This is a genomic window from Hymenobacter convexus (assembly GCF_030580955.1).
Classification (GTDB): Bacteria; Bacteroidota; Bacteroidia; order Cytophagales; family Hymenobacteraceae; genus Hymenobacter.
Genome location: NZ_JAUQON010000007.1, coordinates 282,757 through 333,879 on the forward strand (window position 1 = coordinate 282,757; position 51,123 = coordinate 333,879).

The following is a 51,123-nucleotide window of genomic DNA, read 5'->3' on the forward strand; positions in this document are numbered from 1 at the left end:
TGAAAGCGCCGAATCCAAGTCACGGTTTCGCGGCCCAGTGGGTCGACGTAGGCGTAGTTCTCGATGCGAAACGGCACGTTGGAGCCCGTTTCGGGGAAGGTGATTTGGTGCGAAAGCCCAGCCCGCAAAAACGGCTGCGTGAAGAAGGGCCCGTGCCACACCCGCTCCATCACGCCCTCGCCCACAAAGGCCCGGTTATCGGCGCTGCTGAACCCCAGCCGCTCCTGAATGCGCGGGTGCAGCTTGTCGAAATCGGCGCCCAGCTGCTGCTGATAAATGGAAGGCATGGCGTTCGGGTAGAAGTTAGGCGACGGCCGCAGGTGCTTCCTGCGGTACTTTATCGGTCGTGCGTAAGCCTTCGGGCGGCTGGCGCAGGCAGCGCGCGGCGCTGGGCACCAGCTCCGTGGGAATGGCGAGGGCCACCGCCGCCAGCGCCATCAGGGCCAGGTTCAGGGTGAGTGGGTTGAAGGGCGCCACGAACACCGCTGGCTGGCTGAACAGCGCGCCCGCGCCCAGCACCAGCAGGCCCAGCATATTCAGCCAGTACACCGGCCGCAGCTTATTCATCGGCAGCACCCAGAACAGCAGCCCGAATAGGATTTCGCCCACGCCCACGGCAGCCGCCACCCCGTGCGCCGCACCCGCCGAGAAGCCCGCCCCCTGCAAAATGCTCAACTCGCCGGTATTGGGGTACAGCAGCTTTGGCACCACGCCCTGATAAATCCACACAAAGCCCAGCGTGAAGCGCACCAGCGCCATTATCAACCCCAATGCCCGCGACACCGCCGGCCGCTGTCCCTGCTCCAGCCACAGCCGTAGGCTATCGAAACCCCAGGCCGTGGCCCAACCAATGAGCGGCCGAAACGCCAGCCGGTCGAGCCACGCGCCGGCCGTGCCGAAGCGCGTCTGGTAGTCGTAGCGTGTAAAAAACCGCAGGCCGTCGTCCGTCGACACGTATTTCCAGAAGCCCGCACCCTCCCGAATTAGCGACACCTTTTCATCGGACCAGAACTTGAGCACCGACGTGCGCTCCCCGTTCTTCTCCCGCGTGCCCAGGCTCTCGCCGCAGCCCGCCACGCCCAGCCCAAACCCGATGCGCGTGGCATACAGAAACTGCTGCGGCTCGGCTTCCGAAGCCCGCGGCAAGTACTCAATCTCGGTGAAGCGCAGGTCCCATTGCTGGTGCAATTCGGGCTGCTGGGTGTGGGCCCACAGCTGCTCCATGGGGCAGCAGATGCGGGTTTCTACGTAAATCGAAGGCCTCTTCATTGGTCTTATGAAGGTAGGCAGCAAACGCCGGATTCAGGAGTTGAATAGGTGGTGTCATTAGCACGTCATGTCGAGCGCAGCCGAGACATCTCGCGTGCCGAAGTAATTAAAATCGTTGACCGATTGAGTTACTACCACACGCGAGATGTCTCGGCAAGCTCGACATGACGGCTCAATAGCTCCTCTATTCCAGCGCATATGCCAAATCGGCCAAAAGCTCCTCCACCGGCTCGATGCCGATGCTCAGCCGCACCAGCCCCACGGTGATGCCCAATTCAGCCCGCTGCGCATCCGTGAGCGCCCGGTGCGAAGTATAGAGCGGGTGCGAGCACGACGAATCAACCCCCGCCAGCGAGGGCGCAAACGGAAACCGCTGGCTGCGCTGCATAAACCGGTTCACCACCGCCGCGTCATCGGCCAGCCGCATCGACATCATGCCGCTGAACAGCCCGTGGCCCTGCACCGTGGCCAGCGCGTGCTGTGGGTGCGTGGGCAGGCCCGGGTAGTACACCGCTTCCACGGCCGGGTGCACCTCCAGAAACTCGGCAATCTGCTGGGCATTGTGGCTGTGCGCGGCCACCCGCAGGCGCAGGGTTTTCAGGCCGCGCACGCTCAGCCAGCTTTCCATGGGGCTGAGGGTGAGGCCGAAAACGGTGCCTATCTGGCGCAGGCGAGCCGCGTCTTCGGGCGTACCGGCCACCACGGCCCCGGCCGTCACATCGGAGTGGCCAGCCAGGTATTTAGTCACGCTATGCAGCACCAGGTCGGCCCCTAAAGCCAGCGGCTTGGTGAGCACCGGCGTGGCGAAGGTGTTGTCTATCACCAGCTTCAGGCCGTGGCGGTGGCACTCGGCGGCGGCGGCGCGCAGGTCCACCACGCGCAGCAGCGGGTTGCTCATCGTTTCACAGAGCAGCAGCCGGGTGGTGCTTTGCACGTACGCCTTCAGGTCATAAAGCTCTTCGAACGGCACGTAGCTCACCGCAATGCCCAGCCGCGACAGTTCTAGGTTCAGCAGCGCCGCCGAGCCGCCGTAGATATCGGCCGCACACAGCACGTGGTCGCCGGCCTGGCAGTAGGTCAGCAGGGCCGCAAAAATGGCGGCCATGCCCGAGCCCGTGGCCACGGCGCCCGCGCCGCCTTCCCAGTGGTTCACGGCCTCGGCCAGCTCGTCGGAGTTGGGGTTGCCGTTGCGCGAGTACAGGTAGCGGCTGCCCGGCTCGTCGAAGTACTGCTGCACGGCGTCCAGGTCTTCAAATTTGAAGACCGACGTTTGGTAGATAGGCGTGATTTTGGGCTGAATGCGGGGAAGGCTCATGAAGGCGGCAAAGCAGGGATGGGAAGCACAAAGGTCGCACCTACTCCGCTTTGCCGCTTTCCGCCTGTGCAACTTTATGCATGCGGTTTTCACGCCGGAACACCTCCATCAATACCAGGAAATACGACACCAGCAGCGGCCCCACCACCAGCCCAATGAGCCCGAAAATCTCCACGCCCAGCACCAGCCCCACTAGCGTCACCAGCGGATGAATGTCGCCCATGCGCTTGGCCAGCATGATGCGCAGCAAGTTGTCCACGTTGATAATCACAATAAATCCCACCAGCAGAATGCCAATGGCCTGCCCGTTGTGCCCTTGCGAAAACTGATACAGCGCCGCCGGCCCCCACACCAGTGGTGTGCCCAGCACCGGCAGAAACGCCATAAAAAACGCCACCACGCCCCAGAATAATGCATCCGGCACCCCAAAAATCCACAGTGTCAGCCCCGTCAGCACAGCCTGCACCAGGGCCACAATCACCTGCCCCAGCACATTGGCGTTCACGTTGTTTTTCAACGATTCGCCCAGCTCTATCAGCGTTTCGTTGCGAAACGGCAGGTAGCGGTGCAGGCCCAGCAGAAAGTACGTTTCCTGCATAAACAGGTAGTACATCGTGAACAGCATCAGGCCCACAATCACCAGAAAATTGAGCGCGCTGCTGGCCAGCGTAGGCAGCCAGCCGCTCACCTTGGCGCCGCCCTGCAGCAGCAATTCCCGCACGTTCAGCTGCTCGGCCACCTTGAAGCCCGTCGCCACTTCAATCTTGTGCACCACCACCAGAATCTGCTCCGGATTCCTGGCAAAGGCCACCAGCCGGTCAAGCAGCAGCGAGCTGAGCGCGTAAAACGGCACCACCAGCACCACCACCGTCACCAGCAGAATGCCCACCGTCACCAGCCGCTGGTTCCAGCGGCGCCGGTACACCAGCGCCACCCACCACGGCCGAAACACCACAAACAGGATGCCCGCCGCTAAAAAAGCCGTCAGGTATTGCGCCAGCCCAAACAGCATCAGCCCCGCCAGTGCCAGAATGGAGCACACCAGCAGCACGTAGCGCTGCCGCGGCGTGTAAATGTTTTCGACGGCCGTAAACGGGGTACGGATTTCTTTCATAAGGTTAGCAAAAGCACAGCATTAGATTCTTCTATACGGCAATGCCGGGGTTTGGCTGGCCACGAAGGCACAAAAAAAGCCGTTTCTGCTGAGCAGAAACGGCTTTTTTTGAATTAGAATTGGCGGATTGACTACGCCAGCGCGCCTTCGGCCAGCACAATTACGTTGTTGCGCAGCACTTCCACCACGCCGCCTTCAATGCGGATAACCTCGCGGCCACCCGCGCCGCCGGTCAGCGTCACGTCGCCGGCTTTGAGCGCGGCAATCAGCGGAGCGTGGTTGTTCAGCACTTCAAACGAGCCATCGGCGCCCGGAAACTGGGCCGACGTCACTTCGCCTTCAAATACCTTGCGGTCGGGGGTGATGATTTCTAGGTGCATTTCTTAGTTGTCAGTTGTTCGTTGTCAGTTGTTAGGCTTCAGTAGCTCGTTGCCGTGCCAGCAATGCTAACAACTGACAACGAGCAACTGACAACTAAAACTATTTCGCTTCGGCAATCAGGCGCTCGCCTTTGGCCACGGCATCCTCAATGTTACCAACCAGGTTGAAGGCCGCCTCGGGGAGGTGGTCGTGCTTGCCGTCGATGATTTCGTTGAAGCCTTTGATGGTGTCCTTGATGTCAACGAGCACGCCTTTCAGGCCGGTGAACTGCTCAGCCACGAAGAAGGGCTGCGACAGGAAACGCTGCACGCGACGGGCGCGGTTTACCACCTGCTTGTCCTCTTCCGACAGCTCGTCCATACCCAAGATGGCGATGATGTCCTGCAGTTCCTTGTAGCGCTGGAGCAGCTCTTTCACGCGCTGGGCGGTGTTGTAGTGGTCAGCACCGAGCACGTCGGCCGACAGGATGCGCGAGGTCGAGTCCAGCGGGTCAACGGCCGGGTAGATGCCCAACTCGGCGATTTTGCGGCTCAGTACCGTCGTGGCGTCCAAGTGGGCAAAGGTGTTGGCCGGAGCCGGGTCAGTCAAGTCATCAGCAGGTACGTAAACGGCCTGTACCGAGGTGATTGAACCGCGCTTGGTCGAGGTGATGCGCTCCTGCATGGCACCCATTTCGGTGGCCAGCGTGGGCTGGTAACCTACGGCCGAAGGCATACGACCCAAGAGAGCCGATACTTCCGAACCCGCCTGGGTGAAGCGGAAAATGTTGTCGATGAAGAACAGGATGTCGCGGCCGGCACCGGTGCCGTCGCCATCGCGGAAGCTTTCGGCAATGGTCAGACCCGACAGGGCCACGCGAGCACGGGCTCCGGGGGGCTCGTTCATCTGGCCAAACACGAGGGTAGCCTGCGATTTTTCCATCGCCGCCATGTCAACTTTCGTAAGGTCCCAGCCACCCTCTTCCATCGAATGCTTGAAGGCATCGCCGTACAGAATGATGTTGGATTCGATGAATTCGCGCAGCAAGTCGTTGCCCTCGCGGGTACGCTCACCCACGCCGGCAAACACCGACAGACCTTCGTAGGCCTTGGCCACGTTGTTGATAAGCTCCTGAATCAGTACGGTTTTGCCTACACCAGCACCACCGAACAGACCAATTTTACCACCCTTTACATAAGGAGCGAGCAGGTCGATAACCTTGATGCCGGTGAAGAATACTTCCGACGACGTTGCCAGTTCCTCAAACGCCGGGGCGTTGCGGTGAATCGACAGCCGCTCGCCGCTCTTGGGCTGCGGAATGCCGTCAATGGCCTGACCAATAACGTTGAACAGGCGGCCTTTCACGCCGTCGCCGGTGGGCATCGAGATGGGCGTACCCATGTCGCGCACCTCAGCACCGCGGGCCAGGCCCTCGGTCGAGTCCATGGCAATGGTCCGAACCCGGTCTTCGCCCAGGTGCTGCTGGCACTCCAGCACTACCACTTGGCCGTTCTCTTTGGTTACTTCGAGGGCGTCGAGGATGTTGGGCAGCTTCGTGTTTTCACCCGCGAAGCTTACGTCCACGACGGGTCCGATGACCTGGGTGATTTTGCCGGTATTGGCCATTTGGTTGTATTTATGATGAAGTTAATGCTCTTTTCAGGCCGCAAAATTACGGTAGAAGCGCGGCTTTTCCAACCATAACGTTTGCGGCAGCCGGCCCCATCGGAAACAAACCCGCGACACCCTACCCTGTGAAAATCAGGCACCAATGAACCGAAAGCCGCTTTCCGGGCCGGTACCGTCGTTTTTTTCTTCAAAAATTTTTCAAAAAATCCTTGCCTCGAATTTTTCCGGTAGTACATTTGCACTCCCAAACGGCACGTAGCCCGCCGGGAAATTGTCCGATGGTGTAACTGGCAACACGCTTGATTTTGATTCAAGAAAGTCCAGGTTCGAGCCCTGGTCGGACAACGACAACGCTCGAGTAAACGAAAAGGCGCTGGCTTCTCCAATTTCCGGAGTGGTCAGCGCCTTTCGCTTTTATATCTTCTTCCAATTCATCGGCCGCCTTTCTGACTGGCCTCGCGCAGCAACTCATTACTAGCACCTTCCCCTATGAAACAGGTCAAAATATTCGCTGGTAGCGCCTCCCGGGCCCTCGCCGAAAACATCGCCGCCGCCTACGGCACCACCCTCGGCGACCTCAGCCTCCAGCGCTTCGCCGATAACGAGATGGGCCCAAGCTTCAACGAAAGCGTGCGCGGCTGCGAGGTGTTCCTCGTGCAAAGCACTTGCCCGCCCGCCGAGCACCTCATGGAGCTCATGCTGATGGTGGACGCGGCCAAGCGCGCCTCGGCCCACAAAGTTGTAATCGTGATGCCCTACATGGGCTACGCCCGGCAAGACCGCAAGGACAAGCCGCGCGTGAGCATCGGCGCCAAAGTGGTGGCCAACATCATCCAGAGCGTGGGCACCGACCGCCTCATGACCTGCGACCTGCACGCCGGCCAAATCCAGGGCTTCTTCGACATCCCAGTCGACCACCTCGACGGCGCCACCGTCACGGCCCCCTACATCAAGTCGCTCAACCTGAAAAACCTGATTTTTGCCTCGCCCGACGTGGGCGGCGTGGTGCGCACCCGCGCATTCGCCAAGAAGTTTGGGGCCGAAATTGTAGTCTGCGATAAAATGCGCCTGCGGGCCAACGAGATTGCCTCGATGCAGGTAATTGGCGACGTGAAAGGAATGGACGTGGTGTTTGTGGACGACATGGTGGACACGGCCGGCACCATTTGCAAAGCCGCCGACCTGGTGATGGAGCGCGGCGCCAACTCGGTGCGCGCCGTCATCACGCACCCGCTGCTCAGTGGCCCGGCCCACGAGCGCATCCGCGCCTCGCAGCTCACCGAGCTGATTACGACCGATACTATTCCATTGCGCGAAGAGAACGACAAAATCCGCGTGATTTCGCTGGCACCGCTGTTTGCGGCAGCTATTCGCAACGTGGTGACGCACGAGAGCATCAGCTCGCTGTTTGTGTAAGGAAGGCGTTTCCGGTCCACAGCATAGAACGTCATGCTGAGCGCAGCCCAAGCATCTCTACCGAGGAAGTAAACAATTACTCTTCGCGGCAGAGATGCTTCGGCTGCGCTCAGCATGACATTTTGTTTATCGGCGTTACTTACTCCATCGCCTTGAAACTGGCACAATTTTGTAGAATAGAATTCCCAACTGGAACCTTTTTCTGCAAACGTGATGCACAAGCTTTACACTTCCGCCCTCACCCTTTTCGCGGCGCTGCTACTGAGCGCCTGTGTCTCTTCAGTCCACATTCGGGCGCTGGCGCCAGCGGCGGTGCCCATGCCGGCCAACCTGCAAAGCGTGGCCACGGCTAACCGCATTATTCCGGAATCGCGCCGCGATAAATTCTTCGACATGATGGAAGGCGCCTTCACCGGCGAAGGTGTGGGCGTGGACCGCGCCGGAGCCGACGAGTGCGTGAACGTGGTGGGCCAGGCCCTGGCCAACAACAGTTACCGATTTAAGGTGACGCAGGCGCAGCTGCAGTTGCTGGGCCGCAGCCGGGAGTTTTTCCTGCCACCGCTGGCCCCGCGCTACGTGCAGGACTTGTGCCGCCGCACCCAGGTGGATGGCCTCGTGGTGCTCGAAGCCTTCGACTCCGACATGCTGCTGAGCCACACCAACGGCTTCCGCACCTACAAAGACAAGGAGGGCAAGGAATACAAAGTGCCCACCGTGAGCGTAGAAATGGTGATGAAAGTCGTGAGTGGCTTCCGCACGTATGGCGCGGCCCAAGGCTTCGTGCTTGACCAGGCCCGCCAGGAAGACCAACTGGTGTTCCGGGGGGAGGGCGACTCCTACCGCGACGCCCTGCGCCGGCTGCCCCCGCCCGAGGAGTGCATCCGCCGGGTGGCCCAGCGGGCCGGCGACGGCTATGCGCGACGCATTGCGCCATCCTACATCGACCTGCACCGCGACTACTTCGCGCAGGCCAAAAAAGATGTCCGCATGAAAGAAGCCGCTCAGCGCGCCGAAGCCGGTGACTGGGCGGGCGCCGCCACCCTCTGGCAACAGTCGGCCCGCCACCTCAATCCCAAGATTGCCGGCCGGGCCTTTTACAACCTGGCCGTGGCTAGCGAGGTGCGCGGCGACCTACCGGGTGCCATCGACTGGGCCAAGAAGGCGGCTTTCACCTGCAACAACGCACAGGCCCGCCAATACCTGCGCGTGCTGAACGACCGGATGCAGGCGCAGGCGCTGGTGCAGGAACAACTGAAGAGCGTGCCAATGGTGAACTAGCTCAGCCGGTTTTTCTTCGTAACCAGTTGGCTTTTCGGCCGATTTAGCCCTACCTTTGCGGCCCGTTTGCCTCCAACGTCGGAAGCAAACGGGCCATTTTTTTATCTTCAAAAGACCACTTTTATGAAAAGCCTCGAGATTGTAGGGTTTAAAAGAGCGAATCTCGGTAAAACGGACGCCAAGGCATTGCGCCTCGACGCTCAAGTACCGTGCGTATTGTATGGCGGCAAGGACACCGTGCACTTCTCCGTGCCCGCCATCCTGTTCCGCGAGTTGTTGTACACGCCGGAGGCGCACATTGTGGACCTGAACGTGGAAGGCACGCTGTACAAGGCCATTGTGCAGGACGCGCAGTTCCACCCCGTAAACGAAATGCTCCTCCACGTTGACTTCCTCGAACTGGAAGCCGGCAAAGAGGTGAAAATGGACATCCCCGTGAAGTACATCGGCGTTTCGCCGGGCGTGCTGGCCGGCGGCAAGCTGGTGAGCAAGCTGCGCAAAGTGCGCGTGCGCGCCACGATGGACAACCTCCCCGACTACGTGGAAGTGAACATTGGCGGCATGGAGCTCGGCAAATCCATCAAAGTGGGTGCCGTTGAGCCCAAAGGCTACACCATCCTGACCAACGCGGCGGCTCCCATTGCCACCATCACCATCCCGCGCGCCCTGAAAGGCGAACTGGCCGGCAACAAGTAATTCTGAACCGCAGATTTAACGGATTTAACGGATTGCACAGATTCTTGTATCCATTGATTTGCGCTTCAATCAAAAAGCCGCTCCAATTTTGGGGCGGCTTTTTATTTGGGTGCGAAAGCCTCGCGCACTTTGCTACACCAAGTAGCAGCCGTTTCCGAGCAGTGACGCCGGAATCTGTGCAATCCGTTTAATCCATTTAATCTGCGGTTCAGATGAAATTTCTGGTTCTTTGCTTGGGCAACATTGGCCCCGAATACGCCGACACGCGCCACAACATCGGCTTCATGGTGGCCGATTACCTGGCCGCGAAATTCGACGCGCCGCGCTTCGAAATCGGCCGCCACGCCTTCACCACCGAGTTTAAGCACAAAGGCCACACCTACGTGCTGGTGAAACCCACCACCTACATGAACCTGAGCGGTAAAGCCGCGGCGCACTGGCTGTCCACCCTGAAAATACCCACCGAAAACATGGTGGTGGTGACGGACGACCTCGCCCTCCCCTTTGGCAAGTTGCGGCTGAAAGGCCAGGGCTCCGCCGGCGGCCACAACGGCCTGAAGGACATTCAGGCCACGCTGGGCACCGATGTATACGCCCGCCTGCGCTTCGGTGTGGATGCTAATTTCCCAAAAGGCCGACAGGTGGATTATGTATTGAATCCGTTTTCGGCCGACGAATTAATTGAATTGCCGACGCGCATTGAGAAAGCGGGTGATGCCGTGTTGGCGTTTGGCGCAATGGGTTTGGAACGGGCGATGAACATTGTGAATGTGAAGTAGCATCTGTCATTGCGAGCGCAGCACGGCAATCCGTCCTCTCTTAGCGACTAGCCAAATAATGTGACAACGCCAATTAAAAAGCCCCGGCACTGCGCTGTGCCGGGGCTTTCTGGTAAAAAGAAGTTCGTGGTTTTGACATGAGGATTGCCGCGTTACGCTACGCTCCACTCGCAATGACAGACGACGACCGACACTAATTACGCCACGCCGCTACCGTTGCGCACCGGCGCGCTGGGCTGCATCAGTGCCAGCGTGCCATCGGCATTTTCGGCCATGAGTAACATACCCTGGCTTTGAATTCCTTTGATTTCGCGCGGTGCCAAATTCAGCAAAACCTGCACTTGCTGGCCGATGAGGGCCTCGGGAATAAAATATTCGGCAATGCCGCTTACAATGGTGCGCTGCTCTAGCCCTAAATCGACGGTGAGTTTGAGCAGCTTTTTGGTTTTGGCCACTTTTTCGGCGGCAACGACGGTGCCAATGCGCAAATCCATCCGGCCGAAATCATCGAATGAAACGTCGGGTTTTGTGGGCGTGACGGGCGTGTTGGCTAGTTGATTTTCCTTTTTGGTATCGAGCAGTTTTTGCACTTGCGTTTCAACCACCGCGTCTTCGATTTTGGCGAATAGCAGCGCGGCTTCGCGCAGCTCGTGGCCGGCAGGCAGGGCATCGCGGCGGCCGGCGCTGACCCAGTTGCCCAATTCCAGGTTAAGCATATCGGCCAGTTTTTGGGCCGATTCGGGCAGGAAAGGCTCCAGCAACGGCGCCAGGGCGGCGGCAATTTGCAGGGCCACATGCAACACCGTGCCGGTACGCGCGGCATCGGTTTTAATGAGGTGCCAGGGCTGCGTTTCGGCCAAATATTTATTTCCCAAACGCGCCAGATTCAACACTTCGGCCAACGCGTCGCGGAAACGATAATTTTCAATCAACTCCCCAATTTTGGCAGGAAATTCGGCCAGCTGCGCAAAGGCATCTTCATCAATTGGCGCTAACTCACCTAATTCCGGCACTTTGCCTTCAAAGAATTTGTGCGTGAGCACCGTGGCGCGGTTTACGAAATTGCCGAGCGTAGCTACTAATTCGTTGTTATTCCGGGCCTGAAAATCCTTCCAGGTGAAGTCGTTGTCCTTGGTTTCGGGGGCGTTGGCGCACAGCACGTAGCGGAGCACATCGGCCTGGCCGGGGAAATCGGCTAAATATTCGTGCAGCCACACGGCCCAGTTGCGCGAAGTGCTGATTTTATCGCCTTCCAGATTTAGAAATTCATTGGCTGGCACGTTGTCCGGCAGCACGTAGTCGCCGTGCGCTTTCAGCATTACCGGGAAAATAATGCAGTGGAAAACGATGTTGTCTTTGCCAATAAAATGCACCAGTTTGGAATCCTTGTCTTTCCAATAAGTTTCCCACTCGTTGGGAAAAGCTTCTTTGGTGGCCGAGATGTAGCCAATGGGTGCATCGAACCACACATACAACACTTTACCCTCGGCGCCGGGCACCGGCACGGGCACACCCCAGTCGAGGTCGCGCGTCACGGCGCGGGGGTGCAGGCCCTGGTCAATCCAGGATTTGCACTGGCCGTACACGTTGGTTTTCCAGTCGTTTTTGTGGCCTTCCACTATCCATTCGCGCAGCCAGGGTTCGTATTGGTCGAGGGGCAGAAACCAGTGCTTGGTATCGCGCAAAATGGGCTGCGCGCCGCTGAGCATGCTGCGTGGATTAATTAATTCCGTTGGGCTGAGCGAAGTGCCGCAGCGCTCGCACTGGTCGCCGTAGGCATTTTCGTTGCCACAATTTGGGCAGGTGCCCACGATGTAGCGGTCGGCCAGAAATTGCTGCGCCTTTTCATCGAAGTATTGCTGGGTGGTTTGCTCGATGAATTTCCCTTCATTATTGAGCTTAGTGAAAAACCCACTCGAAACTTCGGCGTGCGTGGCCGACGACGTGCGCGAATACACATCGAACGACACGTTAAAATCTTTAAACGAGTCCCGAATCAGGGCGTGGTATTTATCAACCACCTGCTGCGGCGTCACGCCTTCTTTTTGGGCGCGAATGGTGATGGGAACGCCGTGCTCATCGGAACCGCAGATGAATTTAACGTCGCGTCCCGCCGACCGCAAATACCGCACATAGATGTCGGCCGGCAAATAAACGCCTGCCAAATGGCCAATATGCACCGGCCCATTGGCGTAAGGCAATGCAGCGGTGACGGTATAACGTTTGGGAAGTGAAGACATAAAAAACAAAAAAAGAGAACGGCGGACTAAACGTTTTATTTAAAAAAACAGACAGCGCGGCCGTACTAAACAAAAGAACAATACAAAAAAGGTTGGAATTAAATCAACCTAAAAACAGGCGAAACCGTTTGACAACTAATTCATTTTATATTTGACCGCGCCTGTTTAAGGTCGGTGTACAAATACGCATTTCTACCCTCTTCTTTTTCACCTTCATCAATCATTTTTTTTCACATGAAAAAACCTGCTTCTCCGACAAAACCGGAAAAACGCGCCAAGCGCACGCCCGAAGAAAAAGCGGCTCGCAAATCGGCTAAAAACGCCGGTCGTGCCACTGCCGCTCTGAACGATGACCAGGCCAACACCAAGGCCAGCCAGAAAAAATCGTTGAAAACGGCGGCCAAGCAATTGCAGAAAGAGTTGAACAACCGCATGAGTGAAGTGGTGGCTCGCATTCGCAAAGAAACGAAAGCCAAGCTGAAGGAAGTGGTGAAAGAAGCTACGCGCCGCCTCGATGGCGACACGGAGCGCATGTTTGAAGAAGCCCTGCACACCATTGTGCGGCATTACGATTCCGTTTCGGGCGCAGCCGGTGCTAACAGCGCGGCCGCTACTAGCGCTGCTCCCTCGGGCCGCGGCCGCAAAAAAGGCCAGACCCTGAACAAGGACGGCTCACCCCGCAAACCCCGCGCCGCCCGCGCCGATGATGCCGACACCGCCGAGGATACCGCTGCGCCAGCCGCAACAGCCGGCCGCAAACCGGCCACTGGTGCCAAGCGTGGCCCCAAGCCCGCTGCTGCGGCCGCCGCGCCTACCCGTCGCGGCCCCAAGCCCGGCACGCCCGCTACCGGTGCCCGCCGCGGCCCCAAGCCCCGCGTGGCCACTCCGGCCGCCGAGCCCGAAGCCACCGGGCTGCTGAACTCGGCCGACAGCCCGAGTACTGGCGAGGTAAGCGCATAGATTTCGGTTGCAATGCCAGTCAAAAAAAGCCCGTTCCGAGACTCGGAACGGGCTTTTTTATTGTTGAAACTGCTTAGATGCCTGTGAGCCCATCGTATTGAGCGCAGCCGAGACATGGCATTCCGGAAAGGACATTTAAGAAAGTCTTTCCTAGGGCCGGCGGGTGGTATCGACGGGCGGGTCGTAGTTGAGGCGCTGAATGCGGGTTTCGGGCGTGGTGTTGTTGGGGTCGTTGGTGTTCACATTTTCAATGCGCTTCTGGCTGTTGATGCCAGCGGCCTGCTCGCCCAGGCGCACGCGGTTGGGGGTGGCGTCGGGCAGTTCGCGGCCACCCACGGTACCCGTGCCATTGCTGTTATAGATGGCCCGGCGGTCGGCATCGGAATTGACGGAAGTGGGCACGGCCGTTTCGGCGGTCTGTTCGGTGGCCGTGCAGGCCGGGAGGGCCAGCGCCAGGCTCAGGGCCAGCCACGGACGGGCCAGGGTAATCGGAAAGTGCATCATGTGGAGGCGCCGGAAAAGTCAGCCGGAACAGGCTGCTTGCTTCAAACGCGGCGCGAGCCCTTGTGGTTGGCTGAATTTAAGCCAATGCCGCGCTTGGCTGGCCGAGCTTCACGCCATCCCAGAGCGCCATGCGGGCTTCGAGGCAACGGACGGACACCTGCTGCGCCTCCAGCCAGCGTTCGGGGGCATCAGCGCACAGCTCGCGCACCATCTGGTGAGCCAGCGGGGCGTGTACGTCCTCATCGAGCTCGATGTGGCGATTGAGGTAGTAAAGGAAAGTATCGAGCTGGCCGGGGAAGCGGGTATTCAGGTCGCTCACCAGCCGGCGAAACATGTCCGGAATCAGGTCTTCGCGGCCGAAAGTGAAGGCTGCGGCGGTGACGTGCGGCTTATTGGCGGCGATGACGTCGAAAGTGGTGAGCACAAAGGCGCGCACCGAATCGGGGGCGTTGGCGATTTCCAGGGCCCGCTCCACGGTGCGGCCCTCAGCCACGGCCGCCACCAGCCGGCGGATGGGCGCCGTGTCGGCTCCGCACTCCTCCATGGCGCGCACATACAACTCAAAATGGCTGATGGGCTGGCCTTGCAGGTCCACATCCGATTCTTCTTCCAGCACGATTTCGTTGATGAGGCGGCGCATGGCCGGCCGGGCGCTGGGTATCCAAGGCACCTGCACGCAGGTTAAATCCCGCTGCAGGGCTTTGAGCAAGGACATAAAATCCCACACGGCATACACGTGGTGCTCCATGAATAGGCGCAAATCGGCCAGGGTCTGAATGCTGTGATAGAGGTTATTGTTGAGCAACAGCCGGCGAGTGGAAGCCACTTCTTGCTGCAAAAATTCGATTGGGTCCGAAGTAGCTTCCATAGAGAAAAGATGTAAATTATAAATATTTAAAGAAATGCATTCCTGGTCAGCGCACCTGTTTCAGAGCAACTGCTTTTGTATGTCAACGAAATAGCCCCTGTGATTGGTTTTCACAGGGGCTACCATTTGTGAATTTTCACAGAATAATACAGTACACTCTACTTTTTCTTCTCAAACACCAGCGCGTTGCCGTCCATGCAATAGCGCTGGCCGGTGGGCTTGGGGCCGTCGTTGAAGACGTGGCCGAGGTGGCCGCCGCATTTGGCGCATACTATTTCGTCGCGGCTCATGCCGAAGCTGTTGTCGGAAGCCACTTTCACGCTGTTGTCAGTGGCCGGGGCGTAGAAGCTGGGCCAGCCGGTGCCCGATTCAAACTTGGTGTCGGAGGTGAAAAGCAGGTTGTGGTCGGCGGCGCAGTAGTAGGTGCCGGCGGCGTGGTTGTCGTGGTATTTGCCGGTGAAGGCGCGCTCAGTGCCCTGCTCACGCAGGATGTAATACTGGTCGGGCGTGAGCAGTTTCTTCCATTCAGCCTCGGTGTGGCGCACCGGGAATTCGTCGGGCTTGCCGGTCACGGGCTTGGGCTGAAAGTAGGTTTTACCGGACGTGGTGCGGGCGGCCGGCGCAGTGTTGGCGGCCACGTCGCGCTTCTGCGAGCAGGCCGAATTGAGCGAGAACACCGAAACGAGTAAGAACAGCAGGGAAAAACGCATGGCGAAGATGGGGTTGAATGACGGTTGACCAACATACGGCGGCGGTACCCGGTTTGGTCGGCTGGGTAGACGAAAGAAGGCCGGGAACCTTACACCCCAGCTAATCGATTTAGGGCGACGAGCTTGGCTGCGCGGCGGGGTGCGGCAGCCGGGCTCGTGTTAATAGTTGAGTACCACAAGGCTTTGCGCTATTTTATCCGTACCTTTGCACCCGCAAAACCAACCCATATGGCCAACAATATCCGGAACATTGCCATCATCGCTCACGTTGACCACGGCAAGACCACCCTGGTGGATAAGATTATCCACGCTTCCAAGATTTTCGACGCGCACCAGCACTTCGACGACCTGATTCTTGACAACAACGACCTGGAGCGCGAGCGCGGCATTACCATCGTTTCCAAGAACGTATCGGTGCGCTACAACGGCACCAAAATCAACATCATCGACACCCCTGGTCACGCCGACTTCGGCGGTGAGGTAGAGCGCGTGTTGAAGCTGGCCGACGGCGTACTGCTGCTCGTGGATGCCTTCGAAGGCGCCATGCCGCAGACCCGTTTTGTGCTCGGCAAAGCCATTGCCCTGGGCCTAAAGCCCATTGTGGTGGTGAACAAAGTAGACAAGGAAAACTGCCGCCCCGACGAGGTGCACGAGCAGGTGTTCGACCTCATGTTCAACCTCGGCGCCTCGGAAGACCAGCTCGATTTCGTGACCTTGTACGGCTCCTCGAAGCAGGGCTGGATGAGCACCGACTGGAAGCACAAAACTGACAACCTGATTCCGCTGCTTGACGCGGTTATCGAGTCGATTCCGGCTGCCCCCACCTTGGAAGGCACGCCCCAGATGCAGATTACCTCGCTCGACTACTCGTCGTTCGTGGGTCGTATCGCCATCGGCCGCGTGCACCGCGGTACGCTGAAAGAAGGCGGCAACATGAGCCTGATGAAGGCGGATGGCAGCATCAAGAAGGTGAAAATCCGCGAGCTACACGTATTTGAAGGCCTCGGCCGCGTGAAGGTTTCGGAAGTGAGCAGCGGCGAAATCTGCGCCGTTTCGGGCATCGAAGGCTTCGATATTGGCGACACGCTGGCCGATGCCGACAACCCGGAGGCTCTGGAGCGCATCAGCATCGATGAGCCGACGATGAACATGTTGTTCACCATCAACAACTCGCCGTTCTTCGGCAAGGAGGGCAAATTTGTAACGTCGCGTCACCTGCGTGACCGTCTGTTTAAGGAAACCGAGAAAAACCTCGCCCTGCGCGTGCAGGCCACCGATAAAGAGGACTCGTTCTTGGTATTCGGCCGCGGCATTCTGCACTTGTCGGTACTCATCGAGACGATGCGCCGCGAAGGTTACGAGCTGCAAGTGGGCCAGCCCCAGGTTATTTTCAAGGAAGATGACAACGGCAAACGCCAGGAGCCCATCGAGTTGCTCGTGGTGGACGTGCCCGAGGAATCGGCCGGCAAGGTAATTGAGCTGGTGAGCATGCGCAAAGGCGAAATGACCATCATGGAGCCCAAGGGCGACTTGCAGCACCTAGAGTTCATGATTCCGTCGCGCGGCCTGATTGGCCTGCGTAACAACGTGTTGACTGCCACCGGCGGCGAGGCCATCATGAACCACCGCTTTGTGGACTATGAGGACTACAAAGGCACCATCCCCGGCCGTATCGCGGGTTCGCTGATTTCGCTGGAAGCCGGTCCCGGCACGGCGTACACCATCGACAAGCTGCAGGACCGGGGCTCGTTCTTCGTGGACCCGGGCGAGGAAGTGTACGGCGGCCAGGTTATCGGCGAGCACACCCGCCCGAATGACCTGACGGTGAACATCCAGAAGGGCAAGAAGCTGACCAACATGCGTGCTTCGGGCACCGACGACAACGCCAAGATTGTGCCCAAACGTCAGTTCTCGCTGGAAGAAGCCATGGAATACATCCAGAAGGATGAGTACTTGGAGGTAACGCCGAAGTCGATTCGGATGCGTAAGATTCTGCTCGACGAAAACGAGCGTCTGCGCTACGCCAAGCAGGCCGACTAATTATTCTTAATGGAATGATTTTGAAGAGGGCGCGGCTTTGGTCGCGCCCTTTTTCATTTCCCGACTATTATTTTTTGCTTTATGAACCAAGAGAATCTGAGCCGCTTCGTGCAGCTTTTTACCCTGAATGACGCGGAGGCTACTCAACGCGTGAGCGAGCGACTGGCCCTAGTGTTGCGCGACTCAGCCGCTTATCAGAAACAATTTGCTGAAGAATTGGAAGAACGCGGCATCGTGGCGGCGCTGCCAGCACAGGAGCTGCGTGATTTGGCGCTGATTGATGCGCTGCTAGCCGAAGAATTGCTCTGGGAAAGCGACTGGAAAGACCCGGCTGCTGACCTGGTTTATGGCATCAATGAAACGCTGACGCAGCAAAAGCAGCCGGTGCGGCTGGCTGAGCCGGCCAGTGGACGCGCCACCGTGACCGGCCCCGAAGCGCTGGACATCGTGCAGGATTTGGCCGAGCCGGTTGGGCTGGCGGTGGTGCTATTTACGCTGGATAGTGACTCGTATGCCCTGAGCGTGGTGGCCGATGCGCAAGCGGAAGAAGCCCGCCAGTTGGCTAAGGAGCTTGGTTTCGGGGTGACGATTTACTAGCGCTGGCCGCGCTGGCGCACGGCCTCAAACGCCAGCACCGCCCCGGCCACGCTCACGTTGAGCGAGTCGATGCGGCCCATCATGGGGATGATGATGGTTTCGTCGCAGGCGGCCTGGGCGGCGGGCGTGAGGCCGTCGGCTTCGGTGCCGAGGACGAGGGCCGTGGGCGGGCGGAAGTCGCACTCCAGGTAGGAATGCGCCTGGGGCGTGAGCGCGGCGGCGTAGCTGCGGATGCCTTTCTGACGCAGGAAATCGAAGATTTCGGCCATCGGCGCGGCCACGACGGGCACCGAAAAGACGCAGCCGATGCTGGAGCGGATGGTGTTGGGGTTGAACAGGTCGGTACGCGGGTCGCCGATGAGCACGGCATCGACGGGCGCCGCGTCGGCGGTGCGGAGGATGGCGCCGAGGTTGCCGGGCTTCTCCACGGCTTCGAGTACCAAGACCAAGGGATTGGGCGGCAGGTGCAGGTCGGCGAGGGTGCGGGCGGGGGTTTTGAGCACGGCCAGCAGGCCGTCGGAGCCTTCGCGGTAGGCTACTTTCTCGAAGACGGGTCGGGTGACCTCGAACCACTCGGGCACGTCTTTTTTGCTAGAAAACAGGCTGTGCAACTCGGCCAGGCCGGTTTCGCCGACCAGCTCGGGGCAGGTGTAGAGAGTGGCGACGGCCACGCTCGCCTCGACGGCAATGGTGAGCTCGCGCAGGCCTTCGACCAGGGTGAGGCCCAGGAAGCGGCGCTCGGCCGACTTCTGCTGCAGCTTGAGCAGCTGCTTGATGCGGGGGTTTTGGGGGCTGCTGAGGCGGTCAGTCGGGACGAAGGGCATGGGCGCAAAGATACCCGGCGGCGCGCCGGGCCCAACTTCAACCTAACCTTGGCGGCAGCGCGGGCGTAGGGCGGGCCATTACCTTCGTTGCCAATGAAATCGAAAATTGACCCTAAAATCGTTGTGGGCCTGGCGCTGGCGGTGGGCGTGCTGCTGCTCACGGCGGCGGCCTCGTTCTGGAGCATTCGCGGGCTGAAAGTGCAGACCGGGCGCGTGCAGCACACCTACCAGGTGCTGCAGGAAGCCGAATCCATCACGGCCGTGCTCAAGGATGCGCAGGCCGGCACCCGCGGCTACCTTCTCACCGGCGACACGGTGTATTTGCGGCCTTACAGCATGGCATCCAACCAGTTGCCCGACGCGCTGGCGCGCATGCGCGACCTCACCGTGGACAACCCGGAACAGCGCGCCCGCCTCGATTCGCTGCAGATGCTGGTGGAGCAGGAATTCCGTATTCTGCGCCCGCTCACCGAAATCAAGAAAGCCATGAGCCAGTCGGCTATGCAGACGCTGCTGGACACCGACCGCCAGACGCTGCGCCAGGTGCGCGTGCTGTACGCCCGCATCAAGCGCAACGAGCTGGCGCTGCTGGCCCAGCGCAGCGAATTGCAGGATATTTTTGAAACGGCCACGCCCATTGTGGTGCTGGTGTCGGCGGTGTTGGCGGTGTTGATTGTGGTGTGGCTGGTGATGAAAATCGTGAGCGAGCTGGCCGACAACCGCCGCCTGCAGGGCGAGCTGACGAACATCAATGCCGAAGTGAGCCGGCGCATCGCACAGATTCGGGCCTTGGCTGAGCAGGTGGTGCAGGGCGATTACACCGTAAAGATTACCGATTCGGAGGCCGATAATCTTGGCGGCCTGGCCATTTCCCTCAACCGCATGACCCAGACGCTGGACGAGAGCTTCAGCGCCCTCGAAAAGCGCAACCAGGAACTCGACCAGTTTGCCTACGTGGCCTCGCACGACCTCAAGGCGCCCCTGCGCGGCGTGACCACCATTGTGAAATGGATTGAGGACGAGCTGGCGGCCGAGCTGTCGCCCCAGCTGCGCACCTACCTCGACCAGATGAAGGGCCGCCTCAGCCGCCTCGAAGACCTCATCAACGGTCTGCTGGCCTACGCCCGCGTGGGCCGCACCGCCCAGCCGCCCGCCCCCGTGGACGTGGCCCAGCTGCTGGGTGAAGTGGCCGAACTGGTGGTGCCGCCCGATTTTACGCTGCGCATCGGCACCGATATGCCCACACTCGTCACCGACCGCCTGGGCCTGCAGCAGGTGTTCACCAACCTGCTTTCGAACGCCGTGAAGTACCATCACCGCGGCGCCGGACACCTTGAGGTGACGTGCCAGGACATTGGCCGCTGCTACGAATTTCGGGTGCAGGACGACGGACCGGGCATTGCGCCGGAATATCATCAGAAGATTTTTCTGCTCTTCCAGACGCTGCGCGACCGGCACACGGCCGAAAGCACGGGCATTGGCCTGAGCATCGTGCAGAAAATCATTGACGAGCAAAAGGGGACCATTCGGGTGGAATCGGCGCCGGGCCAGGGCGCGGGTTTTATCTTTACGTGGCCGAAGTAAACTCCGGCGCGCGGGAACCAGTCTGACCCGTTTTAGCCTTATTCGGGTTCGGTTTTTGTTGGCCGGCCTGCCCTATTCTTTGTTTTTTTATGCGTTCTGTTTTACTCGTCGAAGACGATATTTTTGATACCATGACGGCGGAGAAGTCCTTCGCCAAATTCAACGTACCGCACCAGCTGCACACCGCCTTCAACGGCGAAGAAGCCCTCGACCTGCTGATAGGCCGCAATGGTACCGAGGCCCTGCGCCCGCTGCCCGAAGTCATCTTGCTCGACCTGAACATGCCGCGCATGAACGGCGTCGAGTTCCTGACCGAGCTGCGCGCCAACCCCGAATTTCAGCACATTCCGGTGTTCATTACCACCACTTCCAGCATGGATGTGGACCGCCTTAACACCGACCGGCTGGGCGTGAGCGGCTACATTCTCAAACCGTTGGACTTTGAAACCGGCACCGACCTTTCGGATAGCCTTAGCCTGCTCGAGAAGCTCCTGAACTAGCGTCGGCCGCTCATTCGAACTTCATAGGCGGCGCCGGAATTTGTAGGGATTCCTGGTGGTTTCGGGGTTTATTGCGGAGCCGTGGCACCAGCCAATGAAGGCCAGGCGCCGCGTATTTGCCAGCCGTTGCTACCTTGTTCAGTCTCATTGCCGTTCCTGCTGTCTTTGTTATGAGAATTCCCGTTGTTTTTCCGGTTTTGCTGACAGTGCTGCTCGGTGGGCAGGCCGCTCACGCTCAAGACGATGGCCCGCGCCAGCTCGGTGCTCCGCCCGCGATGCCCAATGCACCCAAGCCGCGCCCGGCGCCTGCCCCGCGCCAGCTCGATGCCGTGCCCGTGGCCCCGCCCGACACCACCCGCCGGGCGGCCGTGACGGCCCCGCTGCCGGCGCCCATGCCCGCGCCGGTGTATGCGCCCACGCCGGCGGGCCAGCTGCCGGGCAGCAACACCCGCGCACCCCGCTTCCAGGTGGGCCTGAAAAACGGCATGGTGTACAGCGGCAACGACGTGGAAACGAAGAACCCGCTCTTTGGCCGGCCGTACCTGCTGCTCGATGGGCAGCGCAAGTTTGAGATGGCCGAGGTGGGTTTCTACGACGACGAAACGGGCCATTACGTGCGCACCAACCTGCCCGGCTCGTCGCGCGAGACCACCTTGCGGCGCGAGAAAACCGGCCGTATTAGCCTCTATTCCATCACCACCACGCAGTACAGCTCGGGGCCGGGCGGCTTTGGCTACCCGGGGTATGGCTACGGCTACGGCGGCTATGGCTACGGCGGTTTCGGCGGCTACCCCTACGGCGGCTACCGCACCGTGAAAACCGAATACTTCTCGAAAGACAACGGGCCCATCCAAAACCTTACCTCGCGCAACCTGATGCTGGCCACCAGCGACAACGCCGGCGCCCAGCAGCTGCTTTTTGACGCCCGACGCTATCAGCAGGCCACCGTGGCCAGCTACGTGGTGGGCGGCGGCCTGCTGGTGGCGGGCCTGCTGCAAAGTGTGCGGCCCACCGATGCCGGCCGCTCCATCTCGCCGCTGGTATACGCGGCCATTCCCGTGCTCATCGTGCCTATCGTGCTGCAGAGCAAGCAGGCGAATAACCAGCGCCAAGCCATTGCCCTGTATAACGCCGGGCGATAGAGGATGCCTGTTCTAAAGGAAGAGCCTGTCATTGCGAGGCAGAGCCGAATCAATCCGTCCTGTTCTCAGCAATTACCCTCATAATGTGACAAAGCCCCGGCACTGCGCAGTGCCGGGGCTTTTTGCTTGTCGACGAAGGCTTGTCGCAAAAGAATACGTCTGGTTTTGATAGGACGGATTGCTTCGGCTCCGCCTCGCAATGACCGTTTCTCCTTCCCTCCGGCAACCCCAGCCCCGCCCGCCCGCGTAGGCGCAGGATGAAACTGCCTGCCGCTACTCCTGAAATTTCCGCTCCTGATTTTGCGGCCCGCCAGGCCAAGGCGCTGCTGGTGCACGAGCGGCTGTGCGCCGAATACGGGGCCCCGTTCCGCTTCTTCAGCACCAAAGACCCGCTGAGCGAACTGGTGAGCGCCCTGCTGTCGCACCGCACCAAAAACGCCGATTCGCACCGCGCCTATCAGGAGCTCACGGCCACTTTTCCCGACTGGGCAACCGTGCGCGACGCACCCACCGAGGCTGTGCAGCACGCCATCCGGGCCTGCACCTGGCCCGAGCAGAAAGCGCCGCGCATTCAGGCGGTGCTGCGCGAAATCAGCGAGCGGTGCGGGTCGGATGCGCCGTGCTCGTTGGATTTTCTGGCCGAAATGCCCGTACCCGAGGCCCGGGCCTGGCTGGAAAGCATCAGCGGCGTGGGCCCTAAAACCAGCGCGGCTACCCTGCTGTTCAGCACCCTGCGCATTCCGGCCATGCCCGTCGATAGCCACCACCACCGCGTGGCCCAGCGCCTGGGCCTTATCGGGCCGAAGGTAGGTGAAGGCCCGGCCCATAAGCTGCTGGAGGCCCTGCTGCCGCCCGGCTGGGACGCCCAGCAGGTGTACGACCACCACGAAGCACTCATGTTCCACGGGCAGAAGTGCTGCTATTTCAGCGGGCCCGCCTGCCATCGCTGCGTGGTGCTGGACCAGTGCCCGTTTGGGCAGGCGCGGATGGGTGGGGGCAGTTGATGGGTGAATTGGTAAAAGAAACGTCATGCTGAGCGCAGCCGAAGCATCTCTACTGCGCAAGTAATCAATACCATTGCAACGAAGCGGTAGAGATGCTTCGACTGCGCTCAGCATGACGGGCTATTATTTGTGATTGATTTCAAAACCACTCATCATGATTCTGCACCTGCGCGCCAAGCCCAATGCCCGCGCCAACCAGTTGCTCCGCGCCGCCGACGGCACCCTCACCGTGCGGCTGAAAGCGCCGCCACAAGAAGGCCAGGCCAATGCGGTGCTGCTGGCGCTTCTGGCCGAAACCTTCGGCGTGCCCAAAAGCCGCGTGATGCTGCTTAGCGGCCACACGGCGCCATTTAAGAAAGTCGAGATTGAGGGGATAAGCGAGGAAGAGGGCGCCCAGCGGCTGGCGCAACTCCCGGCCGGGAAATGAGGCGACGGTGCACCAGCCGCCGGTGGGTGCTAACTTTCCACCTGAATTTCTCAGCCCTCCCCTACTGCTATGTCTGCCGACCTCCAGCCGCTGCTCGACGCCCTGCAATTTTCGCCCGATAACCTGCCCCTGCGCCAGCACCTGGCCCGCCAGCTCAACGCCACCGGCCGCCACCAGGAGGCCGAAACTCTGTGCCGCGAAGGCCTGCGCCAGCACCCCGCCGACGATGCCCTGCGCCTGAGCCTGGCCGAAGCCTACTTTGCTGGCAACAAGCATTCGGCCGCCTTTGTGGTGGTGGAAGAGTTGCTGGACCAACGCGCCGACAACGCCGCCGCCCACCTGCTGCACGCCCGCCTGCTGCTGGCCGCCGGCCAGCCCACCGAAGCCCGCGAAGCCTACGCCCACGCCCTGGAAATCAACCCCGGCCTGGCCGACCGCGACCTCGGCCAGGCCCTGGAAGCCGCCGCGCCCGCCAAGCGCGTGCCCGCGCCCGCCAACGGCGGCTACGCGCCCGCACCCGCTCCTCACGAGGACGAGCCCAGCGCCCAGGCCAAGCTGCTAGGGCTGGAGAGGCCCAAAATAAACTTCTCCGACGTGGGCGGCATGGAGGCGGTGAAGGATGAAATTCGGCTCAAAATCATCCACCCGCTGCAGTTTCCGGATTTGTACAAAGCCTACGGCAAGGCCAGCGGCGGCGGGCTGCTGCTCTACGGCCCGCCCGGCTGCGGCAAAACCCACCTGGCCCGCGCCACAGCCGGCGAGGTGCAGGCCAGCTTCATCAGCGTGGGCATTGCGGATATTCTGGATATGTGGCTGGGCAACTCCGAGAAAAACCTGCACCAGTTGTTCGAACTGGCCCGCAGTCAGGCGCCGTGCGTGCTGTTTTTTGACGAAGTGGACGCCCTAGCCGCCAACCGCCACGACCTGCGCCAGAGCGCCGGCCGCACCGTCATCAACCAGTTTCTGGAGGAGTTGGACGGGGCCACGCGCTCCAACGAGGGCGTGCTCATCATGGCCGCCACCAACGCGCCCTGGCACCTCGACCCCGCTTTCCGCCGCCCCGGCCGCTTCGACCGCATCACGCTCGTGACGCCGCCCGACGAGCCGGCCCGCGCCGCCATTCTCGACATCCTGCTGCGCGGCAAGCCGCTGGCGCCCGGCGTGAACACCGCCGCCGTGGCCGCCCGCACCGCCGGCCTGAGCGGTGCCGACCTGATGGCGCTGGTGGACGGCGCCGTGGACGTGTGCCTGCGGGCTTCCATGCGTAGCGGCCGCCCCCTGCCCATCGAGCAAAGCCACCTGCTGGACGCCGCCAAGGTGGTGAAGCCCAGCACCAAGGAGTGGTTTGCCACGGCCCGCAACTATGCCCTGTATTCGAACGAAGGCGGGCTGTACGATGACATTTTGGTGTACCTGGGCGTGAAGAAGCCGGGCGGGCTGTGATGACGGAGGGCCAACCGCTTCAGCACGAAGCCGATTGGTTTGTGCAGGCCCGCAACCTGGTGGCGGTGCGCCGCTATGCGCTGGCCGAAGAACTGACCCGCCGGGAATTGGCCCGGAACCCGCGCTCGGCCGTGGCGCTCACGGTGCTGAGTATGGTGCTGAGCGAGCAGAAACGTTATGCTGAAGCTGAAGCGGCGGCCCGCAGCGCCATCGCCGTGCGCCCGCTATATGGCGAGGCCTACTACCTGCTGGCCGTCGGCCTCATCAACCAGAAGCGCGCCACCGAAGCTGGTGCCGCCATCGACACGGCGCTGGAGCTGGACCCGAGCGACCCGAAATTCTACGCCCTGCGCAGCCAACTGGAGCTGGCCTGGGACTTCCCGGCCCAGGCCCGGGCCACGGCCGAAGCCGGCCTGCGCTGGAATCCCAAGCATCCGGATTGCCTGTACCAATTGCTGCGGGCGTTGCGCCGGCTCGATGACAACGCCCGCGCCGAAACCACCGCCCGCACCATCATCGGCCTGAATCCGGGCTATTGGCGAGCGCACCTGGCCCTGGGCGAGCTGCTGTTGCTGCGCGAGGCCTACCTGCCGGCCGAAGAGCATTTTCGCACTGCCCTACGGCTGGAACCCAGCTCGCAGGACGCCAAAAATGGCTTGTCCATTACCTGGAAGCAGCGCTACTGGCTGCCCCGCCAGATGGAAAAGCTGGACACGCCCCTCATCAAAACCGGTGAGTGGCTGGAGGCCCGGCTGGGCAAGGCGGGATATCCGCTGCTGTTTATTGGGTTGGTGCTGGTTTGCTCGCTGCTGTGCCTGCCGCTGGGGCTGCTGTATGGCTGGGCGTATCTGCGCTGGCGGCTGGCGCCCGTGGTGCTGCAGCTGCGGGGCCGCCCCTTGGCCTGGCTGGGGCCGCTGAACTGGCGGCTGGCGGTGGCCGGCGTGGGGTGCCTGGGGGCCTTGGTGTTGGCCGTGCTGCTGCCTACGCAACTGCCGGTGGTGGCCGCCACCATGGCCGGGCTGGCCGCGGTGGGGGTGTGGCGCGAGGTGTGGGGCGAGCCCGTCCCCGAGCCCGACCGCCGCCACGTGGAATGGTTTTGGGTGGTGGGGGCAGTCGCCGTGGTGTTTCTTTTCTGGCTCGATGACACGCCACCGGCCTTTCGGGCGCGGCTGACCTTGTTTGGCTACGCGGCGGCACTTAGCATTATGACTTTCACTCAGCCCCAGGTATCGGAATAATTTTACCAGCCGCAACCAGCCGTAATCGGCCAAGATTCCTGTTTCCATTTGCTTCCCACTTTTCCCGTGCCACCCACTTCGCCAAGCCTTCCCTCGCTAGCCAGCATCTGGCAGCTGCTGGAGTTGCACCGGCCCGCGCTGGCCGAAGCGGCGGCGCGGCAACGCTTAGCTGCCGACCCCGCTAACTGGGAAAACCTGCTGGCCCTGGCCGAAGCGCAGCAGCAGCAAAACCAACTGGTGGCAGCCGCCGATACGGCCGCGGCCGCCATTCGGGCCGAGGCCAATGCCCACCAGGCGCACTTTGCGCTGGCGCAGGCGCTGGGCCGCCTGGGCCACCTGCGCCAGGCCGAAGCTGCCGTGCGCCAGGCCCTGCGGCTGAGCCCGCGGGTGCCGCGCTACCACGGGTTTCGGGCCCAGCTTTTTTACCTGCAGCAGAGCTACAACGCGGCCATCGCCTGCGCTGAAGAGGGCCTGCGGCTGGCGCCCGAACACGCCGATTGCCTGCTGTGGCGCGCCCTCTCGCAGGAGCGCCTTGACCAGCCCTCCGCCGCCAACGAGGACTTCCAGCGCTTGTTGCGCGTGGCCCCGGAAAGCGAGCTGGTGCACGCTCGCCTGGGCCGGGTGCTGCTCAACCGCTACCAGCCCGCCGCGGCCGACCAGCACCTTGCCGAAGCCCTGCGCCAAGACCCCAACCTGGCCGCCGAGCTGGTGCCCCTGCTCCGGCTGGCCCGGCGCCGGCAGCATTGGCCCGACTGGTTTTTGCGCAGCGAGCGCCGGTGGGCCGAGCGCCGCGCCCAGGGCCGCGACCCCGGCCTGGGCGTGCTGCTGAAGCGGATTTGGGCCACCGGCGCGGTGGCGCGGGCGTGGTGGCGCACCCGGCACGACCCTATTTTCCATCAGCGCCTGCCACCCAACCCGAACCCGGAATGGCGCCGACAGTTGAAGGTGTGGGGCCTGGTGCTGGCTATTATTGCGGGTATTGCCGGACTGGTTAGCATTTGCGGGTGGCTGGGTTTTCCGGTGATAGCCGGGTTGCTACCAGCCATTATTTTGCAGGTCCTTGCCTGGTATATGAAAAGGCATCGCGGACAGCATTGACTTCATCGCCTCCTTGCTCGTTATGCAGAAATCGCCCGAACGCGGCTCCCTGACGCCATTTCCCGACATCAGCCAAATCTGGCAGCTACTGCAGGTGCACCGGCCAGCCCTGGCCCTCACGCTGGCCGAGCAGCTGCTGGCACACGCCCCCATGGCCCTGCCGCCGCAACTGGCCCGCATCGAGGCACTGCGGCAGCTGCAGCGCCTGCCCGAGGCGGCAGAGGCCGCCAAGGCCGCCATCGGCTCGGCGCCGGAGTCGGCCAGCGCGTTTGCGGCTTATGCGCGGGTGGTGGGGCAGCAGGGCCAACTGGCGAAGGCGGAAATGCTCATCACGCAGGCCATCCAGCTGAACCCGGTTTCGGCCGAATATTATGGTTTTGCCGCGCAGCTGTTGCTGCTGCAGCAGCGTACGCAGGAAGCGGTGGCCTGCGCGGCGGCCGGCCTGCGCCTCGATGCCGGCCACGCCGACTGCCTGCTGTGGCGCGCCCTGGCCCAGGAGCGCCTCGACCAGCCCGGCGCGGCCGATGAAGATTTTGCGCGGGTGCTGCGGGCGGCGCCGGCCAGCGCGCTGGTGCACGCGCAGCGCGGCCTCCAGCTGCTGGAGCGCTACGAACCCCGGCAGGCAGCGGCGCACCTGGCCGAAGCCCTCCGCCTTGACCCCACCCGCCGCGAGGTGATACCGGCGCTGCAAAACGCCCGCCGGCAGCAACTGTGGCCCGCGTGGCTGCTGCAGCTGCAGCAGAAGCGGCGGCTCGACTGGAGCAACGGCTTCCCGTTTAGCTGGCGGGGCCCGGCGGCGGGCCTGCTCACGCCCTACTTTCAGCTGCGCAGCCGGTGGCACACCCGCCACGACCCGTTTTTTCGGGAGCGAATTCCAGGCCAACGCGCGGCCGTGTTGCGCCGCTGGCTGGTGATAGGTGGGCTGGTGCTTTTTATCCCGGGCTTCCTCTACGCCTTCATTACCTTTGAATTGCCGCCCTTCACACTGGTCATTTTCTTTACGGCGCTGATACGGGCGTTTATGGAAAAGCAGCGGGCCGACTGATTCCCTGCCAGCCATCTTCCGCTACCGATGCGCCATGGCGGACGGTTCATTGAGCCAGTGATTTAGCTGCCTGCAAAAACACCGCTGCCCGCACTACTTGCCCTCCCTCGTACTTGGAAAACACGACCGACTACCTCCCCCGCGTGCAGCTGCTGCTGAGCCAGAACCGCCACGCCCACGCCGCCCAGGAGCTGCGCCGCCAACTCGCGCAGGACCCGCACGACCCGGTGGCCCACGCCCTGCTGGCCGTGTGCCTGCTGGAGCAGGAGCAGCTGGCCGAAGCGCAGTCCGAAGCCGAGCTGGCCATTCATCTGGCCCCCGAGTACGACTTCGCCTTCTACGCCCTGGCCCTGATTGAGCACCGCGCCCACCGCCCCAAGCAGGCCCTGGCCGCCATCAACGAAGCCCTGGCCCTCGACCCCAACGACGCCGACTACTACCACCTGCTGGGCCAGCTGCGCCTGCAAAGCGGGCAGTGGCAGGCCGCCCTGCAAGCCGCCCAAACCGGGCTCGGCCTCGATGCCGAGCACGCGGGCCTGCACGGCCTGCACGCCCGCGCCCTGGCCCGCCAGGGCCGCCCCGACGAGGCCAGCCACGCCGCCCGCTCAGCTCTTAGCTATGCGGCCAGCAGCAGCTCCACCCAAGCCCAGGCCGGCTGGGTGGCCCTCGAAACCAACCGCCCCAAAGAAGCCCTCGAACACTTCCGCGAAGCCCTGCGCCTCGACCCCGAATCGGACTTTGCCCGCGAAGGCTTGGTGGAAGCCCTCAAGGCCCGGTATTGGGTGTACCGTTCGTTTATGCGGTTCGTGTACTGGTCGGGCACGCTGAGCGACGGGGTGCGGCGCGGCATGTTTCTGGGGGCCTGGCTGGTGGTGCGCTTCGTGCCGGTGCTGCTGCCCATTTACCTGGCATTTGTGTTCATGAGCTGGTTTTCGGACGTGCTGTTTGAGAGCCTGCTGCGCATCAGCGCCTACGGCCGCATGGCCCTTACCGACCGGCAAACCCGGCATTCCAACCAGTTTCTGGGGTTGCTGGCCGTGGCGGCGGGCGGGCTGGCCGTGCGGCTGGCAGTGCCGGGCGCGCCGGGCATGGATTTGCTGGCGATGGTGGCGCTGGGCCTGCTGTTTCCACTGGCCGGCACTTGGCGGCTGCCAGCGGGCACCCCGGCCTGGCAACGCTCGCGCTGGGCGGGCTTCGGGCTGGCCGCCGTGGGCCTGCTCAGCGTGGCCCTCGGGGTGATGAACCTAGCCGTCGCCGGCACGGTCTTTCTCGCCTTCGTCGTCGGCGCGGTGATTTACACCTGGGTTTTCGCGTTGCGGTAAGAATTGGCAAGACAGCACATCAAGCACGTCATGCTGAGCGCAGTCGAAGCATCTCTACTGCGTGAGTAATTCAGCTACTAGTGCAACGAAGCGGTAGAGATGCTTCGACTGCGCTCAGCATGACGCCTTTTTTTTAATTGACTACCCCCCTATTTCCCCCGTTTCCAGCGGTAGTACCGGCGGTACCAAGGCGAGGTCTTTTTGAACAGACTACTGGTCGACTCGTTCGGAAACATATTCACCCGAAATACCTGCATTCGGTCATCCTCAATGGTCAGGCCGCCGGTATCGGTCGAAACGCCGAGAGCGAAACCGGCGGCGCGCACGGCCTGCTTCACGGCGTCGTTTAGGTCGCCGTAGGGATAGGCGAAGCTCACTATTTTGGTGTGCAGCGCGGTTTCCAGGGCGGCTTTGCTGCGGCTGATTTCGGCGGCGGCTTCGGGCAGCGGCAGCGCGGTGAGGCGCGGGTGCGACATGGTGTGGGCGCCAATTTCCCAGCCGGCGGCTACGAAAGCGTGCTTTTGCTCCGCGCTCATGATGTCGGAACGCGGCTCGGTGGGGTCGGTGGCCAGGTCCCACTGGTTGAAGCGCACCCCAAAATCGCCGAGCAGGTAGAGCACGCCGCGGTAGCCGTATTGCTGCATGAGGGGCAGCAGGTTGGTATAATTGTCCGTGTAGCCATCATCGAAGGTGAGGATGATGGGCCGGGCCGGGAACTGGCTGAACGGCCGCTCGCCGCCGGCGTACTGCAGATAGTCGGCGAAGGTAATGGGGGTCAGCTTGCGCCTTTTGAAGTAAGCCAGATGCTTCTCAAAGTTCTCCTTCGTGACGTAAATCTGGTGCTTGGTGGCCAGCGGGGTATCAGGAATTTTGTGGTACATCAGCACCGGGATGTAGCCGATACCGGCCTTTTGCATGCGCGCGGCCTGGTAGGTTTCGAGCACGCGCGCGGCCACGTTAGTCAGGTCGTAATGGGCCCGCACCCGCTCTTGCAACGCTGAGGAAACCGGCCGGGGGGTCCGCAGAAAAGCCCGCGCATCGGCCAGCAAAGCTGCAAAATCTACTTCCATACCTGCCTGGCTGGCTGAGATGTCGCCGAAGTTAGAAGCCGCCGCTGCCGCAAAAGTTTCCTCTGACACCAGGCCTTCGTAGCTGGCCTCGCCCAGCGCCAGCACGGCCCGGCCGGCCCCCAGCGCCTCCATGGCCACCCGCCCGGCCCCAATCACGAGCGTGGTGCGCGCCAGCCAGCCGGGCACGTTGGTGGTGAAACCCACTACTTCCATTCGCTCGCCAAACTCGGCTTGCAACTGCGCCAGCGCGGCCTTACCCGCCGCCGGCAAATGCGCCAACTCGCCGCCGATGAGGGCCACCCGCAGCGCCGGAAACTCGCGCAACAGCGCCGGAAACACCTGCTCCAGCAGGGCCGCCGCCCGCTCGCCCTTGCCCCCATTAAATCGCCCGACAAACGCAAGCCGGGGCGCTTCGCTTAATGAAGAATTAACAATTGAGAATGAAGAATTATTGGACGCCCCCAATTCTTCATTCTTAATTGTTAATTCTTCATTAAGCGAAGCGTTGAAGGCCACGCCGTTGGGAATGGCCGCGATTTTGGCGGGCGCCATCTTCACTTCTGTGATGAGGTGCTGGCGCAGGTTTTCGCAAATGGCGATGACTTTATCGCCGTAGATGTCGAACAGCGAGGTGGACGTGTGCAGATGCTGGCGGCCGTGCACGGTGCTCACCAGCGGCACGGCCAAGCCGCGCAGGGCGAAGTAGCTCACCCAGCTGGCGGCGCGGGAGTGGGCGTGGACCACGTCGATGCCCTCCCGCCGCACCAGTTGCCGGATGCGCCGGGCGTTGCGCAGGCGCTGGCCGTAGCGGCGGTTCACGATGGGCACTTTCAGTTGCGTGGCGCCGGTGGGCAGCTGGTCGGAGTCGGATAGCAGCCACACTTGGTGGCCCTGGGCACGGTGCGCTTCGGCCAGCTGCACGGCGTAGGCCACCGAGCCCGCAAAAAACTCAGCCGACAGAACGTGGAGTATGCGCATGGGGCAAAGGTATTGCCGGACGCGGAGCCTGAACGGAGCAGTCCCCGTAACGCGTGGCCGGGCGTGGTCCGAATTATCGCGGAGTAATCATTCGCTAGTGTTTTGCTTAAAACAACCCTAATCAGCTTTATTACCTCTTGGCTAGATGATGCAACTGGCTGTTAGTTGGACGTATACTTGCATTAAGCTCAACCGCAAGCTGAATTTGCTTTTTTTTAGGCTAATACGCATATATGCTGTTTAACTCATTTGAGTTTCTGATTTTCTTTCCGGTCGTTACCGTTCTGTTTTTTCTGATTCCGCACCGCTACCGCTGGCTGCACCTGCTGGTGGCCAGCTGCGGTTTCTACATGGCGTTTATTCCGATTTATATTCTTATACTGCTACTTACCATTGTCGTTGATTACTACGCCGGCATTCTCATCGAGAATGCCGAGGGCAGTCAGCGACGGTTTTACCTGGCCATGAGCCTAGTGGCCAACATCGGCGTGCTGGCCGTTTTCAAGTATTACAACTTCTTCATCGACAACGTCAACTCGCTGTTGCACCTGAGCAACCCCACGGCGTCGTTGCCGCTGCTCAACATCATTCTCCCCATTGGCCTGTCGTTTCACACGTTTCAGGCCATGAGCTATACCATTGAGGTGTACCGGCGCAACCAGCCGGCCGAGCGCCATTTCGGCATCTACGCGCTGTACGTGATGTTTTACCCGCAGCTGGTGGCTGGCCCCATCGAGCGGCCGCAAAACGTGCTTTACCAGTTTCATCAGCGCCAGTATTTCAACTACAGCCGGGTGGCCAGCGGGCTGCGCCTCATGGCCTGGGGCCTGTTCAAGAAAGTGGTAATTGCCGACCGCATGGCTTACCTGGTGAACGAGGTGTACAACACGCCGCACGACTACCGGGGCCTGCCGCTGCTGGTGGCCACCATCTTCTTCTCGGTCCAGATTTACTGCGACTTCTCGGGCTATTCCGACATGGCCCTGGGGGCGGCCCGCGTGATGGGCTTCGAACTGATGAAGAACTTCGACCGGCCTTATTTTTCCAAGAGCATTTCGGAATTCTGGCGGCGCTGGCACATTTCGCTCTCTACCTGGTTCAAAGACTACCTCTACATCAGCCTGGGCGGCAACCGCGTGGCCCTGCCCCGGGCCTGCTTCAACCTGTTTTTTGTGTTCATGGTGAGCGGCCTGTGGCACGGGGCCAACTGGACGTTCATCGTGTGGGGCGCACTGCATGGCATCTACCTGGTGGTGGGCATGCTCACCAAGAGCGCGCGCAACCGCTTCATCGAGCGCACCAACCTCACCTTCCTCAACAACGCCCTGCTGAACACCGCCCTCACCTACGGGCTGGTGGCATTCGCCTGGATTTTCTTCCGGGCCAATACCCTGCACGATGCCGTGTACGTCATCCGACACACGCTCGACCTCAGCCCCGACCTGTGGCACATCTCGGCGGTGAAGGTCTTTTATAAGCGCAACGAGTGGCTGGCGCTGGCCGGGGCCCTGGCCGTGCTGTTTGTGGTGGAGAAATACCAGTTCCGCCTGTCCATCGGCAACTGGCTGGCGCAGCAGGCCACGCCCGTGCGCTGGGCCATGTACTACGGCATTGTGCTGTACATCGCCCTGCTGGGGGCTTTCGAGCACGTTCAGTTCATCTACTTCCAGTTCTAGGCCGCATGTCCGCTACTCAATCTCCCAAAACGGGCGGCCCCGCTGCCGCGCAGGCCATGCACCAGCATCCTCAGGCCCCCAAAACGGGCGGCGCCGGGCGCCTGCTGCTCAAAGTGCTGCTGCTCGGCAGCCCCTTTCTGGCCATCCTGATTACTTACTTCGTGTTCGACCCGTTCCGGGTGCTTTATCACTACCAGAGGTTTGAGGGGCCGCTGGTGGCCATTGCCAACCGCGACTACATCAGCACCCAAACCTACCTCAATACCTACGAGCGCCGCCCCTATAGCAGCTTCATTCTGGGCAACTCGCGCACGATGGGCTACCTCACCCGCGACTGGGCCAAGCTCACCGGCGACTCGCTGTCGTTCCACTACGACGCTTCTTCGGAGTCGCTCTACGGCATCTGGCAGAAGCTTTTGTTTCTGGAGCAGCACCATGCGGCCCTGAAAAACGTGCTGATAATCTGCGACCACGAGTTGCTGAAGAAAGTGGACGACTACGACAGCCACCTGCTGCGCAAAGACCCGCGCACCACCGGCGCCTCCACGTTTGCCTTCCAGCTCTCGTTCGTGAAGGCGTATTTCTCCAACACATTCTTTTATCAGTATCTGTATCAGCGGGCTACCGGCAAGTTCACGCCGGAGCTGGAAGAGATTCTGGAAGGCCGCCGGGTGGCCTATGACCCGACCACCAACGACCTGACCCTGCCCGATGTGGAGCAGGAAATCAAGCGGGATTCGCTGGGCTTCTACACCAAAAACGACCGGCTCAAGCGCGCCCGCAAGCCCAGCGTATTCAAAGCCGTGATTGGGGCCGAGCAGCTGCGGCAGCTGGTGGCCATCCGCAACGTGTTTGCCCGCCACAACACCAATTTCCAGTTCGTCGTCAGCCCGCTCTACTACCAGCAGCACCTCAACCCGGCCGATATTTCCATCCTGCAGCGCACCTTCGGCGCCAGCCACATCCACGATTTCAGCGGTACCAACGAATTCACCAGCCAGAACGGCAACTACTACGAAGACTCACACTACCGCCCCAAAGTGGGCCGCGAGATTCTGCGCCGCATCTATTCAGCGCCGAGTGACTCGGCTTCCATCCGGCCGTAACGAGCCACTATCCCCACGCACGCCCGGCTACGTTGTCCATATACTTCTGGCCGTTGCCGGTGTTCAGGAGCAGGATTTTCTCATCGGGCTGGATTTCGCCAGTGGCCAGCAATTGGCGGGCGGCCGTCCACACCGCGCCGCCTTCGGGAGCTACGAACAGGCCCTCGTGCTGGCCAAGGTCGCGCATGCCGGCCAGCATGCCTTCTTCGCTCACGCTCACTACGGTGCCGTTTGATTCGCGCAGCACACGCAGCATCATGGCCTCGCCCAGCGGGTGGGGCACGGCCAGGCCATTGGCCAGCGTGGCGCGGCCCTGGTAGGCGTGGCAGTTGGACTGGCGGCCTTCGTAGGTTTCGAGGAGCGGGCAGCAGTTTTCGGCCTGCACGGCCACCATGCGGGGCAATTTCACCTCGGGCGCGAGCCAGCCGAGCTGCTTCATTTCCTGAAACGCCTTCCAGATGCCAATGAGGCCGGTGCCACCGCCGGCGGGGTAGAGCAGCACGTCGGGCAGCGTCCAGTTCATCTGTTCGGCAATTTCGTAGCCCATCGTTTTCTTGCCTTCGAGGCGGTAGGGCTCTTTCAGGGTTGAGATGTCGAGGAGGGCACCGTCGGCGTTGCGCTGGCGCACCCGGGCCCCGCAGTCGCTGATGAGGCCATCGACCAGCTCCACTTCGGCCCCGTACCAGTAGCATTCTTCTTTGAAAGCGGCGGGCGTGTGGCGCGGCATCACCACCACGGCGCGCAGGCCGGCGCGGGCGCAGTAGGCGGCCAGGGCCACGCCCGCGTTGCCGGCCGTGGGAATGATGCAGCCCTCGACGCCCAACTCCTTAGCTTTGGAAACGGCCATGCTAAGGCCGCGCGCTTTAAACGAACCGGTGGGATTTTGGCCTTCGTCCTTGAGCACAAGGGAGGACAGCTCGTAGCGCGCGGCCAGGCGCGGCAAGCGCAGCAGCGGGGTCAGGCCTTCGCCTAGCGTGACTTTGTTTTCCGGGTGTAGCAAGGGCAGCAGGGCCCCGTAGCGCCACATGGAGGCATCGGCCTGGTCGATGACAGAGCGGCTCAGGGGCTCGTGCAGGTCGTAGTCGGCCAAGAGCGGCACCTGGCAGCAGGCCGAAACCCGCTGCAAGTCGAAAGCGGAATATTCAGTGCCGCAGGCGGAGCAGTGCAGCGCGGTGAGGCGGGAAAGGGATTCGGAAGCAATCAGTTTCATGGGGCAAAGTACGGAGGACCTTCACCCGGGGCATGCCTGTTTGGGATAGGCATTTGGAATAGTCTATGCCTTTCCGGAATAGTAGCGCCGCGTGAATTGCAGGAAATCCTTGTAGGGCGCATTGTTCTCCGTGCCCTTGCGCTGGATAAAATTGAACTCCCGTTTCAGCGCGAAACCCTTGATTTTGACCTCCGAAAACTCGCCCGAAGCAAGTTCTTTCACCACCGCCTGGCGGGGCAGAAAAGCCAGGCAGGTATCGACGCGCACGAAGTTTTTGAGGGCTTCGGTGCCGCCCAGGCGCACGCGCACGGGCAGGGCGGCCAGCTTGATGCGGTGCCGGGCCAGGGCTTCTTCCAGCACCGCCAGCGTGCCGGAGCCAGCCTCCCGCAGGGCCAGCGGCGTGGTGAGCAGGTCGTGCACTTCGAGGGTGCGTTTTTCCAAGGGATTGCCCGCCGCGCACACGGCCACTACATCATCCGTGAGCAGCGGCGTGTAGGTCACGTTACTCACTTTGTGAATGCCTTCGATGATGCCCAGCTCAATTTCATGGTCGAGCAAAGCACGCAGGATGTTGTCGGAATTGCGGTTTTTGAGGCTGAGCTGGCGGTTGGGGTGCTTCTGCAGGTAGGCCGACACCACGGGCGGCAGCACATAAAGCGAAATGGTGGTGCTGGCCCCGATGAGCAGGTGCTGGCTGGGCGCGAAATCAGGGCTGAGCGCGCTCATTTCCTGGTGCAGCTCCTGCTGCAGCTGCTTGGCTTGTAGCAGTTTCTCGTAGAGCTTGCGGCCGGCCGGCGTGAGTTGGATGCTGCTGCCCAGGCGTTCGAACAGACCGGTTTTGTAGTGCTCTTCCAAGGCTTTCACCTGCTTGCTCACGGCCGACTGGCTGGTGAACAAGGCCTGGCTGGCCTTGGTGAAGCTCAGGCGCTGGGCTACTTCGAGAAAGACTTCGTGCGGGTGCGAGAGCAAGGGCGGGGAATTAAAAATGACGAATTAAAAATTTGAAATCATTCTCCGTGCTTAGCTGAGCCATTTTAAATTCCCTTCACACCCCCAGCCGCCGCTGAAACGCGGCTAGAAACAAGCCCACGTGGTAGCCATCACCAAGCCCGTGGTGCAGGTGCACCGACACCGGCATTTGCAATGTCTCGCCTTCCTGAAAAACCTGGCCGAAGGATATTTTGGGGCAGCTGTCGGGGTGCGTGAAGCTGCGGGCGTGCGAGAGGCTGGTGAAGCGCACCCACGGCAGGGCCGAGCAGTGCACCACATCGGGCCGGCCGGTAGTGTCATTCAGGCGCAGGCCGGTGCTGGCCTGCACGGCCGCGATTTCGGCGGCGGCGGCGGCGATGAAGCCGGGCAGCGTGTCGTTTTGCTCGATGAAGGAAAAGGCAAACGTGTGGTCGGGCCGGCCGAGGGTGGCAGAGGCGTGAATGCGGTTATACAAGAAAACCTGGCCATTTTCGATGCGGTAGCGGAAGGCTTCGACTTCGTTGGCCGCCTCCAGGGCGTGGTAGAGGTAGTAGAGGAAAAACGACACGCCCAGCCGCTTGGCTTCACCCTGCGCGCTGGTGCAGTCCACGTTGGCCGTGAGGCCGAAGAAGGGCTCTTCGAAGGCCGAAAAGAAGGCAAAATGCTCGCGGCGGGGCCAGGTTTCGAGGTCAATCAGGTGCTTCATGGCGAGCAAAGGTCGGTAGCTTTGCGGGGTTGGGCGAGGTATCTGGCTGACGTAGGGGCGGGGCCTGCCCCCGCCCGCCGTTCGCGCCGCCAATTGACGCCACCATTCAACGACGGGCGGGGGCAGGCCCCGCCCCTACATCTGCAATGCCATGCCCACGCAAACCTTCATTGCCTTCGACGCCGACGATACCCTCTGGCCCAACCAGCCGCATTTCGACCACGTCGAGGCCCAGCTGCTCCAGATTCTGGCCCCGTATGCTGACCATGCCACCATCAACGCGCGGCTCTACGACGTGCAGCGGGCCAACATGCAGCTGTTTGGCTACGGGGCCAAGTCGTTTATGCTCTCGATGATTGAGACGACCATTCAGCTTTCGGGCGGCGCGGTGGTGGGCAGCGAAATCCAGCGGATTCTGGACTTGGGCAAGGACTTGCTGCGCTTCGCCATCGAGCCGTTGCCCGATGTGGTGGACGTGCTCACGGAGCTAAAAGAGCGCGGCCATAAACTCATCCTCCTCACCAAAGGCGACCTGTTCGACCAGGAAAGTAAAATAGCCCGCTCCGGCCTGGGCGACTTTTTCGACTACGTCGAAATTGTGAGCGAGAAAGACGTACCCACTTACAATCGTCTGTTCGCCCGCCTCGGCGCCACGCCCGAGAACTTCGTGATGATTGGCAACTCGCTGAAATCGGATATTCTGCCGGTGGCCAAGCTGGGTTTCCCGGCCATCCACGTCCCCTACCACACCAACTGGATACATGAGCACGTGCCGGCCGAGCTGCTGGCGGGCGTGGAATTCCGGGCGGTGGAGCGGCTGCGCGAGGTGCTGGATTTGGTGCATTAATCTGTAGAGACGCGACACTTCGCGTCTCGGCGCCCGCACCGGCCTTACAGCGTCGTTCAACGCCGAGACGCGAAGTGTCGCGTCTCTACAATTCTAGACCTGCTATTTCCACAATGCCAGACTGGGCCGACCTGCGCTATCTATTAACCGGCAACCAGCGCCAGCAACGCGCCCATTCGTTACTGCAAGCGCTAAACCTCTGGCCCGTCCTGGCCGATTTCAAGCCGGTGCTGGCCGGCACGATTCCGCTCGGCATCGACGTTGCAGGCAGCGATTTGGACGTTTTGTGCGAAGTACCTCCCGCAGAAACACCCCGTTTCGTGGAGCTGCTGCAGCAATACTACGGCTACCGCCACAGCTTCCAGTCGGCGCGGCATTCCATTGATGGCCAGTCATGCATTGTCAGCAGCTTCCGCTACCGGGGCCGCGAAGTGGAAGTATTTGGGCAGGCATTGCCGACGGCTCAGCAAAACGGTTTCCGCCATTTGCTAGTGGAGGCTGCCGTGCTGGAAGCCGGGGGCGAAGCGTGGCGGCGGGCCGTGCGCCGCTTGAAAAAGCAGGGCCTGAAGACGGAGCCCGCGTTTGCTAATTTATTGCAATTGCCCGGCAACCCGTACGCGGCCTTATTGGAGTTGGAGGGGAAATCTATTGCTGAATTGCAAGCATATATGGCCCGGCATTCCACTATTTGCAACTGGTAAAGCAGCCCGCCGCGCGGCCCAATACCGTTGCGCTTTTCGCGTTGCAATAAAATCCGGGCTTCTGCCTACCTTCCCTGCGGCTTTCCCCACTCCCTCTCCTCCATGCTGGCCCGTTACCGCTTCTTGCCCCTGCTGCTGATGCTGCTGGCGGCTGCCTCGTGCTCGAAAAAAACCGCCCAGGAGCAAGCCGTCGAAACGGCCCAGACCGACGGCGACGAAATCGACCCCTACTCCAACCTAGTGTTCACCTTCGATGAAAAGGTGGTGGACGAGGCCCGGCAAAACCGCTGGGACACCACCCGCTACGTCACGTTCTCGCCCAACATCCGCGGCAAGTTCAAGTGGACCGGCGACCGGGAATTGACCTTTTCGCCGCTGGAGCCCTTCCGGCCCAGCACCGTTTTCTCAGCCTCGTTAAGGCCCGAAACGCTGCCCAGTGACAAGCAGAAGCTGGCGCTGAACCGGCCCAAATTCCACACGCCGTATCTGGGTATGGCCGCGCCGCAGGTGTTCTACGGTAGCTCGAAGCGGGCGGCGGGCACGGCCGAATTGCGCGCCAACCTGGTATTCAACTACCCCGTGCGGCCCTCCGATGTGAAGTCGCGCCTCAAGGTGACGCAGGGTGGCAAGCCCGTGGCCGTGGAAGTAAATTCGGCCGAGCCGGATGCGCTGGTGGCCGTCACGTTTATGCAGGACGTGCAGGCGGGCACGCCGGTGCAGATTGACATCGCGCCCGGCCTGCGCCCGGCGGCCGGGACCAAGGCCACCGAGAAAGTCCTCACCGCCCAGGCCGAAATCCCCGACCAAAGCACGCTGGAAGTGCGCGAGCTGACCGGCTCCCTGCTCAACGGCCAGCCGGTGGTGACGCTGCTGCTCAACCAGCCCGTGAGCGCCACCGACGTGCAGCCCAATTTGAAGGTGACGCCCGCCGTGGCGTTTTCGGTGGAGGCGCTGGAAAGCGGTTTTGCCCTGCGCGGCAGCTTCGAGGTAGGCAAAACCTACCAAATTTCGCTGGCGGCCGGCACGCGCGGGCTGCTGGGCGGCAGCCTGGGCGAGGCGTTCACGCAGGCGGTTTCGTTTGGGGATGAGCGGCCAAGTCTGAGCTTCACCAGCAGCGACAAGGCCATGTACCTCGATGCGCTGGGGAACCGGAACCTGGGTTTGCGCATTAACGAAGTGGCCAAGGTGAAGGTGACCATTGCCAAGGTCTACGCCAACAACATTCAGCAGCTGCTGCGCGGCGAAAAGCAGTACGGCTACCCCGAATACGACGAGGACGAGCCCCGCGAATCGAACACCGACGAAAACGGCGACTACATCGACCGCAGCTTCCAGTATTACGACACCGAAAACATCGGTAACGTGCTGTCGGAACGCACGATTTCCGTCGATGGCCTACCCAAGGAGGGCGGCCTGCGCCTGCTCAATCTCAATCTGAAAGACCTCGAATTTCAGGGGCCGCTGAAGGGCCTGTACGTCATCCGCGTGCAGGATACCGAGCGGCAGTGGCTGCAGGTGAGCAAGCTGGTGGCCGTGACGGACCTCGGCCTCATCGTGAAGCAGGGCGCGACGGGCGGCACCACGGTGTTCGCCAATTCCATCCGCACGGCCGAGCCGTTATCGGGCGTCACGGTGAATCTCGTGAGCTCGAATAATCAGGTGATTGGCACGACTACGACCGACAAATCCGGCGTGGCGCAGTTCGATTCGGCAGCCAGCATGAAGCGCTTCACGCTGGGCATGATTACGGCGGTGAAGGATGCCGACTTTTCCTTTCTGGATTTGACCAAAAGCCGGGTTGAAACCTCGCGTTTTGAGGTGGGCGGGCTGACCTCGAACGCCGCCCACTATCAGGCGTTTCTGTACGGCGACCGCAACCTGTACCGGCCCGGCGACACGGTGCGGACCAACACCGTCATCCGCACCGAGGACTGGAAAAACCCGCCTTCGGGTCTGCCCATGAAAATCCGCCTACTGCTGCCCAGCGGCAAGGAATATAGCAGCTTACAGCAGAAACTCAGCGCGGCGGGCAGCTTCGAAAGCCGCTTCATTCTGCCGCCCACCATCATGACGGGCCTCTACACGATGGAGGTGCTGACCGGCAACGACGTGCTGCTGACCTCGCGCCAAATCAGCGTCGAAGAGTTCATCCCCGACCGCATGAAGGTGACCGTGACGGCCGCCCCCAAAACCGTGAAACCGGGCCAGGACGTGACGGCCAGCATCACGGCCGTGAACCTCTTCGGCCCGCCCGCCGCCGACCGCAAGTTTGAGGTCGAATTCTCGCTCAAGCAGAAGGTTTTCTCGGCCCCGAAATACCCCGACTACAGCTTCACCATCAACAGCGGCGAGAAGCGCCGGACCACCAACGAGGACGGCGAGGAAGCCAGCGAAAGCGCCCTCACCGCCCGCTTCGAGAAAACCGTGCGCGAAGGCACCACCGACGCCGCCGGCCACGGCACGGCCGCTTACACCGTGCCCGACTACCGCGACCTCGGCACGCTGGAGGGCGTGGCCTTCGCCACGGTGTTCGACGAAACCGGCCGGCCCGTGAACCGCCTCGCCACCTTCGACGTGCAAACCCAGGCCACGATGTTCGGCATCGCCAACCTGCCCGACCTCATCAGCACCAAACAGGCCCTCACGGTGAAGCTGCTGGCCCTCACGCCCGCCGGCAAACCCACGTCGGCCCCGGCCGATATCAAGGTAGTGCGCAAGCTCTGGGAAACCGTGCTGGAGCGCCAGGGCGGCCGCTACGTGTACAATTCGCAGCAGCGCGACCAGGTGATTTTGAGCCAGAGCCGCGCCGTGGGGGCCGAAACCAGCTTCAGCTTCACCCCCATCTACTCGGGCGAATACGAGGTGCGCGTGAGCCGGCCGGGCGCCAGCAGCTACGTCACGCAGCGGTTTTACGCCTACGGCTACGGCGATACCCAGGCCAATTCCTTCGAGGTGAACAACGAGGGCGAGGTGACCATTGAGGCGGACAAGCCCAAGTACGCGCCCGGCGAAACGGCCAACCTGCTGCTGAAATCGCCCTTCGCCGGCCGCATTCTGGTGACGGTGGAGCGGGCCAACGTGCTCGACCATTTCTACGTGACCACCGACGGCAAGGCGGCCGAGGTCAAAATCCCCATCAAAGCCGAGCACGTGCCCAATGTGTACGTGACCGCCACCGCCGTGCGCGCCCACACCGCCCAGGACCGCCTGCCCCTCACCGTGGCCCGCGGCTTCCTGCCCCTGACCGTGGAAAAGGCCGATTCGCGCCTCGCCGTGGCCATTGCCGCGCCGGCAGCAAGCCGCTCCCAGACCTGGCAAACCGTGGAAATCACCACCGCGCCCCGCGCCCAGCTCACCCTGGCCGTGGTGGACGAAGGCATTCTCCAGCTCAAAAACTACCAGACGCCCGACCCGCACGCCTACTTCTACCAGAAGCGCGCCCTCGAAGTATCGGCCTTCGACGTGTACCCCTTCCTCCTCCCGGAACTCGGCACCAGCAGCAGCGGCGGCGACGCGGCCGACCTGCGCAACCGCACCAACCCCGTGCCCAACCGCCGCGTGAAACTGGTCTCGAAATGGAGCGGCGTCCTCACCGCTGACGGCGACGGCAAAGTGCGCTACCGGGTGCGCGTGCCGCAGTTCAGCGGGGCGCTCCGCATCATGGCCGTGGCCTACAAAGACGATGCCTTCGGCTCGGCCGAATTCACGATGAAGGTGGCCGACCCAGTGGTGATTTCTACGGCGCTACCACGGTTTATGAGTCCTGGCGACACGATTGACGTGCCGGTAACGCTGACGAATACGACCAAAAATCTGATTGCGGTGAAAGTCACTAAGCAACTTTCCGGCCCGCTTGTGTCTGCTGAACCCATAGAAGAACTGAACGGAGTTGATGGAGTCAGTGTCAAAGGCAGAAACGAAGAATGGTCCGTTTTACTGCGCCCTAACGCTGAAAACAGAGTTACCTTTCACGTAGCAGCACGGCAAACTATTGGCGGCGGTAGCGTTAAGATTTCCGCCACTGGATTGAAGGGAACAACCGAAACTTTCACCGAAACCATCGAACTCCCCGTGCGCCCCGCCGCCTCGCTCGAAAAGCGCACCGGCAGCGGCGTAATTGCCGGCGGGGCCACGCTCCCGCTCAACCTGAAAACCGATTTCCTGCCCACCTCGCTCAGCAGTCGGCTGGTGGTGAGCCGCTCGCCGCTCACGGAGTTCAGCAAGGATTTGCGCTACCTGCTGCAATACCCCTACGGCTGCCTGGAGCAAACTGTGTCGGCCGCCTTCCCGCAGCTCTACTACGCCGATTTGGCGGCCACTTTGCAGCAGAAAACCGGGGCCGCCGCCAAGGCCCAGCGCTACAATCCGAACTACCACGTCCAGGAAGCCATCCGCAAGATTGAGAGCATGCAGCTCTACAACGGCAGCCTGAGCTACTGGCCGGGCGGCGACTACGATAACTGGTGGGCCACCGCCTACGCCGCCCATTTCCTGCAGGAAGCCCAGCAGGCCGGCTTCGCGGTGAATAAATCCGTGCTCGACAAGGTGCTGAAATACCTGGCCTTCCGCCTCAAAAAGCGCGAAACCGAGCCCTACCAGTACTTCGACGTCAGCAACATTGCCCGCCAGCGCACGATAGCCAGCAAGGAAATCGCCTACTCGCTCTACGTCCTCGCCCTGGCCGGCCGCCAGGACCCCGTGGCCATGAACTACTACCGCGCCAACCGCCCCCTGCTCACCGAAGACTCCCGGTTCCTGCTCGCCTGCACCCAGAGCCTGCTCGGCAACCAGCGCGCCTTCCGCGAGCTGCTGCCCACCAAGTTCGGCAGCGAGCGGGCCGCCCGGCGCGCCCTCGACGGCTCGTTCTACTCCCCCATCCGCGACGAAGGCCTCATCCTCAACGCCCTCGTCAGCACCGACCCCAACAACCCGCAAATCCCCGGCATCGCCCGCCAGCTCAGCCGCCAGATGAAGCAGGCCTACTGGCTCAGCACCCAGGAAAGTGCCTTCGCCCTCCTCGCCCTCGGCAAAATAGCCCGCCAGAACGCCAAGAGCACCGCCACCGCGAGCCTGCTCATCGACGGCAAACCCGCAGGAAAATTTGATGGCAAAGACCTCACGCTACGCAACGTAGCCAACCGCAACGTCAGCATCCGTACCGCCGGCCAGGGCAGCCTCTACTACTTCTGGGAAACCGAAGGCATCTCGGCCAGCGGCCAGGTGAAGGAAGAAGACGCCTACCTGAAAGTCCGCCGCCAGTTCCTGAACCGCGACGGCGTGCCGTTGGGCACCCCCACCTTCCGCCAGAACGATTTGGTGGTGGTGCGCATCAGCATCGAAGCCGGTGACGCGGCCGGCGAAATCAAGAATGTGGCCATCACGGATTTGCTGCCGGCTGGGTTAGAAATCGAGAACCCGCGTATCGGCGCATTGCGCGAGCTGGCCTGGGCCAAGGATGCTTCGACGCCAGATTATCTGGACGTGCGCGATGACCGGATTAATATGTTCACTACCGCCACGGGCGCGCCGAAGCATTTTTATTATCTGTGCCGGGCAGTGTCGAAAGGCACCTTCAAGCTGGGGCCGGTGAATGCGGATGCGATGTACAATGCGGACTACCACAGCTATAATGGAGCGGGAACGGTACGGGTCCGTTAACTGAATCTGTGTATGCATGCCCGTTATGTCGAACATACTGGGATATGACGGGCATGTGCATGCACTGTAAGGCTGCTTCTGCCCGCACACCAAGGGTACAAAGCATGACTTCTGCCTCGTAAAACTTCTCATTCCCCTTTTTACAAATAGATTGCCACCACAACCAGAGCTGATAACTCCCTATGGAACGGCTCAGCGGCTAACCCGCAATAACTCCCAGCTTTGAACTGTACTTTATAGACAGTAAAAAATTTCTGGCGGGTGCTAGGAGCTGAGATAGGTTTTGAGCATTGAGCGCCCTGAATTCAGGAACTAAAAGCAATGCTTAGTATCGCTCCCCGTGGTGCCTGCTGAATCTTAATGAGTGGTACTGCCGCTTTACAGACCAGCCTGGTGCCCAAATGCAGAAAACACTCATTCATACGGGGCCTACCAACCTGCCCAAATCGAAACCTCTGAACGCAGAAAAGCCAACCGACGTGGGAAGTTTGCTTCTTCCGTCGGTTGGCTTTTCTGCGGGCAAGGGCCTAAGCCCTACAATTTAGTACCGGCCAACCACGTCGGCAATGGCGTCGAGGCGGGCGCCCAGCTCGGCATAGCCAGCGGCCAGAAGCTCACCATTGGCTCCGTTCACGAACGTCGCGTTGTGGCGGTCATACACGGTGGGCAGAGCAGCTACCATCGAGCTTACTCTGTTGAAGCGAGGAGTGACGGCCGCACTAAGAACGAGCGAGGTGTACGACGGCACGAAAGTACCGGTCGCATCCACAGCGCCGAGCGTAATGCTCGGCCCGCTGTAGGGAGACAGCGACAGCGTGAAGCTTTCGGTGGCTACGTCGAAGGGATAAACGGCCGTGGCGTCGTTCAGGTTGTTGTAGTAGAAGCTGCGATAAGCACCTTCGTTCACCACTTGGTTGATATTGAACGTCACCGAAGTGCTTTCCAGTGCGGCAGCGTCGGTGCGGGACAGGCCACCGCCGATTTGCTGCAGGCTGCCATTGGCAACCAAGCCGTAGCTCCCGAATGCGAAGGAGCTAACGCGCAACGTAGCTATGAAGTTTTGGCCGTTGTACTGCCCCGTGACACGAGTTTCGATGCCGCGGTCTTTCGACGTTGTGGCAGCCGCCATTTTAGCCTCGTTTTGCGAAGAGGGGGCAGCCAGTTCAGGTGCTACCGATGCTTTTTCGCAGCCGGTGGCGAAGATGAGACCGCAAAGGAGGAGGGCGGAGTTGGTAAGCGTCTTCATAACGGTTTATGATTTTAGAAGTTTTTTTGTTTTTTTTAAGATGAAACAAATATATGCGTGTTAAACCCATAAGAAAAAACATTATGTGATTATTCTTTAAAATAATATTACCTAATCAGTACATTAACTGATAAAAGTCATAATACTTTACCCGTATACAATTGATTAACAAGACCAAATTTAAAAAGTCGATAAAAAATTATATTTAATATATACTTTTATTTGATAGTTTCTTGTCTAGCAGTTGGCTGATGCATTCTTCACAGTCCTCGTTCAGGTCAGAGAATGGGAAGTACCTGGCACTGGAGGCGGCAAGGCAACCAAGCCCATGCGCATCACCAACCCAAACCGGCTGCTTGATAAGCATGGCAATTGAAAGCCAGCCAACGGGCACCATGCGCAACTGCCCTATGCCTTATAATGCGCTCGCCAAGCGCATCGGGACGGGAACCAGGCGCGCGGCGCGCAGGCCAAAGGCTGTGCCACTGGTGTAGCGGCCGCCCTGGAGCCACGGCAGGCGCTCGTGCGCAGGAGGCGCACGCCGACGCGACCCGTCTGCGCAACCTCCGCCACAAAATCCAGGTGGCCGGAACACGGGCGCGGGCGCGGGTTGGGCGGCTTGGTAGGCGCGGGATGCATTGGCGGACGCGGGCATTGGCGACTTGCTGTATTTTTAAGGATGCGTTTACGTCCTCGGCTTCGGAATTTTATGGTGGCAGGCGCAGCCGGGCTGTGCCTGCTGCTCGCGCTTGACTGCCTTTTTCCCCTACCGCCAGCGCCGCGCTACTCCCCCATTGTGCTGGCCGCCGATGGCAGCGTGCTCCACGCCTATCTGAACCCCACCCAGAAATGGCGGATGAAAACCGAGCTGGCGGAAATCACGCCGGCGTTGCAGCAGGCCATTATCAATAAGGAAGACCGGTATTTCCGCTACCACTTCGGGGTGAATCCCGTGGCCATCATGCAGGCCGCCGGGCGCAATATTTTCAAAACCGGCCGCACTACGGGGGCCAGCACCATCACCATGCAGGTGGCCCGGCTGCTGGAACCCAAGGAGCGCACCTTCGGCAATAAGCTACTGGAAATGCTGCGCGCCACGCAGTTGGAGGCGCATTATAGCAAAGCCGAAATCCTGCAGCTCTACCTGAACCTGGTGCCCTACGGCGGCAACATCGAAGGGGTAAAATCGGCGGCGCTGCTTTACTTCCAGCAGCCGCCCGACTACCTGTCGCTGGCCCAGACGGTGACGCTGGCCATCATCCCGAACCAGCCGCGCGTGCTGGTGCTGGGCAAAAACAACGACCGGATTCTGGCCGAGCGCAACCGCTGGCTGCGGCAGTTCCGACAGCAGCACCTGTTCCCTGACCAGGCGATTGAAGACGCGCTGCATGAGCCGCTCGATATGCAGCGCCGCGCCGCGCCCGCGCTGGCCCCGCACCTGGCGCGGCGGCTGGTGACGCGGTTTCCCGGCCAGCCCATCATTCATTCGACGCTACAGCGCACCCCGCAGGCCAAGGCCGAGGACCTGACCCGCAACTACGTGCGCCGCCTGCGCGAGCTGGGCATTTCGCAGGCCGCCGTGCTGGTGGTGAACAACCGCACCCGCGCCGTGGAGGCCTACGTGGGCTCAGCCGACTTCCAGGATGCGGCCAGCAGCGGGCAGGTGGATGGCGTGCGGGCCATTCGCTCGCCGGGCAGTACGCTGAAGCCGTTTTTGTATGCGCTGGCCGTTGATAGGGGCATTGCGACGCCGAAGCTGAAGCTGCCCGACGTGCCCACCAACTTCAGCGGTTTCCGGCCCGAGAATTTCGACAAAAGCTGCGCCGGCGAAGTGACCGTGGAGCGCGCCCTGACGTACTCGCTCAACATCCCGGCCGTGCGGGTGCTGGCTGAGGTGGGCATGCCCGTTTTCACGGATAAGCTGCGGGCCGCGGGCTTCAAAAGCGTGGCCAAAGCTGCGCCCCTACTGGGCTTGAGCACCATTCTGGGCGGCTGCGGTGCCACGCTGGAAGAACTGACGGGACTGTATGCGGCACTGGCCGATGGTGGGAGGTACCGGGCCGTACGACTCACCTTACCGCCCGGCGAAACTTCACTCCCGACGCCTCTCCAGAAGCGCGGAAAGACATTAGCCAGCACACAAAAATCGCGAGGCTCTTCCGCTCTTTTGAACGAAGGGCCGGGGCGTGAGCCATTGGTTTCGCCCGCCGCCGCCTTCCTCGTCACCGACATCCTCGCCCAGCGCACCCGGCCCGACCTGCCGATGGGCTACCAAAACAGCCGCCACCTGCCCAAAATTGCCTGGAAAACCGGCACCAGCTACGGCCGCCGCGATGCCTGGAGCATCGGCTATAATGCCGATTACACCATCGGGGTGTGGGTGGGCAACTTCAGCGGCCAGGGCAGCCCGGCCCTGACGGGCGCCGACGTGGCCTCGCCCCTGCTCTTCGACCTGTTCAATGCCCTGGCCTATGACTCGCCCAACCGCTGGGCCGTGCCACCCGCCACGCTGGATTTCCGGTTGGTATGCGCCGAAACCGGCCTCGTGCCCGGCGAGCACTGCCCCAACCAGCTCATTGATTATTACCTGCCCGGCACGTCGTCGGCCCGCCATTGCGAGCACCAGAAGGAGGCGCTGGTATCGGCCGATGGCGCTGTGGCTTATTGCCGCGCCTGCGTGCCCGCCACTGGTTTCCGGCGCCAGCTCTTCCCCAACCCGCTGCCCGAGGTGCTGGCGTTTCGGGAGGCGCAGGGGCTGCCATCCAATCGCCTGCCCCCGCACAACGCCGCCTGCCGGCTGGTGCGCAGCACCGAAGAAGGCGCGGGCGCAGCCCTGGCCATCACCTCTCCCCTCGACCACGCCGAATACGTGCTCGACCGCCACGACAAGCAGCAGATGCTGCTGAGCTGCGCGGCGGGCAGCGAGGTGCGGCAGGTATTCTGGTACGTGAACGACCGGTTTCTGCGGGCCGCGTCGGCTACGGAGCGGGTGTTTTTCCGGCCACCCAGCGGCACGGTTAAAATTTCCTGCGCCGACGACCACGGCCGCAACGTGGATATTCAATTGCAGGTGGCGGAGTTGTAGCTTACTTCGCACTAATGCTGTTGAATTTCAAATCCTGACCTGATAAAACGACCAATGGGCGCCTGGGGACACCGCAATTTTGACAATGACATGGCCGCCGACTACCTGGCGGGCTTACGCGAAGGCTTGTCGGAAGCCGACCTTGTGGCAACGTTAGAGGCCGCCGTTGAGGACGATTATCTGGACGCCGATGCGGCCAGCGAAGCGTTGGCCGCCGCCGAAATAATTGCGGCCAACCAACAAAAGCCGGCGGCTGACTTTCCGCCAGATGCCCTCACCAGCGCGGCAGCCATCCGGATTGCCGAACCTGAGTTAGTCAAAAAGCTGGCGCGCAAGGCTGTAAAGGCCATTTTGAAAGAATCAGAGTTGCGTGAGCTTTGGGAAGAGAGCGACGAGTACAAAGACTGGCGCGCCGTGCAACGCGAATTGCTGGAGCGCCTCGCCTGACTTTTGAGTCTACTGTTCACTCGCCCCAAAAAAGCAGGCCGGCACGCCCGCCACGCCCGGCTGCACCGCAAACACGTTGCCGCTGAGCGGGAACTCCCGCAGCTGCTGCGCCGTGAGCCCGCCCCGGGCCGTGGTGATGAACAGCGTTTTCAGGCCCGGCCCGCCGAAGGCGCACGACGAGGTATGGGGCGCCGGCACCTCAACGGCCTGGAGCAGCGCCCCCGTGGCGGGGTCATAGCGGTGCACACGCCCCGCGCCCCACAGCGCCACCCAGAGCTTGCCCTCGGCGTCGATTGTCATGCCATCGGGGCCGCCCAGGCTTTCGGGAATGCGAATGACGACGCGGGGATGGGCAATGGCACCCGTCGCGTTGTCGTAATCGAAGGCCTGCACGGCCAGCGTGGGCGTGTCGATGTAGTACATCGTGGAGTGGTCCAGCGACCACGCGATACCGTTGGAGTTGGTGATGCGGCGGAGCATGATGTGGGTGCTGCCGTCGGGGTCGAAGCGGTAGAGGGTGCTGGCGTGGGGGCGCAGCTGCAGGTCGAACGTGCCCACCCAGAAGCGGCCCGCCGGGTCGCATTTGCCGTCGTTGAAGCGCAGGTACTGGTCGGTGATGGGGTCGGCTAAGCGGGCGAGGGCGCCGGTAGTGAGGTCGATTTCGTGGATGCCGGTTTGCAGGGCCACCAGGGCATTGCCGTTGCGCAGGGGCACCACCGTACCAATGCGTTTGCCCACCGGGTAGCGGCGGTCGTCGCCCGTGGCAGGGTCGAAAATGTGCAGCGCCCGGCCCTCAATGTCCACCCAATACAGCCGCTCCGAGGCCGGGTTCCAGAGGGCACCTTCGCCCAATAGCGCCTGTGCGTGCAAAATGGAAGTGGCTTGCATGGCGCGGCAGCGTTAGGAATGCTTCAATTCGGCGAGGTGGTGCTGCAATACGGCGGCCTGGCCGGTGAGGGTCACTTCCTCGGCCGTTTTGGTTTGCACGGGGCATTGGCTATCAATGCCCAGCGCGTGCAGGGCGGCGCCGTACAATGCCACCAGCACAGGTTCGCCGGCCAAGGTGATGCGGGCGGGCGGGTGCGCCACCAGGTCGTGGCATTCGCTGCCGATGAGCAGGCCGCTCAGGTAGAAATAATTTTCCGGCTTGCTGGCTTTTTTGAACAGGTCGTTGGTACGAACCAGAAAGGCATTGTGTAGTAAATTGGCTTCCTGGCTGTCGTGCACGCCTTTTTCGAACCACTTAAGGTTATTTCCCTCCTCCAATTTGCCGCTTTCCTCCACCGAAGCCGCCAGGATGCTTTTGGTGGAAAGCAGCGAGAAAAACTCGCCGGTCATGTAGGTTTTCAGGGTAGTGGCCTGGCCATTTTGCACCAGCACGTGCTTGGCGTGCGTGCCGGGATGGAGGAATAGCTGCGCCTCTGCGGTGCGCACGAAGCGGCAGCCTACCAACTGCACTTCCTCGCCGCGCATCACGTCATCGTCGCTTTTCACCCCCGAAATCAGCAGCACGGCGTGCTTAAAATCCGGCGTCGGCGCCAGGATTTTGACGGCCAAATCGGAACCGTCCGCCGCAAACGGCAGCGGCTTATACGGCACCTCCAGCATGCCGATGGTGGACGAGGCCATGCCCGAAATCACTACGGGTACCTCATCCAACGCGGTTTCCACGGCTTCCTCCAGCTTCTTCAGATGCGCCTGGATAATGGCCCGGTAGAACGCCACACGCTGTTCCGGCGGCTGGCCGGCCTGCTGCCACAGCTCGGCCGTGGCGGCGTTGCCTTCTTTGGAGCTTTCCTCGGCCAGCACCTTCAATGTCTCGCGCTCCACAAGGCGCAGGCGGAAAGACGAGGTGCCCCAGTCGCAGCTGAGGAAAGTGGGTTGTAAGTTCATCGTTCTAATGGTTCGCCACCCCCCCCCGGGGCCCCCCTCCCCGGGGGGGGGGGGGCGGGGGGGGGGGGGGGGCGCTTAAAAAAGAATTTTGGAAAAAAGGGGTTGGGCCCCCCCCCCCCCCCGGGGGGG

At 61.5% G+C, this 51,123-nt stretch carries 42 protein-coding genes and 1 tRNA gene (1 of these 43 only partly in view); 25 read left to right on the forward strand and 18 right to left on the reverse strand.

The window, feature by feature from the left end:
• The 6 genes from Q4S41_RS16650 to atpD form a co-directional block, all read right to left on the reverse strand.
• Positions 1-287, reverse strand: the beginning of a protein-coding gene (locus Q4S41_RS16650) for a DUF4166 domain-containing protein (protein ID WP_305032257.1). Its footprint begins 394 nt before the window's first position; 287 of the gene's 681 nt are visible here — the first part of the coding sequence; its start codon is at positions 285-287; the stop codon falls past the left edge of the window.
• A 16-nt stretch (positions 288-303) separates the two neighbouring features.
• On the reverse strand, positions 304-1,269 hold the full coding sequence (locus tag Q4S41_RS16655) for a DoxX-like family protein (protein WP_305032258.1): 966 nt from the start codon (positions 1,267-1,269) through the stop codon (positions 304-306).
• A 184-nt stretch (positions 1,270-1,453) separates the two neighbouring features.
• Positions 1,454-2,584, reverse strand: coding sequence for a trans-sulfuration enzyme family protein (locus Q4S41_RS16660; RefSeq protein WP_305032259.1), 1,131 nt, complete (start codon positions 2,582-2,584; stop codon positions 1,454-1,456).
• A 40-nt stretch (positions 2,585-2,624) separates the two neighbouring features.
• A complete protein-coding gene (locus Q4S41_RS16665) occupies positions 2,625-3,698 on the reverse strand; it encodes an AI-2E family transporter (RefSeq protein WP_305032260.1) in 1,074 nt (357 codons plus the stop codon).
• 131 nt (positions 3,699-3,829) lie between these two features.
• Positions 3,830-4,078 (reverse strand): ATP synthase F1 subunit epsilon, encoded by a 249-nt coding sequence (gene atpC / locus Q4S41_RS16670; RefSeq protein ID WP_305032261.1) that lies wholly within the window; start codon positions 4,076-4,078, stop codon positions 3,830-3,832.
• 100 nt (positions 4,079-4,178) lie between these two features.
• The gene (atpD, locus tag Q4S41_RS16675; RefSeq protein ID WP_305032262.1) at positions 4,179-5,684 is read right to left on the reverse strand and encodes a F0F1 ATP synthase subunit beta; all 1,506 of its coding nucleotides are present in this window, start codon (positions 5,682-5,684) and stop codon (positions 4,179-4,181) included.
• A gap of 275 nt (positions 5,685-5,959) precedes the next feature.
• Here atpD and Q4S41_RS16680 point away from each other — a divergent pair.
• The 5 genes from Q4S41_RS16680 to pth all read left to right on the forward strand — a co-directional run bounded on the left by Q4S41_RS16680 (position 5,960) and on the right by pth (position 9,856).
• A tRNA-Gln gene (locus Q4S41_RS16680) sits at positions 5,960-6,032 on the forward strand.
• Positions 6,033-6,176: 144 nt separating this feature from the next.
• Complete coding sequence (locus tag Q4S41_RS16685; RefSeq protein WP_305032263.1) at positions 6,177-7,103, forward strand: ribose-phosphate pyrophosphokinase; 927 nt, start codon at positions 6,177-6,179, stop codon at positions 7,101-7,103.
• Between the two features lie 213 nt (positions 7,104-7,316).
• Positions 7,317-8,381 (forward strand): DUF6340 family protein, encoded by a 1,065-nt coding sequence (locus Q4S41_RS16690; protein ID WP_305032264.1) that lies wholly within the window; start codon positions 7,317-7,319, stop codon positions 8,379-8,381.
• Positions 8,382-8,504: 123 nt separating this feature from the next.
• A complete protein-coding gene (locus Q4S41_RS16695) occupies positions 8,505-9,077 on the forward strand; it encodes a 50S ribosomal protein L25/general stress protein Ctc (RefSeq protein ID WP_305032265.1) in 573 nt (190 codons plus the stop codon).
• A 212-nt stretch (positions 9,078-9,289) separates the two neighbouring features.
• Complete coding sequence (pth, locus tag Q4S41_RS16700; RefSeq protein ID WP_305032266.1) at positions 9,290-9,856, forward strand: aminoacyl-tRNA hydrolase; 567 nt, start codon at positions 9,290-9,292, stop codon at positions 9,854-9,856.
• A gap of 197 nt (positions 9,857-10,053) precedes the next feature.
• On the opposite strand, the gene metG is transcribed toward pth, so the two are convergent.
• Positions 10,054-12,096, reverse strand: a complete 2,043-nt coding sequence (gene metG / locus Q4S41_RS16705) for a methionine--tRNA ligase (RefSeq protein WP_305032267.1) — start codon at positions 12,094-12,096, stop codon at positions 10,054-10,056.
• 234 nt (positions 12,097-12,330) lie between these two features.
• Between metG and Q4S41_RS16710 the strand changes: the two genes are divergently transcribed.
• On the forward strand, positions 12,331-13,056 hold the full coding sequence (locus Q4S41_RS16710) for a hypothetical protein (protein ID WP_305032268.1): 726 nt from the start codon (positions 12,331-12,333) through the stop codon (positions 13,054-13,056).
• A gap of 150 nt (positions 13,057-13,206) precedes the next feature.
• On the opposite strand, the gene Q4S41_RS16715 is transcribed toward Q4S41_RS16710, so the two are convergent.
• The 3 genes from Q4S41_RS16715 to msrB all read right to left on the reverse strand — a co-directional run bounded on the left by Q4S41_RS16715 (position 13,207) and on the right by msrB (position 15,138).
• Entirely contained in the window at positions 13,207-13,560 is a 354-nt protein-coding gene (locus Q4S41_RS16715; RefSeq protein ID WP_305032269.1) for a hypothetical protein, read from the reverse strand.
• A 76-nt stretch (positions 13,561-13,636) separates the two neighbouring features.
• Positions 13,637-14,428 (reverse strand): DUF3050 domain-containing protein, encoded by a 792-nt coding sequence (locus Q4S41_RS16720; RefSeq protein ID WP_305032270.1) that lies wholly within the window; start codon positions 14,426-14,428, stop codon positions 13,637-13,639.
• A 158-nt stretch (positions 14,429-14,586) separates the two neighbouring features.
• Entirely contained in the window at positions 14,587-15,138 is a 552-nt protein-coding gene (gene msrB, locus Q4S41_RS16725) for a peptide-methionine (R)-S-oxide reductase MsrB (protein WP_305032271.1), read from the reverse strand.
• 228 nt (positions 15,139-15,366) lie between these two features.
• On the opposite strand from msrB, the gene typA reads away from it, so the two are divergent.
• A complete protein-coding gene (typA, locus tag Q4S41_RS16730; protein ID WP_305032272.1) occupies positions 15,367-17,178 on the forward strand; it encodes a translational GTPase TypA in 1,812 nt (603 codons plus the stop codon).
• Between the two features lie 81 nt (positions 17,179-17,259).
• Positions 17,260-17,775 (forward strand): DUF6630 family protein, encoded by a 516-nt coding sequence (locus tag Q4S41_RS16735; protein ID WP_305032273.1) that lies wholly within the window; start codon positions 17,260-17,262, stop codon positions 17,773-17,775.
• Here the strand turns inward: Q4S41_RS16735 and Q4S41_RS16740 are convergent.
• A complete protein-coding gene (locus tag Q4S41_RS16740; protein ID WP_305032274.1) occupies positions 17,772-18,599 on the reverse strand; it encodes a TrmH family RNA methyltransferase in 828 nt (275 codons plus the stop codon). The genes Q4S41_RS16735 and Q4S41_RS16740 overlap by 4 nt on opposite strands.
• A 93-nt stretch (positions 18,600-18,692) precedes the next feature.
• Between Q4S41_RS16740 and Q4S41_RS16745 the strand changes: the two genes are divergently transcribed.
• The 10 genes from Q4S41_RS16745 to Q4S41_RS16790 all read left to right on the forward strand — a co-directional run bounded on the left by Q4S41_RS16745 (position 18,693) and on the right by Q4S41_RS16790 (position 29,402).
• Entirely contained in the window at positions 18,693-20,183 is a 1,491-nt protein-coding gene (locus Q4S41_RS16745; protein ID WP_305032275.1) for a sensor histidine kinase, read from the forward strand.
• 89 nt (positions 20,184-20,272) lie between these two features.
• Positions 20,273-20,683 carry a response regulator gene (locus tag Q4S41_RS16750; RefSeq protein WP_305032276.1) on the forward strand — a complete coding sequence of 137 codons (411 nt, stop codon included), beginning with the start codon at positions 20,273-20,275 and terminating at the stop codon, positions 20,681-20,683.
• Between the two features lie 170 nt (positions 20,684-20,853).
• Positions 20,854-21,825 carry a hypothetical protein gene (locus Q4S41_RS16755; RefSeq protein ID WP_305032277.1) on the forward strand — a complete coding sequence of 324 codons (972 nt, stop codon included), beginning with the start codon at positions 20,854-20,856 and terminating at the stop codon, positions 21,823-21,825.
• A 257-nt stretch (positions 21,826-22,082) separates the two neighbouring features.
• A complete protein-coding gene (locus Q4S41_RS16760) occupies positions 22,083-22,829 on the forward strand; it encodes an endonuclease III domain-containing protein (protein WP_305032278.1) in 747 nt (248 codons plus the stop codon).
• Between the two features lie 154 nt (positions 22,830-22,983).
• Positions 22,984-23,256, forward strand: coding sequence for a DUF167 domain-containing protein (locus tag Q4S41_RS16765; RefSeq protein ID WP_305032279.1), 273 nt, complete (start codon positions 22,984-22,986; stop codon positions 23,254-23,256).
• 69 nt (positions 23,257-23,325) lie between these two features.
• Positions 23,326-24,699 carry an ATP-binding protein gene (locus tag Q4S41_RS16770; protein ID WP_305032280.1) on the forward strand — a complete coding sequence of 458 codons (1,374 nt, stop codon included), beginning with the start codon at positions 23,326-23,328 and terminating at the stop codon, positions 24,697-24,699.
• Positions 24,699-25,937, forward strand: coding sequence for a tetratricopeptide repeat protein (locus tag Q4S41_RS16775; RefSeq protein ID WP_305032281.1), 1,239 nt, complete (start codon positions 24,699-24,701; stop codon positions 25,935-25,937). The genes Q4S41_RS16770 and Q4S41_RS16775 overlap by 1 nt, the downstream gene beginning before the upstream one ends.
• A 66-nt stretch (positions 25,938-26,003) precedes the next feature.
• Positions 26,004-27,035 (forward strand): tetratricopeptide repeat protein, encoded by a 1,032-nt coding sequence (locus Q4S41_RS16780; RefSeq protein WP_305032282.1) that lies wholly within the window; start codon positions 26,004-26,006, stop codon positions 27,033-27,035.
• A gap of 22 nt (positions 27,036-27,057) precedes the next feature.
• Positions 27,058-28,080, forward strand: a complete 1,023-nt coding sequence (locus Q4S41_RS16785; protein ID WP_305032283.1) for a hypothetical protein — start codon at positions 27,058-27,060, stop codon at positions 28,078-28,080.
• 113 nt (positions 28,081-28,193) lie between these two features.
• Positions 28,194-29,402, forward strand: coding sequence for a tetratricopeptide repeat protein (locus Q4S41_RS16790; RefSeq protein WP_305032284.1), 1,209 nt, complete (start codon positions 28,194-28,196; stop codon positions 29,400-29,402).
• 149 nt (positions 29,403-29,551) lie between these two features.
• On the opposite strand, the gene Q4S41_RS16795 is transcribed toward Q4S41_RS16790, so the two are convergent.
• On the reverse strand, positions 29,552-31,450 hold the full coding sequence (locus Q4S41_RS16795) for a polysaccharide deacetylase family protein (RefSeq protein WP_305032285.1): 1,899 nt from the start codon (positions 31,448-31,450) through the stop codon (positions 29,552-29,554).
• Between the two features lie 233 nt (positions 31,451-31,683).
• Here Q4S41_RS16795 and Q4S41_RS16800 point away from each other — a divergent pair, with 233 nt between their 5' ends.
• Both Q4S41_RS16800 and Q4S41_RS16805 read left to right on the forward strand, forming a co-directional pair.
• Positions 31,684-33,126 (forward strand): MBOAT family O-acyltransferase, encoded by a 1,443-nt coding sequence (locus tag Q4S41_RS16800; RefSeq protein WP_305032286.1) that lies wholly within the window; start codon positions 31,684-31,686, stop codon positions 33,124-33,126.
• Positions 33,127-33,131: 5 nt separating this feature from the next.
• Positions 33,132-34,232 carry a hypothetical protein gene (locus Q4S41_RS16805; RefSeq protein ID WP_305032287.1) on the forward strand — a complete coding sequence of 367 codons (1,101 nt, stop codon included), beginning with the start codon at positions 33,132-33,134 and terminating at the stop codon, positions 34,230-34,232.
• Between the two features lie 7 nt (positions 34,233-34,239).
• Here the strand turns inward: Q4S41_RS16805 and Q4S41_RS16810 are convergent, their stop codons facing one another.
• The 3 genes from Q4S41_RS16810 to Q4S41_RS16820 form a co-directional block, all read right to left on the reverse strand.
• Positions 34,240-35,442 carry a threonine synthase gene (locus tag Q4S41_RS16810; protein ID WP_305032288.1) on the reverse strand — a complete coding sequence of 401 codons (1,203 nt, stop codon included), beginning with the start codon at positions 35,440-35,442 and terminating at the stop codon, positions 34,240-34,242.
• Between the two features lie 63 nt (positions 35,443-35,505).
• On the reverse strand, positions 35,506-36,411 hold the full coding sequence (locus Q4S41_RS16815) for a LysR family transcriptional regulator (protein ID WP_305032289.1): 906 nt from the start codon (positions 36,409-36,411) through the stop codon (positions 35,506-35,508).
• Between the two features lie 76 nt (positions 36,412-36,487).
• Positions 36,488-37,117 (reverse strand): CatA-like O-acetyltransferase, encoded by a 630-nt coding sequence (locus tag Q4S41_RS16820; RefSeq protein ID WP_305032290.1) that lies wholly within the window; start codon positions 37,115-37,117, stop codon positions 36,488-36,490.
• A gap of 151 nt (positions 37,118-37,268) precedes the next feature.
• On the opposite strand from Q4S41_RS16820, the gene Q4S41_RS16825 reads away from it, so the two are divergent.
• The 3 genes from Q4S41_RS16825 (at position 37,269) to Q4S41_RS16835 (ending at position 44,323) form a co-directional block, all read left to right on the forward strand.
• Complete coding sequence (locus tag Q4S41_RS16825; protein ID WP_305032291.1) at positions 37,269-37,964, forward strand: HAD family hydrolase; 696 nt, start codon at positions 37,269-37,271, stop codon at positions 37,962-37,964.
• Positions 37,965-38,077: 113 nt separating this feature from the next.
• On the forward strand, positions 38,078-38,665 hold the full coding sequence (locus Q4S41_RS16830) for a DUF4269 domain-containing protein (protein ID WP_305032292.1): 588 nt from the start codon (positions 38,078-38,080) through the stop codon (positions 38,663-38,665).
• Positions 38,666-38,767: 102 nt separating this feature from the next.
• Complete coding sequence (locus tag Q4S41_RS16835) at positions 38,768-44,323, forward strand: alpha-2-macroglobulin family protein (protein WP_305032293.1); 5,556 nt, start codon at positions 38,768-38,770, stop codon at positions 44,321-44,323.
• A 541-nt stretch (positions 44,324-44,864) separates the two neighbouring features.
• Here Q4S41_RS16835 and Q4S41_RS16840 read toward each other — a convergent pair.
• Positions 44,865-45,569 carry a hypothetical protein gene (locus Q4S41_RS16840; RefSeq protein WP_305032294.1) on the reverse strand — a complete coding sequence of 235 codons (705 nt, stop codon included), beginning with the start codon at positions 45,567-45,569 and terminating at the stop codon, positions 44,865-44,867.
• A gap of 709 nt (positions 45,570-46,278) precedes the next feature.
• On the opposite strand from Q4S41_RS16840, the gene pbpC reads away from it, so the two are divergent.
• Both pbpC and Q4S41_RS16850 read left to right on the forward strand, forming a co-directional pair.
• Complete coding sequence (gene pbpC, locus Q4S41_RS16845; RefSeq protein WP_305032295.1) at positions 46,279-48,654, forward strand: penicillin-binding protein 1C; 2,376 nt, start codon at positions 46,279-46,281, stop codon at positions 48,652-48,654.
• A gap of 54 nt (positions 48,655-48,708) precedes the next feature.
• A complete protein-coding gene (locus Q4S41_RS16850; protein ID WP_305032296.1) occupies positions 48,709-49,101 on the forward strand; it encodes a DUF4259 domain-containing protein in 393 nt (130 codons plus the stop codon).
• A 9-nt stretch (positions 49,102-49,110) separates the two neighbouring features.
• Here the strand turns inward: Q4S41_RS16850 and Q4S41_RS16855 are convergent, their stop codons facing one another.
• Together Q4S41_RS16855 and Q4S41_RS16860 are read right to left on the reverse strand one after the other, a co-directional pair.
• Positions 49,111-49,989, reverse strand: a complete 879-nt coding sequence (locus tag Q4S41_RS16855) for an SMP-30/gluconolactonase/LRE family protein (RefSeq protein WP_305032297.1) — start codon at positions 49,987-49,989, stop codon at positions 49,111-49,113.
• 12 nt (positions 49,990-50,001) lie between these two features.
• Positions 50,002-50,994 (reverse strand): 2-dehydro-3-deoxygalactonokinase, encoded by a 993-nt coding sequence (locus tag Q4S41_RS16860; protein WP_305032298.1) that lies wholly within the window; start codon positions 50,992-50,994, stop codon positions 50,002-50,004.
• Positions 50,995-51,123: the final 129 nt, after the last annotated feature.

Bases quoted from the DNA above. Each gene is read 5' to 3' on its own strand.
- Q4S41_RS16840 (WP_305032294.1), bottom strand. From the start codon at position 45,569: ATGAAGACGCTTACCAACTCCGCCCTCCTCCTTTGCGGTCTCATCTTC.
- Q4S41_RS16745 (WP_305032275.1), top strand. From the start codon at position 18,693: ATGAAATCGAAAATTGACCCTAAAATCGTTGTGGGCCTGGCGCTGGCG.
- Q4S41_RS16825 (WP_305032291.1), top strand. From the start codon at position 37,269: ATGCCCACGCAAACCTTCATTGCCTTCGACGCCGACGATACCCTCTGG.
- Q4S41_RS16655 (WP_305032258.1), bottom strand. From the start codon at position 1,269: ATGAAGAGGCCTTCGATTTACGTAGAAACCCGCATCTGCTGCCCCATG.
- Q4S41_RS16715 (WP_305032269.1), bottom strand. From the start codon at position 13,560: ATGATGCACTTTCCGATTACCCTGGCCCGTCCGTGGCTGGCCCTGAGC.
- Q4S41_RS16830 (WP_305032292.1), top strand. From the start codon at position 38,078: ATGCCAGACTGGGCCGACCTGCGCTATCTATTAACCGGCAACCAGCGC.
- Q4S41_RS16750 (WP_305032276.1), top strand. From the start codon at position 20,273: ATGCGTTCTGTTTTACTCGTCGAAGACGATATTTTTGATACCATGACG.
- Q4S41_RS16810 (WP_305032288.1), bottom strand. From the start codon at position 35,442: ATGAAACTGATTGCTTCCGAATCCCTTTCCCGCCTCACCGCGCTGCAC.
- metG (WP_305032267.1), bottom strand. From the start codon at position 12,096: ATGTCTTCACTTCCCAAACGTTATACCGTCACCGCTGCATTGCCTTAC.
- Q4S41_RS16805 (WP_305032287.1), top strand. From the start codon at position 33,132: ATGTCCGCTACTCAATCTCCCAAAACGGGCGGCCCCGCTGCCGCGCAG.
- Q4S41_RS16800 (WP_305032286.1), top strand. From the start codon at position 31,684: ATGCTGTTTAACTCATTTGAGTTTCTGATTTTCTTTCCGGTCGTTACC.
- Q4S41_RS16765 (WP_305032279.1), top strand. From the start codon at position 22,984: ATGATTCTGCACCTGCGCGCCAAGCCCAATGCCCGCGCCAACCAGTTG.
- pth (WP_305032266.1), top strand. From the start codon at position 9,290: ATGAAATTTCTGGTTCTTTGCTTGGGCAACATTGGCCCCGAATACGCC.
- Q4S41_RS16850 (WP_305032296.1), top strand. From the start codon at position 48,709: ATGGGCGCCTGGGGACACCGCAATTTTGACAATGACATGGCCGCCGAC.
- Q4S41_RS16855 (WP_305032297.1), bottom strand. From the start codon at position 49,989: ATGCAAGCCACTTCCATTTTGCACGCACAGGCGCTATTGGGCGAAGGT.
- typA (WP_305032272.1), top strand. From the start codon at position 15,367: ATGGCCAACAATATCCGGAACATTGCCATCATCGCTCACGTTGACCAC.
- Q4S41_RS16755 (WP_305032277.1), top strand. From the start codon at position 20,854: ATGAGAATTCCCGTTGTTTTTCCGGTTTTGCTGACAGTGCTGCTCGGT.
- pbpC (WP_305032295.1), top strand. From the start codon at position 46,279: ATGGTGGCAGGCGCAGCCGGGCTGTGCCTGCTGCTCGCGCTTGACTGC.
- Q4S41_RS16695 (WP_305032265.1), top strand. From the start codon at position 8,505: ATGAAAAGCCTCGAGATTGTAGGGTTTAAAAGAGCGAATCTCGGTAAA.
- Q4S41_RS16690 (WP_305032264.1), top strand. From the start codon at position 7,317: ATGCACAAGCTTTACACTTCCGCCCTCACCCTTTTCGCGGCGCTGCTA.
- Q4S41_RS16760 (WP_305032278.1), top strand. From the start codon at position 22,083: ATGAAACTGCCTGCCGCTACTCCTGAAATTTCCGCTCCTGATTTTGCG.
- Q4S41_RS16795 (WP_305032285.1), bottom strand. From the start codon at position 31,450: ATGCGCATACTCCACGTTCTGTCGGCTGAGTTTTTTGCGGGCTCGGTG.
- Q4S41_RS16710 (WP_305032268.1), top strand. From the start codon at position 12,331: ATGAAAAAACCTGCTTCTCCGACAAAACCGGAAAAACGCGCCAAGCGC.
- Q4S41_RS16860 (WP_305032298.1), bottom strand. From the start codon at position 50,994: ATGAACTTACAACCCACTTTCCTCAGCTGCGACTGGGGCACCTCGTCT.
- Q4S41_RS16685 (WP_305032263.1), top strand. From the start codon at position 6,177: ATGAAACAGGTCAAAATATTCGCTGGTAGCGCCTCCCGGGCCCTCGCC.
- atpD (WP_305032262.1), bottom strand. From the start codon at position 5,684: ATGGCCAATACCGGCAAAATCACCCAGGTCATCGGACCCGTCGTGGAC.
- Q4S41_RS16740 (WP_305032274.1), bottom strand. From the start codon at position 18,599: ATGCCCTTCGTCCCGACTGACCGCCTCAGCAGCCCCCAAAACCCCCGC.
- Q4S41_RS16785 (WP_305032283.1), top strand. From the start codon at position 27,058: ATGCAGAAATCGCCCGAACGCGGCTCCCTGACGCCATTTCCCGACATC.
- Q4S41_RS16770 (WP_305032280.1), top strand. From the start codon at position 23,326: ATGTCTGCCGACCTCCAGCCGCTGCTCGACGCCCTGCAATTTTCGCCC.
- Q4S41_RS16820 (WP_305032290.1), bottom strand. From the start codon at position 37,117: ATGAAGCACCTGATTGACCTCGAAACCTGGCCCCGCCGCGAGCATTTT.
- Q4S41_RS16835 (WP_305032293.1), top strand. From the start codon at position 38,768: ATGCTGGCCCGTTACCGCTTCTTGCCCCTGCTGCTGATGCTGCTGGCG.
- Q4S41_RS16735 (WP_305032273.1), top strand. From the start codon at position 17,260: ATGAACCAAGAGAATCTGAGCCGCTTCGTGCAGCTTTTTACCCTGAAT.
- Q4S41_RS16660 (WP_305032259.1), bottom strand. From the start codon at position 2,584: ATGAGCCTTCCCCGCATTCAGCCCAAAATCACGCCTATCTACCAAACG.
- atpC (WP_305032261.1), bottom strand. From the start codon at position 4,078: ATGCACCTAGAAATCATCACCCCCGACCGCAAGGTATTTGAAGGCGAA.
- Q4S41_RS16665 (WP_305032260.1), bottom strand. From the start codon at position 3,698: ATGAAAGAAATCCGTACCCCGTTTACGGCCGTCGAAAACATTTACACG.
- Q4S41_RS16775 (WP_305032281.1), top strand. From the start codon at position 24,699: ATGACGGAGGGCCAACCGCTTCAGCACGAAGCCGATTGGTTTGTGCAG.
- Q4S41_RS16720 (WP_305032270.1), bottom strand. From the start codon at position 14,428: ATGGAAGCTACTTCGGACCCAATCGAATTTTTGCAGCAAGAAGTGGCT.
- msrB (WP_305032271.1), bottom strand. From the start codon at position 15,138: ATGCGTTTTTCCCTGCTGTTCTTACTCGTTTCGGTGTTCTCGCTCAAT.